Below are 56,780 nucleotides of genomic sequence, written 5' to 3'. Positions count from 1 at the left end.
AACGAATCCACAGCGCAATCGGCTATTTGTCACCGGTTCGATTTGCTGCAAGCTTTGAGAAGAAAACAAAGAAAAGGGAAGCATAACCTTTCACTTAATATGTGTCCACTATCTTGACAGAGGTCCAGAAAGTCATTAAAAATGCTGATGTGGTCGCTCGTATGGCCAAACCACCAAGTAGCTACTTGGAAATTACTCGGAAAAATAATATAATGAAACTATGACGAAGAACGTCCTTTCCTATTGGAGAGGGCGTTCTTTCTTGTTAAAGGCAGTCAACCAAATAGAGAAGAAAGGAGAACAGGTGTATGCCGTATGAGGAAGCGCATCGCGCGTTTATGAAGCTTCATTTGAATAGCAGGAGTGGAGAGCGTAAAGGCAGATTGGCTAGAGGGCACAAATATGCCGAGCAAAAGTTTCTGGAGCAAGTTTGGTGGCCTGTGGTAGGCAACTTCGATCATCTACATCCTGAATATGAAGTTAGCGACTGGAACCGGAAATCGATTTACTTGGATTTTGCCTATATTACACCTTTATGCAGGATTGCGATTGAATGTGATGGCTATCAGAGCCATGTGAAAGATATGGATCGGGAGAAGTTCAGCTACTCTTTAAACCGGGATACGTTTCTGACAGGTATGGAATGGAGAGTGGTGCATTTTTCGTTCGATGATATTGATCAACGCCCGGAGTTGTGCAGAATGCTGCTTAAGCTGGTATTGGCTCCCCATTTGATGCATCAAGCTGCTAACAGAGATGAGAAGAAAGACTTGCACCATATTGAGCGAGAGATTATCGCATTGACCTGGAGGCTCGGAGCAAAGATAAAACCTAAAGATGTAAGTGTTTTTCTGTCGATTAGCTATAGAACTAGCAAAAAATGGATTGAGGTATTGTGCAAAAAAGGGATGCTGTCACCTATTCCCGGAAAAACAGGGACACGAGTGGGTAGATATCAGCTTAGTTCTAATGCAATTGAGTTCCTGGCGGGATAGTGGGAATAAAAACAGAGAGTGGCAGATATATGAGTTAGTAAGTGATTGGAAAAAGTCAGGATGAGGTGTCCGTAGTCTTTAGTAAGAATAAAGGAATAGGTAGTATAGAGGGACTAAGCGAGAGAATCGTTTCGGGAAATGGAGGGGAGTGAGGAGATAACAATTTCTAAGCTATTTGCGGCTTTGTAGTAACCAAAGGTTCATGCCCAAAGATAAATCCTAAAAAAGCCATGAGTACATCCTATTCTATTAAAAAAATTAATATAAGTCTATTTCTTTATTTGAATAAATTGTATTGTTAAATACGCAGCCGCGGTGAATAGGGAAGATGAAGGGAGAATATCCGTATGATCTCGTTAAGAAAAATCACGCTGGAAAACCGGCGTGCCATGTTCAATTTGGAGGTAGCCGAGGAACAGCGGCAGTATGTGGCGTCGAATCTGTCGAGTGTGGCGTCCTGCTATGTTCTATCGGTCAACGGGGGGCATCCTTATCCATTCATTATTTACGCAGATGAACAACCGGTGGGATTTGTGATGATAACCTATGGGATCACGGGGTATGAGGAACCTTCTCTGGCAAAGGATAATTATTGCATCTTGCGGCTAATGATTGATAAGCAGCATCAGCATAAGGGCTATGGACGAGAAGCGATGGGCAAAATTCTGGAGTTTATTCGCACCTTCCCGGCGGGAGGCGCCCAGTATTGTTGGATTCCCTATAAAGGAGATAACACCGCTGCAAAAAAGCTGTATGAAAGCTTTGGCTTTCGTGACAATGGCGAAGTCTTTAATAATGAGTCCATTACTGTTTTGGAGCTTTGACTCGTTGTAATGCTAAGTTGAATTATTGAGGGCAGGCTGGGGCGGCGTGTGAAGTGTTATGCTTTTGTTATGCTATTCTAAGTTACGTCGCTTCTCCAGCTCAACTACTTAGCGCCTATCCTCCATTTTTGTCGCACACGACATCTGTGATAAAATGATTGAGGTAGGGGTGTGAAAATAATGGAAAATCAACCAGTTGTACGGATCCAGGGGGTCAGCAAGGTCATCGGCGGCAAGAAGCTGATTGATTCCTTGACCCTGGATATTCCCTCGGGTCAGGTCTATGGATTTCTGGGGCCTAACGGGGCCGGCAAAACAACGACCATTCGGATGATCGTCGGACTGATGTCTATTACGGAGGGCGACATCCTCATTCAAGGCTCGAGTATCAAGCATGAATTTGAAGAGGCGATTAGCCATGTCGGAGCCATTGTGGAAAATCCGGAGATGTACAAGTTTCTCTCCGGCTACGAGAATCTGCTGCATTACGCCAGGATGTCGCCGGGTGTATCCAAAGCGCGTATCATGGAAGCCGTCGAGCTTGTCGGCATGGAACATCGCATCCATGATAAGGTGAAGACCTATTCGCTTGGCATGCGGCAGCGGCTAGGTGTGGCTCAGGCCATCCTGCACCGGCCGAAGCTGCTTGTGCTGGACGAGCCGACAAACGGGCTGGACCCGCAGGGGATCCGGGAGCTGCGCGATTATTTGCGCCGTCTGTCCCGGGAGGAGGGGACAACTGTGTTTGTCTCAAGCCATCTCCTGTCCGAAATGGAATTAATGTGCGACACGGTCGCTGTGATTCAGCAGGGCAGACTGATCGATGTGAAGGAGCTTGGACATAGCGGGAAAGCAGATGGCTCAGGAGGAGCCGATCAGGTGCAGGAGACCGTGTTTGAAGTGAATGCGCCAGCTGCAGCACAGGATCTGCTTGTCAGCCTTGGCTTCAGCTCCAGAGCGGAAGAGAACGGGGTTGTCCTAACTGTTAACCGGACTGACGCGGCGCAAGTGAATGCGAGACTTGTTAATCACGGAATCGCGGTCTATGGTATCCGGCCGGTCACCCGGTCGCTGGAAGATCAATTCCTAGAGATGACGGGAGGCGGACGCATTGACTGATTTTTTCAGACTAGTTCAGAATGAAAATATGAAAATCTACCGCAGGCTCCGCACCTGGATCATGTTCGCCATCCTGCTGGCGTTAAGCATCCTGTTTGGCGTCCTGTTCTATCTGGGAAGCTCAGGCACCATGCAATTGACCGCATGGGATGCGGTGGACCAATTGTCGTTCCTGTATTACCTGGCTTCCATCTTTGCCGTGGTCATCGCCGCCGATAGCGTAGCCAGCGAATTTACATGGGGAACAATTAAATTGTTATTGATCCGGCCCTGGACCCGGACCAAGGTTTTGGCTTCCAAGCTGCTATCGGTATTGCTGTTCACAATTGCTATCAGCGCCGTATTCCTGATATCCAATATAGCCATCGCTTTTCTGCTCTTCCCGAATGAGGCGTCAATGCTATTCCCGCAGGGAACGAGCCCGTTCGTTTCCATCATGGAGAGTTTGATGTACAGCTATATTGACCTGCTCATCATCGTTGTGTTTTCATTCATGCTGTCGACCGTCTTCCGGTCAAGCGGGCTGGCTATCGGATTGTCTATGTTTATCTTGTTTGCCGGCAACATCTTCACTATGCTCTTTCACCCAAACCGGTATGAGTGGGCGAAATACATGCTATTTGTCAACATGGATTTGAGCAAATATCAGGGAGGAGCCGTTGGACCCGCGGGAATGACAATGGGATTTTCAGTTGCCATCCTGTCAGCCTATGTCCTGTTATTCCTTGTAATCAGTTGGCTGGTCTTTAAGAAGAGAGACGTTGCCGCGTAGTTTCCTGCGAGAGCGCAGCTACAGCCAATATAAAACCAACCAATGATTTTGCCGCGTGCCGGAGGGCAACGTGTGAAGGTTGCTTACGATCGCTGTTGTTCGCGGATTCCTTTGATTGAGTAAAATCTGAAATGGTAGGAATCCACTCGCAAAGGCGAACACTCCGTTTCTTCAGCACACTTCACACTTATGCCCTTATTAGGCGGGTTCTTTAGTTCGGCTTTATAGGTGCCGAATACACTATAGCAGCTCCCCCTCCGTACGTCGGAGGCATGGCAGAATTCACCAGAATCACTTGCCTAGTCTACAGGCTCGTTCATTCAGCATAGCATCTTGATGCCTGATGCATTACAACAGTAACTGCGCATCATTGCACCTTCAGCGGGTAGGTGCATGGACAACTACCCACACAAGGACTATCCCCGGCAGATTCCGTAAAATGGTAACAAAGTACGTATACGCGCACACACCTCGCATCATGCAGATCTCACACTGCGCGAAGCTCCCAATGTACGGTGCTTCACAGCATGACGATGTTGGCAGACCCCATGCATATACGGATATAGTGAAATTCTTTCGCTTAAAGTTGGCTAAAACGTGGGTTTGGCTAGTGACTGGCGATTCTAAGGTAAGTTTTTTCACTATATGTGGGTTCGAGCGTCGAATGGGAAATTTAAGGTAAGTAATTTCACTGGAGCGTGGCCAGAATGAGGCTGAATAAGTGGGGTGAGTGAAGCTCGGAACAAGACTGGAATGCGTAGTCGGATAACGAAGTTCCGCGTTCCGCATAAGGCCGAGGTAACGTGCGACTAGGCGCAACTCCTGGCGCTCAGTGTTCCATTGGCTGTGCGTAAAGTGAATCGCACAGGCCTCCATTTGTGATGCCTAGCCTAAGGCGAGCCTGGCAGCAAGGGGAAGTTGGGAGGAGGCTTGCGCGTAGTCTCCTGCTTGTATGCCACAGGTGGCCTGCTTACTGTAATGAAACATGTGGCACAACCATGGTGCTATCTGGCGTATCAGTTAAACAGCAAAGGAGAAGTAGTTAGGGCATAAGTGTGAAGGTAAAAGCTTTCTGTAAGAAAGCTACTTCGGAAGCATAGAGCGTTAGCGTTCGCCTTTGTGAGCGGATTTCTCCACTGTTAGAATTTAGTCCAATCATAGAAATCCGCGAACAACAGCGATCGTAGCAACTCTTCACACGTTGCCCCTCTGACGCGCCTCTTTATGTTTTGCACAGTATCTTATTTATTACCCCGCCTCGGGTCTTGGAGTCTGTTTTTTGACAGGGGACTTGTCGGCTTGCTTGTCGGAGCCTTTTTCCATATCCTTATCCTTGTTCTTGCTGAATGCCTGCACGGCAGCTTCACGTTCCATATGGCTTGAGCCGTTCAGAAGCCCGCCCTCCACAATGACCAGCTTGGTCACATTCACATTTCCGTCCACTTGACCGCTTCCGGTGATCGTCAATTTGCCTTCACTGACGATATCGCCGATGACATGTCCGGCAACGATAATCTCTGCTCCGCGAATGCTGGACTTCGCTTCTCCGGTCTCGCCGATAACGACCTGCCCGGCACATTCAATCTCACCCTGAAAATGACCTTCAATCCGCAGATTGGCTTCGCACTCAAGCTTTCCCTGTGCGGAGGTGCCAAGTCCGATCAAGGTGTAACGGGTGCCTGCGGGCTGCTTATTCTTTCTTCTCATAAGGGTTGTAGCCTCCTGTCTTATCCATTGTTTGATTTAAGGTAAGGGAGCGGATCGACCGTCTTGCCCTTCTTCAAAATCTCAAAATGCAAATGAGGCCCGGTGCTGCGTCCGGTATTTCCCAGCTTGCCAATCTGTTGCCCCTTGCTGACTTCATCCCCCTCGGATACCGTAATCTTACTCAAATGCAGATACCAGCTCTCCAGGCCTTCCGGATGCTCGATCACAATGTATTTGCCATGGGAGTTGTCACTGGCGACGGTAACCACTTTGCCGGCCCCGGCTGCGTAGATCGGATCGCCTGTCTTGCCTGCAATGTCGATTCCGGCATGGAAGGCAGCGCGCCCCGAAAAGGGATCGCTGCGATAGCCGAAGTTGGAAGTTATCCGCTGGGACAGGGTTGGCCATTCGGTCGGTGTGCCGGCAAGCTTGATCTGGGTCTGCTCCGCAATTTGAAGAGTAGCGGGCATATTTCGCTCCATCTCATCCAATAATTTGCTCATTTCTGCAAACTGCTCGCGCGTATCCTCGGCAAGCTGTTCAATTTCCGTCTCGTGAACGGCAATAAATTCCCCGCCAACACCATCGTTTGCATACCAACTGCTGTCATTCATGGAGAGGGAGGAGAGCTTGCCCGGCTCCCTTCCGCTACTTTCAGAACCGTATTTATCGATGAATTTTTGCAGCTCGGTCTCAAGCTCGGCCATTCGTTCCATCCGGTCCATCATGTCCCGGGATTGTCCAGACAGGGCAATCACTTCATTCTGCAGACGCTCGATGGCGGCATCCTTATCCGTAACAGTGGCTTCAAAACGCAATTGTTGGGCTTGCAGCATACTTTCCAGATTATTAACCGTTTGGTTGGATTGAATTTGAAGACTGACGATCAAGCCGCTGATCGACAGCAATGCGATAAGCGGGACGGCGACGACCAGCGGCTTGGATACCTGAACTTGCTTGACAGGCTGGTTGGCGTCCTTGAGAACAAGCAGGGTTATCCGCCTAGGATTAGGTAAGCCTATGCTGGCTGTTTTCATGTCGGCTCCTCTCTTAAATCGGATTTATAATTATCTATTCCTATGACTCTCAATTCATGTCAAAAAAACGCCTTGTCTGATATACATGGTGCTCCATGAATAAATTGCTTGCATGATGGTTAATGCTGATTTAGAGGGAAAGGAGGACGGTTATGATCTGGCTGAGCCTGTTGTTGGTTGCATTTATTTTTCAGATTGCTACGATTCTGGTCCTCGAGTTCCGAAACCCGGGCAGAGCGGTAGCCTGGATGCTGATTCTGTTTGCGGTGCCTTTCATCGGATTTGTCCTCTATTACTTTGTGGCGCAAGACTACAAGAAGCGGAGAAAGCTTCGCAGAAGAGGGAGCCCGTTATTTCAGGAAATGAAGGCCAAGCTTTGGCAGCAGACAGAAATTATAGATTCCATCGAACAGATGAAAAACAAGGATTTTCAGGGACAGGAGCGGCTGTTCAGTCTGTTAACCCGGCTGTCGGAAAGCCCGATCACAGGCTGTAATGAGACTGAAATCTATAGCAGCGGAGAACCGGCGTTCCATGCCATGTTAGAGGCGATGTATCGTGCCAGGCACCACATACATATTGAATTCTACATATTCAGGGATGATGGTATTGGACGGCAATTCAAGCAAGCCATGATGGAAAAGGCCTCCCAGGGCGTAAAGGTGCGTCTTGTCTGTGACGGACTGGGAAGCTACCAGCTTCCGCAGGCATTCGTAAAAGAGCTTGAACAGGCCGGGGTCGAGGTGTACTTCTTCTTGCCTCCCTTGATCGCCATGCTGGACCGGCGGGTGAACTATCGAAATCACCGGAAGATCCTTGTCGTAGATGGGCAGGTTGGCTTTGTCGGGGGATTGAATATAGGCGATGACTATCTGGGCCTGTATGAAAATATGGGGTATTGGCGAGATACGCATCTGAGGATTAGCGGTGATGCTGTTTATGATCTCCAGCGCACTTTTCTTGGGGATTGGCAGCTGGCCTCCGGCAATCTGGTCTCGGAGCCCGGTCTTTTCCCGGAACATTGCTGCAAGGGAGAAGAGCATGTGCAGATCCTGACCAGTGGTCCTGACCAGCATTGGGATGCCATTCAGGAGATGTGCTTCGGGGCCATTGCCGTGGCTAAAAAAAGGGTGTGGATCACTTCGCCGTACTTCATACCTGACCCAAGTATTTATGCCGCCCTGAAAACTGCAGCAGTGGCCGGTGTAGAGGTTATCGTCCTGCTTCCCTATCATTCGGACAGCCGATTGGTGAAGCTGGCCTCCCTGTCTTATGTGGAGGAGCTGATGCAGGCAGGAGTCCGGTTTTATGAATATACCAAGGGCTTCGTACATGCCAAGGTATTAATTGTGGACGATCTTGTGGGCACGGTGGGAACGGCGAATATGGACATGAGAAGCTTCTTTTTTAATTTTGAAATGCTTGCTTTGCTGTTTGACCGCGAACCCATCCAACGGCTGGAGAAGGATTTCCTGCAGGATCTGAGCGACTCCCGGGAAATCCGGCAAGAGGAATTTATGGCGCGGCCGCGCAGACAGAAGGGAGCAGAGCTTGTCGCCCGGTTGCTGTCACCGCTCTTATAGAAGCCAATCAGGGCTTGCTTCCGCTCCCGGCCCCTGTTCGCTGCAGATGGTTGATGATGACATCGACGGGCTGCGGCGGGATGGCGGAGAGCAGATCGCCGTAGCGGGCCAGTCTTTCCCCTATATTCAGCAGATGGTAATCGGCAGGCGAGGGATTCTGCCGGACCTCCTCCCAGAGAAGAGGCGTAGAGACACTGGCCGCCAATCGTGCTCTTGGGGTGTACGGAGCAGCAAGCGTCTTGCCGGCGTAATGCTGTAAGTAGTCAAAGTAGATTTTGTCTTCCCGGTCCTTCTTCATCCGTTCGATCGTAAACAAATCCGGCCGCTTCTCCGTCACAAAACGGGCGACAAAGTGGCCGATAAGCCGCAGCTCGTCAAAGGTAATCCCGTGAGAAATCGGGACGATAATCTGAATCCCGGTGGCTCCTGAAGTCTTGGGAACAGAAGCAATCCCCAGGGAATCCAGCACCTCTCCGACGAAGGCGGCGGCCTCCATGATTCGTGGCTCTTCCTCGAGCGAGGGATCCAGATCGATCATCCACTCGCAGGGCAGATTCTCTCCGATATAGTGCAGGGACGGATGGAACTCGATCGCAGCCAGATTGCCAAGCCAGAGCAGGGTCGGAAGATTGTTCAGCACGATATAGCGAATTTCCTCATGTTGAACGGTCCGGACATAATCCGGCAGCGGCTCGGGAGCATTTTTCTGATAAAAAAAGGTGCCGTGAATTCCGCCCGGATAGCGGATCGTCGTGAGCAGGCGGTCTCTGCAATAAGGGAGCAGGTACGGCGAGAGCTCGGTCAGCTTCTGCAAATAGATAAGCTTGGTGATCCCGGCTTCCGGCCAGAGCAGCTTATCCGGATTGCTTACCTGGATCTCTTGTCCTTCGATAACAATGCTGCCTGTAATGCTTTTGGGCATATGTTCACCTCAATTTCTTAGAAGGTTATTCATTTAAGGAGGGCTACGCATGGATCTGCAGCCTGTTATTCCGTTTGAGCCGATACTGGTCAAGGAGCTTCCATCTCCCGGCGATCCCTGGATCGCGCAGGTGAAATGGGACGGCGTACGGATGCTGACCTACTACGACGGGCAGAGTCTGCGGCTCATCAATCGCCGGGGGAATGACCGGACCCTCCAATATCCGGAATTTGCCGGATTGAATGAGAGCTGCCGGGCAGGCTCCTTTATTTTGGATGGAGAAATGATCGCATTGACAGGCGGGAAGCCATCCTTTCACCAGATTATGGGCCGGGACAGTCTGCGGCGGCAGATGGAAATTACGTTCGCTGTACGGCGAATTCCTGTCATCTACATGGTTTTTGATCTGCTCTACTGTGATGGTGAATGGGTAACCGGGCTTCCGCTCCGGCAACGGCAGGACAGATTACGTCAACTGATCATCCCCAATGAACACCTCCAGCTAGTCCCGAATGTGGAAGAGCCTGCTGCTCTCTACCGGGTCATGGAGGAACGAGGCTGGGAAGGCATCGTCTGTAAAAATCTGGACAGTAGCTATGCCATTGGGGGCAAGGATGCCCGCTGGCAGAAGCTGAAGCTTAGTCATGATCTCCATGCGGTCATCGGCGGGGTAACCTACCGGGACGGGCAGGTCAATGCCCTGCTGCTTGGACTCTATGACGAGGAGGGCAGACTGATCTATATCGGCCATGCCGGGAGCGCCCGCTGGCGTGCCGAGGATTGGAGACGGGTAACCAAGGAGGCTGACCGGCTTACAGCTGCAGGGAGGCCATTTCTGAATCCTCCGGCCCGTTTGAAGGATACGATATGGCTGCGGCCGGAGCTGACGGTCAAGGTATCCTTTATGGAGTGGACCCCCGGCGGAACGATGCGCCACCCGGTCATTCAAGGCTGGAGTCCGCTTGAGCCAAAGAGATGCCTGCTGTCCCAAAGCATGTAAGCAGATTCTGCTTCGATCAGGAGATGGTTTTCTGAGCTTTCTTCGTACTCTTGCGCTTGGGCTTAGGTTCACCTTCGGCTTCACCTTCACCTTCGGCCTTGAACTTGGCCTTGGCCTTGGCGCCGCTCTTGGTTCGCTTGGCAGCGGCTGGTCCCGGATCGGCAGGGATAGGCTTCACGGCCTCAATGCTGGCCTGCAGAGCGGCCATCAGGTCGACGATATTATGCTCTGGCTTGGCTGGGGCAAGGCTGATCTCTTCCCCAGCTACCTTTTGTTCAATCAGCTTCAGCAAATTAACACGGTAATCGTCGTTGTATTTCCCTGGCTCAAACGGCGTAGAGAGCTGCTCAATCAGCAGCTTCGCCATCGTAAGCTCCTTATCCTGAACCTGAATGTTCTCTGGCAAATTCGGAACCTGGGCGATGGGGCGAATCTCGTCCGGATAGAAGATCGTCTCCACCGCCAAACAATCCTCGATCACACGGATGGCGGCAAGGCTGCTTTTAGAGCGGATCGCAACCTTGGCGACTCCGATCTTCCCGGTCTGCCGCATCGCTTCAAGCAGAAGGGAATACGCATTGGCTCCAGCCTGATCGGGTGACAAATAATAGGTTTTTTGAAAATAGACCGGATCGATCTCATGCAGATCCACGAAATCAAGAATCGTAATGGTCTTCTCCGTTTGAGAAGATAACTGTTCAAGCTCCTCCTTGGTAAACAGCACATACTTGCCCTTCTCGTACTCATATCCTCTGGATATTTCCTCCCAATTTACGTCAACCTCACAATTCGGGCATCTTCGGACATAAGAGATCGGACTGCCGCAAACCTGATGAATGTATTTCATGGAGATATCTTTGTCCTCTGTAGCAGAGAACATTTTAACGGGAACATGAACCAGACCGAAGCTGATCGCGCCTTTCCATACGGTGTGCATCGCAGGCTCCTTTCGTATTGGCAGCAAAGGGAATGTTTCGGACAAGCCGCACTGCTTTTCCGCCGACCTTTACTGTGATTTCCTGTCTTGTTGAACAACGTCTATAGTATGGGTGAAATTGCGTTTTCTATGAATCGTTCCTCCAGCGCTGGATGCAGGCGCCTTATTGCGGGGGGAAGGATGGACCGATATAATGAGGACAGACGTTTGTAGGTTCCGGCGGATGAACAGGAAGGATAATTTATCATGAGACTAGCTAAAGACAGGGCGGATGCAGATTATATTTTTGAAGCGGGCAGTCTGGAGGAGACGGAAATGCTGGCGGCTTATTTGGCGCGCCGATCAAAGGCAGGAACTGTGATTGCGCTGGACGGGGATCTCGGCGCAGGGAAGACAGCCTTCTCCCAATTGTTTGCAAAGCATCTTCAGGTGCGGGATACGGTGAACAGCCCGACGTTTACGCTGATTAAAGAATATGAAGGACGCCTTAAGCTGTATCATATGGATGTGTATCGCCTCTCCCTGGAGGAGGCTGATGAGCTGGGGCTGGACGAGTATTTTTATGGTGAGGGAGTCTCGCTGGTGGAGTGGGCCAGCATAATTGAAGAGATTCTTCCCCCAGAGCTGCTGGAAATTTATATCGAGACAGAATCCGCTGCTACCCGGAAATTTTATTTGATTGGCCATGGACAACCCTATGAGGCATGGGTTCATAGCCTGCGAGAGAATGGAGTCATGCTGCATGAATAAGATACATCAACCGGCTGCGGAGCCCGCTGTGGCCCGCCGCCTGCTCGCCTTCGACACCTCGACCTCCTCTTTGGCGGTTGCGGTGATGGAAGGAGGAAGCTTGCTGGCGGAGCATCATCTTCACGCCGAGCGCAATCACTCGGCGGTGCTGATCAGCGCGATCCAGGAGGCGCTGGACAAGGCCGGCATCCATAAATCGATGCTGGACGGCATTGCCGTCGGCGTTGGCCCCGGCTCCTATACAGGAGCGCGGATTGCCGTAACGACGGCGAAGACGCTCGCCTGGGCGCTGAAATTGCCGGTCTACGGCATATCGAGCCTGGAGGCGCTGGCGCTGGGTGGCTGGGCGCGTGCCGCGGGCCAGACTGTGGCGGCGCTGGGCGCAAGCGCCGCAGGCTGCGGCGGGCGGTCTGCTGCGAATGCATCGCAGAACGCCGCCGAGGAGCTTGTCAGCGGGGACTGGATTGTCCCGCTGATGGATGCGCGGCGCGGCCAGGTATATACCGCGCTGTTCACGGCGAAGCCGGGCCGGATGCCGGAGCGTCTGGCATCCGACGGCATTCGCCTGATGGCGAGCTGGATGAGCGAGCTCGCCGGACGACTGGAGGCGGCCGCGCCGGAAGAGCGGCCCGCCCGAATCTGGATCGTGGGCGAGACCGAGGCGGGGAAGGCGCAGCAGCACGCTGAGGCGGCCTGCGAGATATTGGGTCCGCATGCAGGTGAAACGCTGCAGGTGTTCCCTTATGAGCTTGAAGGTGCCTGGGTCGGACTTGCGGGCTTACGCCGCAGCCTCCTTGGAGATAGCGATCAGCTTCATACATTGGAGCCTAATTATACACAGCTTGCAGAGGCCGAAGCCAAGCGCCTTGGCAAGGGATAGGGGGAGCTTACAGATGGCGATCCATAACGAGAACGAGACAACACCTGCAGGTTCTGTGTCGATCCGTAAAATGACCCTGGAAGATATCCCGGACATTATGATTATTGAGCATGAGTCCTTCACGCTGCCTTGGAGCGAGGAAGCTTTCCGCAATGAGCTAACCATGAATCATTTCGCTAAATATTTGGTCATGGAGCTGGACGGAAAGCCGATTGCCTATGGGGGAATGTGGACGATTGTGGATGAAGCGCACATTACAAATATTGCCGTTCGTACCGCCCATCGCGGACAGGGCTTGGGAGAAACGTTGCTGCTTCAACTGATTCAGCTGGCGATGGAGTACCGTATTGAACGAATGACGCTTGAAGTACGGAAATCCAACCTAGTCGCTCAAGCACTTTATTCCAAGCTTGGCTTTGAACCGGCGGGCATTCGTAAAGGCTATTATTCCGATAATCAAGAAGATGCCGTCATTATGTGGTACGAGCTGCCGGAGCAACTGGTTTGGGAAGAGGAAGGAAGCGAAGAGATCGATGAATGAGCAACAACAGGAATGCTATATTTTAGCAGTGGAGACAAGCTGTGATGAGACTTCCGTTGCCGTGGTCAAGAACGGCACGGAGGTGCTGTCCAATTTGATCGCAAGCCAGATTGAGACCCACAAGGCATTCGGAGGCGTTGTTCCCGAGGTGGCTTCCCGCAAGCATGTCGAGAATATTACCATTATGCTGGAGGAAGCGATAGATCAGGCAGGAATCGCTCCGGAGAAGCTGTCAGCCATAGCGGTGACAGAAGGGCCTGGTCTGGTTGGTGCGCTGCTTGTCGGGATTATGGCGGCGAAAAGCCTTGCTTTTGCTCTCGAAAAGCCCTTAATCGGAACACATCATATTGCAGGACATATCTATGCCAACCGGCTGGTGGGAGAGATTCACTATCCAGCTCTAGCCCTTGTCGTCTCAGGCGGTCATACCGAGCTTGTGCTTATGGAGCAGGAAGGAAGCTTTAAATTGCTGGGCCGCACCCGGGACGATGCCGTTGGGGAAGCATACGACAAAGTCGCTCGGGCCCTCGGGTTCCCCTATCCCGGCGGGCCGCATGTAGATAAGCTGGCGATGGAGTCCCGGACATGCGAGGGCATGCCTCGGGCTTGGCTTGAGCCGGATTCATATGATTTCAGCTTCAGCGGCCTGAAGTCGGCGGTGCTGAATGCAGTAAATCAGCATCGGATGAAAGGTGAGGAAGGCTATGAGGCAGGGATTGCCAGAGGCTTTCAGGAGTCGGTCATTGAGGTTGTAGTAGAGAAGGCCGTTCGGGCCGTGAAAGCTTGCGGCGCCGTGCAGCTCCTGCTGTGCGGCGGTGTAGCGGCGAACAGAGGTCTTCGGCAAGCTTTGACCGAGCGCTGCGAGAAGGAGCAAATACCGCTTACGATCCCGCCGCATCGTTATTGCACGGATAATGCTGCCATGATCGGAGCCGCCGCCTATCTGAAGTACAAGCAAGGCTCCTATTCCGGACTGGAGCTAAAGGCTGAGGCTTCCATGTCGCTGGAGGCATGGACGGTAAGATGACCAGGGACAGGGACATCCGTTCTGGAGTTACCTCGCGAATCACGGAAATAAGTGCTAAAAAGCATTAAAATAAGCAGAGAGCTGATGTCGAGCTAAATAAGACCTCTTGCAGTTAAATCTCTCTTTAAAAGTGAACAAACAAAAAAGTCGGGCGGGAAACCTACTGTTTTCTCGCCCGACTTTTTTTGTTTTGAACTTTGTAGACACCTTTATTATGCTGTTACCAGGACTTGAAGGTGACTTCTTCCTTTTGAGTATTTTGTCCTTTAGAGGCGGGCGGCGCACTCTGAGTTTCGGTTTTCAACTCCGATGCTGCTGCGGCTTCTTTCTTGGATGCCTCGTCTTGTACGGGGGCTCCGGTTCCGCCAGCCATACGGCTAGTTCCTTCAAAGATACTGCCTTCTTCAATCGAGATCGAAGCGGCGGACATATTTCCGAACAGCTTGCCCTTCGCCGTAATCGACAGCTTGCTCCGAGCCTGGATATTTCCATTCACTGTTCCAGCGATGATGACGTTCCTCGCAAAAATATTGGATTGAACGACCCCCTTTTCGCCAATGGTAACATCGCCCTCGCATTCAATGTCGCCGATGATTTGACCTTCAACTCTTACGCCTGCCGCGGACTTGATCTTTCCTTCGAATATGCTTCCTTCGCCGATTAAGGTATCCGTAGTGTTAGGATCGACTTTAGCGGCTTTATTACTTTTAAACATCGTTATTCATCCTCTCCCGGAATGGTTAAATAGTTAATGGGATCAACAGGGGATCCTTGCTTAATGACTTCAAAATGAAGGTGCGGGCCAGTGCTCCGTCCGGTGGAGCCGAGCAGTCCTATGGTATCCCCTTGCTTAACGGTATCCCCTTTGCTGACGCTGATCTCCTTCAAATGCATATAATTCGTCTTCACTCCGGAAGGATGAGAGATGGTAATATAATTGCCTCTGGCAGAGCTATAGCCTGTATCCGTGACGGTTCCATGCGCAGAGGCATAGATCGGATCTCCGGATGGGCCGCCTATGTCGATTCCGTTGTGGGACGTCAGGGTGCCATTGAACGGGTCTCTCCGCGTGCCGAAGGTAGAGGTAATACGGACAGATTCTGTCGGCCAATACGTAGGCAGAATCGTCATCATTTCTTTGTATTTCTTTAAATTAGTCTTGGTTTGCTCCATGCGGCTCTGCAGCTCGGGCATTTCCTCGAGCGAGGAACTGATGCTCAGCTTCGTCTCCTCAATCAGCATGCTGACCTCTTCATCTGACAGCGGGATCGCTTCCCCGCCTACTCCGCCTTCTATATCTGCATGCTCCATCGTCTTATCGGAGTCGGTAAGAATATTGCCGGTGCCGGATGATTTGCGGCCGCCGCTGGTAATGGCCTTCATATCGGCTTCGAGCTGTTCAAGCTCCGCCATCTTCGATTCAATCGTCTTTGACTTCTCGGATAAGTCCATTAGTTCAGTCAGCAGTTCGTCGATTGCCTGCTCTTTATTGGCGACCGTGCTCTCCAGCCGATTGGTCGAGGTTGATAATTCGGCCTTCAAGCTTACAATTTGGCCCGTGTGCTGACGGTTCATGATCATCAGCATCATTAGCATACCAAGCATGACAAGCAAGATAGCTGCTAAAGTGATCATGGAAAAAGAGCGCATGTTGAATCGGAATACCGGGCTGGTTCCTTCGGGCACGATGAGCACGGTATACTTCTTGTTCTTAGGTCTTAACTTGAGCTTCATTTGATCCTCCTGAAATCCTATAATCCTCCAAAAACTTCTCCGGTCAATAGTCCAAAGGTATTTATTCGGCAAAACCATCCAAATCCCTCCTGAAATCAAAAAAAATGTACTCAAAATCACATAATCCAGAAGGAATCTGTCGTATCGTAGCGAAATCAGTTGTATCGTGTCTTCCTTGGCTAGATTTGGATATGGATATTTTTTGGTTGAAGAGGAGGTAATTATGATTAAAATAGCTGGTATTGATGTGGGGAATGATAGCGTCAAGGTCGTCGTGGACGGCTCGTCCCGTCCGATATTAATCCCTAGCATTGTTTCCCCAGGATATGAAAGACATATTTTGCAAGAAGAGGATTCTCCCTTGAAGGCGCTGGATGTACAGATTCGCAGCCCTAAGCTGAAGAGAAGCAACCAGCGGTATTTTGTTGGAATGCTGGCTATGGAGGATCAGGATAATTCCGAGCTGGAGGAAACAGATAACAAAGCGACCAGTGATCAGGCTCTGGTGGTTGCACTTACAGCTCTTGCTTATGCCGCCCTGGCAGACCAGTCCTACCCGGCTGCAGGAAGCCTGGAGGAAGTCGAGTATATTATCGGCACAGGTCTTCCGGTACGTTCGTTTGTAGCCTTTCACAGTGCTTTTGAAGAGCGCCTGACCGGTGAACACGAAGTGGCGTTCTTATCTACACCGGGTCTTCGCGGACGTACAGTTCGGATTACCATCCGACGTGTGGTGGTATCCGTCGAAGGGGCCGCTGCCCTGTATCATTTGGCGACAAATGATCAATTACAGGTGAACAATGATGAGATACATAACGGCTGCATCGGGATTTGTGAAATCGGTGCGCTAACCACTGATTTTCCGGTGGTAAAGCGAATGAATATTGACAACCAATTCAGTACTGGCGAACAGTTTGGACTCGCTGCCTACCTGGATTCGATCATTCGGGATGTCGAGGATCAATTTGGCTATCGTTTTCCGAGCCGGGCTAAGCTCATCGGCAGAATCCGCAACCGGGAGTTTGCGATTCAGCGGGTAGGTGAAGGTAAAGCCGATATCCGGCCGATTGTAGATATGTATTTTAGCCGTGCAGCCCAAAAACTGGTTGATCTGATCCGTAAACGGTGGAAGAAATACCCGGATATCGAGTGCTTCTACGTTCTTGGTGGCGGTGCTTCCGCCTTGCGTTCCTATATTATTGATGCAGCAGGCAGCATGAGGCTGAGATTCGAGGAAGACAGCGAAATGTTGAATGTTCATGGATATTTGAAGCTTGCAAAAAGTAAGTCAGGCTATTCCCAAAGCGGGGCGCCTGCCAATTAATCATCAAAAAAGAAGAGAAGTTTGTACTAAAGGAGACGGGCTGAATTTTGGGCTCGTCTTCTTGTTATATAATAAATACCAGACAGGGAGTGATTGGTATGCAAGAGATACAAGGTCAATTATTTACTCAATCAACAATATTGCAGGATTTAAAAGAGCTGGGAATCGAGTCAGGCATGACATTGATGGTTCATTCCTCCTTCAAGTCGTTAGGCTCATGGGTAGCTGGCGGGCCGGTGGCTGTCATTCTTGCGCTGGAGGAAGCGCTTGGGGAGACAGGCACCCTTGTCATGCCGACGCACTCCAATGACCTTAGTGATCCGGAGGGCTGGAGGAACCCGCCCGTACCTTCGGAGTGGTGGGAGGAGATTCGCGAGCATATGCCTCCTTATGATCCTCACTTGACACCGCTTTGGTTCATGGGGATTATTCCTGAACTGTTTCGCAAACAGGAAGGGACGATGCGAAGCGGTCATCCCCATCATTCCTTTGCGGCAAGAGGACCAAAGGCAGCCAGCCTTATTGCCGGCCATGCTCTTGCCTTCGGCTTGGGGGAGAATTCTCCGCTGGCCAGACTCTATGATGCAGAGGGCTGGATTTTGCTGCTGGGTGTCGGTCATGGGAATAATACCTCGATTCATTTGGCAGAGTACCGGGCTGAGTTTTCGGGAAAAAAGCAAATCCCTAATAAAGCACCCTTACTTGTAGACGGGGTTAAGCAGTGGGTGGAGTTCCCAGATCTGGAGCTGAATTCGGATGATTTTGTAGTGATTGGAGAAGCATTTGAGACCGAGACAAAGCAGGTCAGACGAGGGAAGGTCGCGGGCGCTGAAGCAATTCTTGTTCCGCAGCGCGCATTGGTCGATTATGCAGTAGGCTGGATGGAGCGGAACCGGTAACTTTGCCCCAATTTATTTGTCAAGATGTGGACAAAGTTATCCACATACGTGAATGATTTTTATGAAAAACAGATGAAAGCTTGCCTGTCAGTGAGGGAAGCACTTTCTCGAAAAACACCTCATTTTTTTCAGAAAACTGTGGATAATGTGCATAAGTCGGTGGATAAGCCATGAAAACCAGTTCATTTCCGGTTAAAATGCGGAAAAAAGCGACCTTGCGAGGTCGCTTTTGTTGTGAATAAACTACTGCATAACTGTAGATAAGTCTTTTTTGTCAGCTTCATGTTTTTTTCTGCGGGCTGACCATAGCCGAAGCCCGGTGAGCAGTGCGGCAACCAAGCAGATTACTGCTGAGGTTGTGTAAGCAGCCTTCATGCCAAAGAGGAAAATGTCAGGACGGCCAGGGATCAGATCGGTGACCCGGTAACCAGCTTTTGTACTCATCGTGTGGAACAGGACAGTGGTGGCCACGGTAATTCCGGTGACCATGCCGACATTGCGGACGAGCGAGTTTACGCTTCCTGCCACACCGAGTTGGGATCTTGGAGCCTGTGACATAATCAGCGAGTTATTGCCCGGCTGGAAGATCCCGTTGCCAAGACCGAGCATGGCGATGAGCAGGATGACGATTGAGAGCGGACTTCCATCATGAAGGGATGCCAGGCCGATGTGGGTGGCGAACATCAGCAGGAGTCCGACGAAGGTCAACAGCTCGGAGCCGATCTTATCGGAAAGCGCCCCGCTTAACGGAGATACGATAACCATGATGACCGGGAAGACCATAAGGACAAGTCCGGCATGAAAAGGCGACAGATTCAGGATGCTTTGCAGATAAAACGGCGACAGGATGTTATATGCGAAATTTGCCGCAAAGGTAAGAAAGCCGCACAGGATGCTCAAAGAGAATAATGGATTTTTGAATAGACTCAATTGCAGCAAAGGCTCTGCTTTTCGTGCTTCGACACTTAAAAAGGCTGCCAGCACAAAGACGGATGCAATAAAGGATGCGATGATCCACGGGTTGTTATATCCGGTCTGCTGACCGAGCAGCAACCCTGAAAATAAGGCAAGAATGAACAGCGTGAACAGGATGCTTCCCGAGGCATCAATCTTGACCTTAAGCAGGCTGACATCCTTAGGAAGAAGGCGCCAGGCAATGATCACGGCCGCAAGACCGATCGGAACGTTCACCCAAAATATATACTGCCAGCCTAGTCCGGATACGATAACGCCGCCAAGGCTTGGCCCCGCTATACTTCCAAGAGATACGAAGGTTCCTATCAGCCCGAGAGCCTTGCCTCGCTCATTTTTGGGAAATATCTCGGTTACAATCCCCTGGTTGTTCGCCATTGTCATTGCAGCGCCGAGTGCTTGCACAGCTCGGGAAAGGATAAGGGTGATCAGCGTGTTGCTAAGTCCGCATAGCAGCGAGCCGATGAGGAAAAGAAGCATTCCCCATTTGAACACTTTGATTTTGCCAAAAATATCGCCGAGCTTGCCGAAAAATAAAATTGCCGCACAGATCACCATTAAATAGCTCGTGACGACCCACTCCGTTTGAGCGACGGGTAGTTCGAGGGTCTGCGAAATTGAAGGCAATGCAATGTTGACAATACTTCCGTCTAATGTCGCCATAAAGGTAAATAAGTTAAGAATGATGAGAAGCGTCCAGCGTCTCTTTTGAATGGACGGGTCATCCGCAAAGGAACGTGGAGCAGTTAGTGTGTCTTGGGATTGCATGCTATGTAGCACCTCTCTCTAGTCGTATGAAGAATTAGTTGCACACGCAACTATATGATGCTCACCTATTGTACTTCTATTTAGTTGCATGTGCAACTAATTTAAGGTACTATTTTTTACATGAGCCAGGGAAAGGGAGTACCTTCGATATGAATTCCATCGGCAAACTAATTTCTTATAGTAATCGGATCTATCAGAAGCATTTATCCAAACGATTAAAGCAAATAAATTTTGGAAGCGGGGCTCATCAGAGTTACCTGATTCTGGTTCTGAAACAGCCTGGGCTTACCCAGGAGCAGCTTACGAGTGAAGTGAAATTCGACAAGGCGACGACAGCGCGGTCCGTAAAGCAATTGGAGGAGGCTGGATATGTCGAGCGCAGGGTGGACGAGAAGGACAGGCGCTCCTATCGGCTTTATCCCACAGCGAAGGCCAGGGAAATTGAACCCGAGATGTATAAGGTATTGGCAGACTTGAATGAGCATCTGACGCGTCATTTGACACCGGAAGAGCGGGAGCAGTTGTCGGCGCTGCTGGAGAAGCTGTATGAAGGAATTAAGGAAGAAAGCGAATGAATATAGCAATAGGGTGTCCCTATCATCATAGATGGTTGGAGACACCCTATTATATCTATATAAGCTATTCCTCCTCGGCAGCTAAAGCTTCCCACTCTTCATAAGCTTCAGCCAATGCCGCCTTCTGTTGGTCAATGGTATTCTGGCGTTCTTGAACAGCTTCATAATTCTGATAAACTTCTGGCAGCGCCAATTCGGTCTCCAATTCGGCAATGCGGGCTTCCACTGCCGAGATGGTCTCCTCCAGCTGTTCCATTCGACGTTGACGGGCACGCTCCTGCCGTTTCATTTGCTTGTCAGCTTCATAGGAAGCAGCTCCTGTTTTACTGTTCCCTGTTGTGTCCGGGTCTTCGGTGAGAACAGAGGTTTTGCTTTTTGTCGATTCAGTATTTGCCAATTCAGCGGCCAATTCCTCAAGCTCCTGCTTCTTGGCAAGATAATCGTCATAATTACCCAGGAAATGCTCGGCGCCCTGCGGATGAAGCTCAATGATGCGTTCCGCCATTTTATTCAGGAAATAACGGTCATGGGAGATGAATAGCAGAGTTCCGTCATATTCTAGCAGCGCCGACTCGAGCACTTCTTTGCTGAATAGATCCAAATGGTTCGTCGGTTCGTCAAGAATCAACACATTGGCCCGTTGAAGCATCAGCTTGGCTAGAGCGACTCGCGCTTTTTCTCCGCCGCTTAATGAAGAGACCTTCTTAAGCACATCCTCGCCGCTGAACAGGAAATTGCCAAGCACGCTGCGGATTCGGGCCTCCTCCATATAAGGGTACGTTCCCCAAACCTCTTCCAACACCGTATTCTGCGGGTTCAGATGACTCTGTTCCTGATCATAAAAGCTGATTTTGACCTTAGCACCCCAGGAAATACTGCCTGACGAGGGAGCAAGATCATTGGTCAACATCTTCAATAGTGTTGATTTGCCGATTCCGTTCGGTCCAATAAGCGCGACAGTTTCGCCGCGGCGAAGATAGAAGCTTACATTTTGAAACAGAGGCTTGCTTGCACGATCGAATGAAAAGGATAATTGATCGACCTGGAGCACATCCTTGCCGCTCATGATCTCCGCCTCAAAGGAGAAATTGGCCTTCTTGAGATCGCCCAGCGGCCGATCCAGCACATCCATTTTCTCCAGCGCCTTCCGGCGGCTCTGCGCGCGCTTCGTAGTGGAAGCACGTACGATATTGCGGCGAATGAAGTCCTCCATCCGGGCAATCTCATCCTGCTGCTTTTCATAAAGCTTCATTTGGCTCTCGTATTCTGCGGCTTTAATCTCAATATAACGGCTGTAATTCCCGGTATACCGGTGAGACTGATGACGTTCGATTTCCACAATACAGGTCACAAGTCGGTCAAGAAAATACCGGTCATGGGATACAACCAGCAGAGCGCCTGAGTAATTGCGGAGATAATCCTCCAGCCAGGTCAAAGTCTGGATATCCAGGTGGTTCGTCGGTTCATCCAGCATAAGCAGGTCTGGAGCCTGAAGCAAAATCCGTGCCAATGCCAAGCGGGTCTTCTGACCGCCGCTGAGGGTGGAGACGATCGTAGACGGGTCAAAGGAGCCGAAGCCCATACCGTGCAGCACGCTTTTAATCCGGGTCTCGATTTCATAGCCGCCATGATCCTTGAACCAATCGGATTTGACGGCATATTTGGTCAACAAATCCTGATAGGCCTTGTCTTCGTGATTCAGGGATGGATCGGCAATCTCAGCCTCCATCCTTCTTAGATCCTGCTCAGCTTCCGTCAGCTCGGAAAATACGGCCAGCATTTCCTCCCAAATGGATCGATCGGATTGAAGGCCGCTGTTCTGGGCAAGATAGCCCACCCGAGTTTCTTTCGCCTTGAATATTTGTCCGCCGTCCGGCGAGATTTCATTCGCTAAAATTTGCAGCAGGGTAGACTTCCCCGCTCCGTTCACACCAACAAGACCAATCCGGTCTCGCTCCAGAACTTGCAGATCAACGCCTCCAAGGATGGTGGTTACACCATATAGCTTGGTAATTTCAGTAGCTTGAAGCAGCATATTGCGTGACATCCTCCCAAATGAACTTGCACTCTATGCCTAGTGTACATGAAAATACAGTGAAATGCATCGCTATTCCCGCTAAATGAGCTTGTTTCTGTAATAGTGAAAGTTTTCATTTTAACCTAAGAATGATACACTAAGAAGTAGAATCAAAAGAGGTTGATGGCCCGAAAAAGGAGTCTTTCATGGAAAGGGTACAGGACAAGCAGGCACTTAGAGATAAGATGAAGCGAATTCGTTCACAGGTTCCCGCGGCTTCAAGAGAACTGCAGTCCAAGGCGGCCAGCCTGCTGGCCGAGTCGGAATGGCTCGCTCCGCTTCGGAAGGCAAGAGGCAGGGAACTGAATGTATGCTGCTATCTGTCCTTTGGAGATGAACCGGATACGGGATACCTGCTTCAAAGCTGCAAGGCTCAAGGGGATCGCTTGATCGTGCCTCGTCTTGTTGGACGGACCATGAAGCTGCACCTGCTGGAGCAGCACCAGGAGCTAGTGCCGGGACTTTGGGGAATTCCAGAGCCGCCTGGAGATGCGGAGGAATGGGGCAGTGAACGGTACGGGGAGATCGATGCGATCATCATTCCCGGACTGGCGTTTGATAATTGGGGCGGAAGGATCGGCTTCGGAGCAGGGTATTATGACCGGCTTATCGCACAGATTAGAGCTCAAGAGGCATTCCGCGTACGGGATCATGAAAGCAGCAATTTCCCTGCAGAGCTAGGAGCCATTGCGCTGCGAGAACAGATTCTTGAAGAACGGGTGCCTATGGAGCCTCATGACTTTAGAGTGGACAGAATTTTTACTCCTGATGGGATTATGGAGATCAATGATGCGTAAGCAGGACCCAAGTGTATATGAATTACTGCGTTTTTAAGCTGCAGAGGAACATAGATAGCTTTGCTATAGAACAGGAGGGTGACTCATGGTTTGGAAGACAGCGATCCTAACGGCAAGTGACAAAGGAGCCAGAGGCGAGCGTGAGGACACGAGTGCCCAGGTAATCCGCGAGCTGGTGGAGGAAGAGTTGGGCGGTGAGATTGTAGAATACCGGATTGTTCCTGATGATCCGGATGAGATCATTGCGGCATTGATTGAGATGACGGATTACTTTCAAGCGGATCTGGTGTTGACTACGGGAGGAACGGAATTGGCGATCCGGGATGTGACTCCTGAAGCAACGCGGAGAGTTATCGAGCGGGAAGTACCCGGAATGGCTGAGGCAATGAGACACGCTGCCATGCAGAAGAATCGGGGAGCCATGCTGTTTCGCGGAATCGTCGGCATTCGCGGCCGTACCCTGATCGTGAACTTGCCAGGGACACCGAAGGGGGTTCACGAGAACCTTGCTGCCATCATGGATCAGCTTCCGGAAGCTTTGCTCATGGTGACGGGGCAGTTCAGATTATAATTCCTATTTTTCTGACATAAAGTTGTCACACCGATGGACTAATTCTGTGATATAGGTTATGTTATTACTATATTGATGAAAGGGTTTTCGGAGGGGGAGAATAATCATGTCAGGCGGACTCCTACTTATTATCATAGCGGCACTGCTGCTCTTTGGACCGAATAAGTTACCGGAACTGGGGCGGGCTGTCGGTCGTACATACCGAGAATTTAAAGAGGCTACCCGTGATATTGCGGAGGATTCACCTGTCGCCAAGCCAGAAGCGGAATCAGTCTCAACAGAAGCTCAGAGCGAGAAGCGGGATACGAGGCGCTTACCTGAATAGCCAGTCTATATTGTATTTGAGTGTCCCTTCCTGTTACAGGGAGGGACATTTCCATGATATTGCTTGTTGCGGAGACAATTCCTGCTGAGTAAGGGAGGTAGTTGGATGAGTGAGGACAAAGCGCGTGAGCAGCAGACGGTGGTAGATCATCTGACTGAGCTCCGGCGCAGGCTGGTTTATGTGTTAATGGTGTTTGTCCTGGTACTTGTGGGAGCTTTTTTTATCGTTGATCCGATCTATCATTACATGACCATAAATGTGCTGTCCGGAGTCATTATTGAGTTAAATGCCTTTTCGTTCTGGGATGGCGTTGGCGTCTATATGAAGATCTCCATGCTGGTTGCGTTGGCCGTAACCCTTCCGTTTACCTTGTACCAAATCTGGGCCTTTGTCAGTCCGGGTCTGAAGCCTAGGGAACGTAAGGCTACATTGCGCTATATTCCTTTTGTCTTCATCTTGTTTATTCTGGGCCTAGCCTTTGGATATTTTGTTGTCTTTCCCTTGGCCATGACCTTTACCGGAACTGTAAACAAGGAGTTGGGCCTTGTCGAAACTTACGGGATGGCAGATTATTTTACATTTCTAATGAATATTGTTCTTCCGATCTCTCTATTGTTTGAACTGCCGTTAATTATTTTATTTCTTACGCAGCTTCGGCTGTTGAATCCGACACGTCTGAAAAAGATGCGGAGAGTTGCTTATTTCATTCTCGTGGTGATCTCGGTGATGATTACGCCGGCCGATTTTTTCTCTGCGTTTTTGGTCCTGATCCCGCTGATCATCCTGTATGAATTCAGTGTGGTTTTATCCGGCAGAGTGTATAAGCGGCAACAGGAAAAGGATGCGGAGAGAAACGAAAAGGCTGCTTCTTCCAATTGACCGATCCGTGCTGATTATGGAGCTGTCTCAGAAGTTCTTGCCGACACTTCTCTCGTCGTAGTTAACTGCAAGAGCGCAGCAATGCGAATACACCAACGACAAAAAAGCCGACCAATGATTCTGCGTGCCGGGGGCAACGTGTGAAGTATGCTTACGATCGCTGTTGTTCGCAGATTTCTTGATTGTATAAACCCTAGCAGGGTAGAAATCCGCTCACAAAGGCGAACACTTTCGCTTTATGCTTCCGAAGTAGCTTTCTTACAGAAAGCTTGTAACACTTCACACTTATGCCCTTATTACGCAGGGCTCTTCAGTCCGGCTCTATAGTTGCCGGATGCACTGCACCCCTCTATGACGCAAATGCATTCAAACAGTAAATAGGCAACACCGCATCATCATCGGGGATACCTTCATTTCAATCAGCCTGCAGGGCAAGGCTATTCCAGTAGATTCTGTGAAATACGACCAAATACGCATGCGTAACATGCGTAAACCTCGTGCCGAGCGCAGCTCCATGGCGCGGTGTTTCGCAGCATGACAGTGATCGTTCGATGGTATGAAAGCAGTACGATCGTACGCATTTAGTGAAAAAAGTTACCTTAAATTCAGTGGAAATGATAAAAATGCGGATATAGTGAAATTTTTGTACTTAAAGTTGACTAAAACACGGGTTTGGCTAGTTACTGGCGATCTAAGGTAAGTTTTTTCACTAAAAGTGGGTTTGTGCATCGAATGAAGATTTTAAGATAAGTAATTTCACTAAATCGCGACCGGATGAGCATGAGCAAAATGAAGGTCAAGAAGAACGGGTGAATTCGAAGCAAGACTGAAATGCCAATGGGACAAGTTAATTTCGGAGGTAAACTTCAGTACTGGCAGCACAGGAAAAGTTTCGGTGTAGGGCCGGAGCATCGTGAGGCGGAGGCGCAACTTTAGGCGCGGTAGGTCATTGACGTCGTGCATAAGCTATCGCGTAAGCTGCCATTCGCGCTTTGCCCAAGACTGTGCTTGATCTCCTGCTTGTATGCTGAAAGGGCCTGTCCCGCTGATCGAATTTTGGGACAGCCTCTTTTCAGCAGCCGCTTCACTTAATTGGAATAGTTTTCTAGTCCAAGGGATAGAATGGTGAAGGGCTGTCCGAGGCTCAGCAAAAATTGCAGCTAAATTGAAGAAGGGACTTGAAATTCGTTTCTAAGTTGAGTATCATAATTATTGGTTATTAGCACTTGATGTTGTTGAGTGCTAATACATAGTTTAATTTAATTCACTCTACACAACATATTTAAAGGAGGCTATTTTTCATGATCAAACCTTTAGGTGAACGCGTATTGGTAGAACCGATCCAACAAGAGGAAACTACTGCTTTCGGGATTGTGCTTCCGGATACAGCGAAGGAGAAGCCGCAAGAAGGTAAAGTCGTTGCTGTAGGCAGCGGCGCGCTGAAGGACGGTGCTCGAATTCCGCTGGAAGTGAAGGAAGGCGACCGTGTCTTGTTCTCCAAGTATGCCGGTACGGAAGTAAAGTATGAAGGCAAAGAATATTTGATTATGAAAGAAAGCGACATTCACGCCATTATCGGCTAAGCAAGCAAAGTGGCATAGAGAATTAGCAGCTCATCATCATATTCCAGGGAGGTAATTATTCAATGGCTAAGGAAATTAAATTCAGTGAAGACGCCCGCCGCGCAATGCTTCGCGGGGTAGATACATTGGCAGATGCAGTTAAAGTTACGCTTGGACCTAAAGGACGCAACGTCGTTCTGGAGAAGAAATTCGGCAGCCCGCTCATTACTAATGACGGTGTGACGATTGCGAAGGAAATCGAATTGGAAGATGCTTTCGAAAACATGGGCGCTCAGCTCGTTAAAGAAGTAGCAACCAAGACGAATGACGTAGCCGGTGACGGTACAACAACTGCTACGGTACTTGCTCAAGCCCTCATCCGTGAAGGTTTGAAGAACGTAACTGCAGGTGCAAGCCCGATCGGATTGCGTAAAGGGATCGACAAGGCGGTTCGTACTGCCGTTGAAGAATTGAAGAAAATTTCCAAGACAATCGAAGGCAAACAATCGATCGCTCAGGTTGCTGCGATCTCTGCCGCTGACGAAGAAGTGGGCGAACTGATTGCTGAAGCGATGGAAAAAGTGGGCAAAGACGGCGTTATTACCGTTGAAGAATCCCGCGGCTTCGCTACAGAGCTTGAAGTGGTTGAAGGGATGCAATTCGACCGCGGCTATGTATCTCCATACATGATTACTGACACGGATAAGATGGAAGCCGTTCTCGAGAACCCATATATCCTGATTACAGACAAGAAAATCAGCAGCACACAAGAAATCTTGCCGCTGTTGGAAAAAATCGTACAACAATCCAGACCACTGTTGATTATTGCCGAGGATCTGGAAGGCGAAGCGCAAGCGATGCTCATCGTGAACAAACTGCGCGGAACCTTCAATGCGGTAGCAGTCAAAGCGCCTGGCTTCGGCGACCGTCGTGAGGCAATGCTGCAAGATATCGCAGCTCTGACTGGCGGACAGGTGATTACCGAGAAGCTCGGCCTTGATCTGAAGAGCACCGTTGTAGAACAATTGGGTAATGCTCGTCAAGTTATCGTGACTAAGGAAAATACCACAATCGTTGACGGAAGCGGCGACAAGAGCGATATCCAAGCTCGTGTGAACCAAATCCGTGCTCAACTGGAAGAGACCACTTCCGAGTTCGACAAGGAGAAGCTGCAAGAGCGTCTGGCGAAGCTGGCTGGCGGCGTAGCTGTTATCAAAGTCGGCGCAGCAACCGAGACCGAACTGAAGGAGCGCAAGCTGCGCATTGAGGATGCTCTGAATGCTACTCGCGCTGCAGTAGAAGAAGGTATCGTATCCGGCGGCGGCGTAGCCCTCGTGAACGTATACGGCGCAGTTTCTGCTCTTGAGCTTAGCGGCGACGAGAAGACAGGCGCTAACATCGTGCTTCGCGCTCTGGAAGAGCCTGTTCGCACAATTGCAGCGAACTCGGGTGAAGAGGGCTCCGTTATTGTGGACCGCCTGAAGAAAGAAGAAGTAGGCATCGGCTACAACGCAGCTACCGGCGAATGGGTGAACATGTTTGACGCAGGGATCGTTGACCCTGCCAAGGTTACCCGCTCCGCGCTGCAATACGCAGCTTCCGTGGCAGGTCTGTTCCTGACAACTGAAGCCGTTATTGCCGACAAGCCTGAGCCGGAAAAAGCCAGCGCTCCTGATATGGGCGGCATGGGCGGCATGATGTAATAAAGGTCTGCAAAGCCGTGTGTGGTAAGGGTTTCTCCTCGGAGAAACCTTGATTGCCAACATTGTGTATAATAAAGACACCTTAGTGTGATGGAAATCACTCTAAGGTGTCTTCTATTTTTAACTAAGGAGATGATGATTTGAGTTTAACAAGACGGTTGAATTCAAATGAGATAGATGGTATAGCCACTTTTTATCATTTTGATAATCATACTAAAATTGTACTAACAAATAATATGCTACATAACAGGAAGCCTATATTTTCAACAAAGTCATCCCATACTCATTCGTAACAAAGTTCATGTCTGAATCACGAGAAACCAGTACCAAATTAGCTGTAGAGGCAGTTGCAATAATGAGCGCATCAGGAGTTTTTATTTTCCGACCCTTGCTTCTCTGTTCGCTTTGCATGGAAGCTGCTTTTCTTGAGACAGCGGAATCGACGTGTATCATATGCCTAGGGGAGAATAGTCTTTCTGCGATTAAGAACTGATTGTGTTTGACACCGCTCAGCACTTCACATTCCGTAATCGTCGAAAAGAATATCCGTCGTTGTTCTTCTTGGGCTTGTCGTACTAATTTTACAGCGGCATGATCGTTGTCCAGAATGGCGATGACGATGTTGGAATCGAATAAATATCCGGAGTGGTTGCGGGTCACTTTCCCCAGCCCTCCCGTGACTCATGAATGTGGTCTAATAATTCTTGCGCTTCCCCGGGCTTCAGAATTCCAGCCACACTTAAAATGTCATCTACTGAGTAATCATCAAAGTCCTCGATGGTTTCTGCTTCAAGATCTATGACAAGCTTCTTGGTGGAAATATTGTTTTCAGATAAAAACTCCCTTAAGTCTTTTGCTATATGAGGATGGAGTTTGCGTACCATTGACATGGAGAACCACTCCTTTATCAAAATATGTTGCTAAATCGTTTCGCTTTCCGCGACCTTCTTCGATCTTTACTTATAAACAATTATACCCGAGAATGGAATGAATGGATACGGCCGCGGCACACAGAACGAGTTAGATTAAGGACGCTTTGACGATCATGATCAGTTTTGGAGCGCTTATTGTTGCTCTGCTGACACTGGTGGTGGCCATCGTCGTAGCGATTAATCAGCACACAAAGAAATAGGCCGCCCTAGGGATTAGGTATGCGGTCTATTTCAACGTCTAGCTTATCAGCCGCCCGCTCTTTAAAGCGGCACGTGTACCCAGGGGGGCGTGTATCCAGCACGGCTCCTTTACTATTGTTATCACAGCACAGACAATGGTTATACCTCAATCTGCCGGATCATGTACATATGGCTGAAAGCAATCTTATTCCACAACAAGAATACGAGGCGATGCTTTACGGATGACATTGGATGAGACCCAGGCTCCCAGAGCGGCGGAGATGATGTTGATGCTGGCGATGAGCAGAATTCCGCCCCAGTTCAGAACAATTGGCAAATGAACAATGCCGTATCCGGCAAGGACCGTTTCCAGCAGGGTGGGTAGCAAATAAACGCCTGCCGCGATGCCAAGTATGGCTCCGATCGCCGATAGAGCGGCGATTCCCAAAGTTATTGACCATCTTAAGCGTTTAGAGGCCATGCCGACTGATTTATAAATGCCATAGGTTTTACTTTCTCTCCGAATATTAATGCGGCAGGTACTGAAAATAATGATGAACGTAACGAGTACAAATAGCATACCCATCAGACTCATCGGGAAGATTAAAATGTTGGACGCCTCTTTAAAGACGGAATCCAGCAGCGTCTGTTGTGTTACTACTGATGTGGAAGCTTTAAAGCTAATATTCAATGCATCCGCCACCGTATCCGCCTGATTAAGGCCGTTCACATTAATAAATACCACATCCACATCATTGTAGGTCGGATTAACCGTTCTAACAGCATCCATCGTAATGCGTCCAGAAATGGACATATTGGCTATGGCTTGATAAATTCCCGTGATGATAAAGGTCTGCTGCTTACCTTCAATATATACATCTATTACGTCGCCCAGGTTCTTATTCAACATTTTCGCCACGTTTACGCCAAGGGCAATTTCATTTGGCAGGCGCGGATTGTTTCCGCTCAAGGTTTCAAATCCTAATTGCCGGTAGTCTCCGTCCAGAACACTAATAGAGATACTCAGCGATTGACCAACTGTATCCGGTCTAGCTTCTGAACTGATGATCCCTGTTATATTAGCCTGCCAGCCATAATTAGCAATTCTGGAATCGGCATTTATGACTTGCTCGAATTCGGCACGGGGGAACTCGGTTTTATTAACAATCACGGCTGCGATATTGGCGTTGTCATAACCCCATTTCGCTGCTGTATGCTGAATGCCGGTAATGCTGCTTATCAGAACATACCCCAGTACCAATACAGAGGAAGCCATCGTGGTCAATATCAACATGAGAACGGACACTTTGATATTCTTGATCAGGTTCCTTAGACCGATAACAACGGTGGCGGGAAAATGACCGAATCCAAGCCGTCGAACGCCGGCCGAGTTCATTCTGCGGCTGATTTTGCTGTTGTCCGTTTCCGACATGCCATAACGAATCGCTTGTACTGGTTGTATCTTACGCGCTTTCTTTGCATACAGCACCACGAACAAAATAACCAGGGCGAATAAGATCAGCCCTATGAGCATGGCGGCGCCGAAGCCTTGAATTCTGAGATCGGTATCGGCTGTCTTAAGCGAAGATAGCGAGAAGGTAAGGATAAGCCGGGACGACAGGGTACTAAGTACCAATCCGGGCGGTATGGAAACAAACGAAAGAAACGAATACAGCATGACATAGGTAGCGATTGTTCTACGGGACGTCAGGCCTAATGATTTGAGTACCCCAATGGTTTTGTAATTGGCCAGAATGGAATCGGAGATGGTAAAGCCAATGGTAATGAGCGCAATCAGCATCATGACCAGGCCCAGGAAAATCATAACAAATCCGATGATCCGATTAATGATCAGGTAAAAAGATGATATGCTTTCAAACTCCATTTTCGATTCGAGGAACGGGGTGCCTAGATCTTTTTCAAAAACCTCCCAATAGTCCCTATTGTTGCTGTAATCAGCAAAGCGAAGCCCGATCAAATAATTATCATTGCCTGGCAAAGCCGTGAGTTTCCCTTGATAATCATCGCTGTTCATCCAGATACGCGAGGTATTTGAGAATGGTGCGCCGAAAGGAACATCCACAACAATGGCAGACACTCGCAACTCCAGTATGAGGGCTCCGGCTTTGAAGCTGATCATGTCGTCTACGGAAATATTGTAGGAGTTAGCCATGGAAGTGGGAACCCATATCGCTCCCTTCTCCGGAGTAGGGCTTACCATGCCTTGCGAGAAAACAAGCTCATCTACGCCCAGAGGAGAAGCAGGGGTATTCATCATGAACAAATAAAGGTTCGGAAAGTCCTGACCCTGATGAGAGATTCCCGACAAAGCACGATATTGCAGCAGTTTTGTTACTTCGACGCCATCCTGTGCAGCCCACCAGTCATGGACAAATTGCGGGTCATGATGCCCTTTTTCAAGCGTCAGGATTTGATGAGATCCGTTTGTGCGGCTATGCATTTCCGTGAACAGATTACCGGTATTGGCAATAATGATCGCCGCCGTGGGGACCAACAACGTGGATAGCAGGATGAGTAAGGCGATAAACAGATTTTGAACCTTGCTTTTTTTTAAATAGGATAAGCTAAGCCTACAAACTGCAGCCATCATTTACTCCTTTCCCGAAACGAAGGAGAAGATCAGGGCTTCCCGTTCCTGGCTATGATTAGCGTCGTATTTCTCAAACTCCAGAATTCCGCCGATTTTACCGTCCCGGATATAAAAAAGCCGGTCAGCCCTACAGGCTGCTTTAATGTCGTGAGTAACCATAACGACCGACTGCCCCTGACGATTTATACCGCTTAGAATGTCGAGTACGGCTTTGCCGTGATCGTAATTCAAGCTTCCGGTCGGCTCATCCGCGAAGATGATGTCGGGAGAATTAATCAATGCCCGGGCAATCGCCGCCCGTTGCTGTTGTCCACCCGAGGTTTGGGAAGGAAGGCGGTTATTCAGGCTGTCGATCCCCATGGAACGGAGCAATTCATTCGCTTTAGCCTTCACTTTGTTCTTTTTATATCCGGCAATATAGCCCGGTAAGGAAACGTTGTCCATAATTGAAAGATCAGGCACAAGGTTTATACTTTGATAAATATAACCTATCCTCTTGGCGCGGAAATCGGACATCTCTTGTTCGCTATAAGCATCAATACGTTGCTCGCGGAAGTAGACCTCACCCGCACTAACATTATCCAGCCCGCTAAGCAGGTACAGCAGGCTTGACTTTCCCGACCCGGAATTCCCCATGATGACAGTAAACTCCCCTTCATAGATTTCCAGGTCAATATTGCGGATCGCATGATGTTGCTCGCTTCCGGCATTGTATGTCTTACATAGATTTTGGGCGCGGATAATTACCGTTCCGGACATTTGCATCACTCCCGTTTTTCTGTTTAAGCAACAGTATAGGTGCCGAATATTTAAAAAGGCTTATCAAGTTATTAATAAAATATTACTGCTGCGAATTTAACAGTTTGGAAGAGTGAAATGGAATGTAGTTCCTTGCCCCTCTTTGCTTGTAAAAGAAATCTGACCGCCGTGAGCTTCAATAATAGTTTTGCAAATCGAAAGCCCCAAGCCTGATCCCTCCAAAGCATGCTCCCGGTAGGCGGTGCTTGCTTGTCCTTTGAAATAACGCTCAAATATAAAAGGCATATCCTGGGGCCGGATTCCTTTGCCTGTATCGGTAATCGTAATCTTCAAATGTCCCGTCTCTAACTCGGCTTTGATCATGATGGTGTCCCCGGGAGCGGTGTGCTTTAACGCGTTGGATACTAGATTGGAGATCACTTGCTCGATCCGCACGGTATCGATATTGATCAGAACGTTTGGGATATCCTCAGGTTCTACGTAAACTAGGCCATTAGAACGGACATAATGACCGATAGGTTTGAGCATATGCTGCAATAGTTCCTGGCTATACTGTTCACGAGGATCTACCGAAATCTGCCCTAGTTCCTGTAAGGCATGAATAAGCAGGTCATCCACAAGCCTTGCTATTTTATCCGTATTGGTTCGCATGACTTCAACGTATTCCAACATCGTTTCCGGGTCCGGACAAATGCCCTCAAGAATCGCGTCTATGTAAGCCTTCACGGTCGTAATCGGAGTTTTAAGATCATGGGAGATATTTGAAATCAGTTCTTTTTGCGCTTGCTCCTGCTTGATCCTCTGTATGTTCAGATGCTTAATTTCTTCTCTCATCAAATCAAACATGCCAAATAATTCGTCCAGTTCATCCATTCTGGCGTATTGAATCTGCTGCTCGTAATTCCCCTTCAGGATGGCTTCAGCATGCTGCTTCAATGTTTGAACCGGGGATATCAGATGCAGCTCCATTTTTCTTTTAATTGAATTGAATAGAACAACTAGGCTCAGAGAGAGCAGTATTGCAGCAAGGAAAAGCAATAAGGGGATAGTGTTGGTTTTCTGTTCGAGAATGATGTTTTCAGGAACAGTAAAAATAGCATTTCCTATTTGGGTCGGGGGCGTTCCGCTAATGACAGGAAAAGCAATTTCAAAGTATTCTCCTGCTTGCAAAGCAGAGTGCATGTCATAGTGAAGATCAGTATGTAAATCGATTTTTTGAATCGGGGGAAGGCCTGCTGTTTGGAAGGAAACCGTACCAGCAGGATTTGTGTACATCATTTCAACATTGTTAGCTTGCGTTAATGTGTCAAGTTGCTCCCGAACCCCAGCATCATCAAGCTTGTCCGCATGTTGCTCCAGATAAAGCATGATCGGATTAACGGTTATCCGAACTTGGTTGATAACATACTTGGGATCGGAGGCACTGTCACCAGTGTCGATGTACATAAAAAGACCTATACTGCAGCCTGTTATTATGGTCAGACAAATTATGACGGCCCTGAACCAGTTCCTAGACCAACTGCTCAATGACATGAAGTATGCTCCAATCGTAGATTAGTCCAAACTAAATTTATATCCTACGCCCCATACTGTCTTCAGATAGACCGGGTTCGATGGATCGGCCTCAATCTTTTCCCGGAGCCTGCGGATATATACGGTTACTGTGTTCTCATCCCCGTATGCCGCATATCCCCAAACCGCGTCAAGCAGTTGAGCTTTGGAGAACACTTGATTTTTGTGGCTTGCCAGATAGTGGAGCATCTCGAACTCTTTGGCCGACAGCGCAGCCTCTTTGCCGTCTATCGTTATCTTATAAGCCTTTTTATCAATCATCAGCCTGCCTAAATATAGCTTGTCAGGATCTTGCCGCTCGCCAGTAATCATTTCATATCTGCGGAAGTGGGCATTAATTCGGGCCAGCAATTCACTTAAAGAAAATGGCTTGGTCATATAATCGTCGGCTCCGAAGCCAAGTCCCAGAACTTTATCTGTATCGCTGCCTCTAGCGCTTAAAATAAGAATGGGCACATTATTTCTGCGCCTGATTTCCCTGCATAAATCGATGCCATCCATATCCGGGAGCATAATATCGAGAATAATATAATCCGGTTGCAGCAGCTCCAACATCTGCAAGCCGTCTTTTCCGTTCCCTGCAATGGCAGCCTCATATTTGTTTTTTGCTAAATAATCTCTCAAAATACGCGAAATATCTTGCTCATCTTCAATAATGAGGATTTTACGGACTTGCTCCATGGTCAACTCTCCATTTGTTTTAGGCGTACTTTCTCTATTATTTTATACTATATAAGTTGAACTACTGAATATTACGTTCTGGGGGCAACGTGTGAAGTGTTCTTACGATTATATAGTCAGCATTATCAAACTCGGGTATATGGAATAAAGTTAATGCGTTTTCCGTACTTACTCTGGAAAACGCATTAACTACAGAAGTATCAATAATTTTCTATCTTTACTTATAAAGAATTATACCCGAAAACAGAATGAATGGATACGATCATGATCAGCTTTGGGGCGCTTGTTATTGCGTTGCTGACGCTGGTGGTGGCCATCGTTGTAGCGATTAATCAGCACACAAAGAAATAGACCGCCCCAGGTGAGGGAAGCGGTCTATTTCTGTCGCTTTACAAACCAACCATAGCCGATCGCTCTTTAAAGCGGTACGTGTACAAGGGAGTCGTGTGTCCAGCACGGCTCCTTTTCTATTGTTATCATAGCATACAGCGAAATATACCTCAAGACGGAACAGTCGTTCAAGCATGATGGCCTGGTTCAAGCAAAGAAATCCACGAACAACAGCGATTATAAGAACACTCCTACGTTGCCCCTACATGCACAATTGTTAGTCCGATCATAGCCTTAAATATGTAAAGTGTATTTTGCTATTGAAATAAGTTGGTAATTTTGATTATGATGTTACTAAAGATGTTAACTAAATCTAGAGTAGGTAGATTATGAGTTTAAATGACAATATATTAATTAAAATTCGTGAAATGAGAGAGAGCTTTACTCCGGTTGAACGATTGGTTGGAGATTACATCCTGGAAAATACGGAAGAAATCCCTCATCTGTCGATCAAGGAATTGGCTCAATCGAGTAAGACAAGCGATGCTTCTGTCCTTCGCTTCTGCAAGACGATGGGTTACAGCGGATACCGCAATTTTATTGTGAGTATATCCGCTTCTTTGGGTTCTCGTGACGAGGATGCAAGAGCTCAATATACCGATATTCGGCCGGGTGATGACCTTTCGACAATTATTTCAAATATCTCCTTGAATAATATCAAGTCCATTGAGGATACGCTTAGTGTTATTGATCGAAAAGAAATTGCAAGAGCCGTAGAGTTACTGCGTCATAGTAAGCGAATTGTTTTCTTCGGAATAGGCGCCTCCGGAATTATTGGCATGGACGGGCAACAAAAGTTTTCTAGAATTAATAAGATGTGCCACGCTTATACGGATGGACATAGTCAGCTTACGGCAGCAACTTTACTTGAGAAGGATGATGTTGCTATCTTCATTTCCAACTCTGGAGCAACTAGCGATATTCTTGATGCACTGGAGATTGCTCAAAGGAACAAAGCGAAATGCATTGCAATTACGAAGTACAATAAAAGTGAGCTCGCAGAGCGGGCGGATATTGTCTTGAGTATATCTACACCGGAAATCACTATCCGCAGCGGTGCCATGGGCTCGCGGATCGCGATGCTTACGATCGTTGATATCTTGTTTGCCGGTGTGGCAAGCGCAGAGTATGAGCAAGTGAAAACCTACTTAACAAAGACGCACAATATATTAAAGAAAAAGCTTAGAAATTAGTCTGACCCTGGATTTTTGATTTTTAATGGGCAGTGACGAGTGACGAGTATTTGGGCAACTCGCAGTCATGAACGAATGACGCGGGATGCCTTTTTTTGTCTTGATGTCAGGTTAGCTACATAATATACAAGTTGAAATTTAGCGAAGTGCAGGATGGTTTTAGGTCTGATATGGGAGAAATTTAAAGAATAAAGTCATTAAAATGAATGATTTTTTTAGTATGCGACAGCTCTTTTGAAGCGGAGTTTATGAACAGGGAAGTGACTTTTCCTTTTTAGAAGGGATGCCTTTATCTATAACGTTGTAAGCGTTTAATTAAAATTCGGATTTCGTCTTGTAAGCGTTTTATAAATGTGATATAACAGAGTGTGTAAAGTATGAAATAAAACATCAGAATTTAATTTCCTAATGAAATTTAGTTTCAAAATCTATTGACGAAACTACCCGTTGTATATTAGTATAGGAGCATGAAATTTGTTAGTTAAATTAACACTCATTGTTATATCTGTGTGAGATTTAAGCTGGCAAGAAGGAGGATAGCTATGAATGACTACCTTGCGGGATTAACAACAGAAGCTGTGAATCCAGACACATTAATGATTGATGAATGTACGACGGAAGAAATGATCCAGCTAATGAACCAACAAGATGCATTGGTCCCCGCGGCTATAGCTGAGGAAATTCCGCAAATTGCAAAGGCGGTAGATATTCTGCACCATAGGTTATCGAATGGTGGAAGAATGTTTTACATAGGAGCCGGCACATCAGGAAGATTAGGTGTTTTGGATGCTTCCGAATGTCCGCCTACCTTTGGTACAGATCCTTCCTTGGTGCAAGGACATATTGCTGGTGGCGATATTGCTTTGCGCACTGCGGTGGAGGGCTGTGAAGACGATGCGGATGGGGGAATCGCCTTAATCGAAAGCATCGGTGTAACAGACAAAGATGTACTTGTCGGGATTTCGGCGAGCGGCAGTGCAAACTTCGTCATTGCTGCTTTGACGAAAGCAAGGGAGCTTGGAGCAGCTACGATTGGCGTCTGCAACAACAAAGGCTCGAAGTTCGAACCCATTGTAGATGTCTGTATTTCACCTGTAGTAGGGCCGGAGGTAATCAGCGGCTCGACTCGATTAAAGGCAGGAACCGCTCAGAAGCTGGTGCTTAATATGCTGACAACATGCACGATGGTCAAGTTAGGGAAAACGTACAACAACTTAATGGTTGACCTGAAGGCAAGCAATATTAAGCTCGTCGATCGCTCGATCCGTATCATTATGAACACAACGGGTGTAGAAGCATCAACCGCGGCAGAAACACTTGAAAAAGCATCCATGAACTGCAAGCTGGCAATCATGATGATTAAGACGGGGTTAGAGGCACAAGAGGCGGAGCAAGCGCTTAACGCCAACGGAGGACGCTTAAAACAAGCAATTGCATCATTAGTTTAGGCGGCAAAAGGGTTGGTAGACGAATTAAGTGATTTTCTAAGATTAAGGAGGCTGTATGGCATGGAAAAAAGAACACGGGTATTAACATTGTTTCTGTCAGCAATCATGATGTTGTCGCTCTTATCCGCATGCGGAGGAAACGGGAATAACACCTCTGCTTCTACAAACGACGGAAATACGGGCGGCAGCAACGGGGGTTCAGAGCCGAAGAAGGATACGATTACGGCGCTTTTGCCTCCGGTATCGGCGAATTATCAAGCTCGCTTTGCCGATATGGAGAAAGAATTTAATCAATTGTATCCGCATCTGACCTTGAAAATTGAACCGGCAAGCTGGGAAGATATGACCCAAAAGCTGGATACGCAAGTAAACGCAGGCTCGCCGCCGGATATTGCTTGGGTAGGTTCGACGGCCATTTCTAAATATGCGGCGCTGAATGTTCTTCTGGACCTTAATCCTGTACTCTCGGATGAAGTAAAAGCGGATTATGATGAAGTAGCCATGAAATACTTCCAATTGGGCGATGCTCAATACGGTCTGCCGGCTTATCTGGCTATTCACTCTATCGGCGGCAACAGACAATTCCTGGAGGAAGCGGGCATCGACTGGAGAAGCGTACAGCAAAACGGCTGGACTTATGAAGAATTCCGTGAAGCGATCAAGAATGGTGTGGTTAAAAACGACAAAGGCGAAACAACCCGCTACGGATTCGTATTCGCTACGTCAGGTGTTACATCCAAAGACTATCTGAGCATCATGGCCAAATCTGCCGGTTTGCCGGAATACTTTGACGAGGACCTTAAGTTCTCTTATACAAGCAAAAATTTCTTGGGTCTGCTTGAAGCGATCCGTCAAATGATCGATGATGGCTCCATGCCTAAGGAACTGAGCTCCATCGATGCAGGCAAGCGCTGGAACATGTTCTTGACGGGTCAAACCATGATCACAGGTAAAGGCCTTGCAAGCTTCGAGAACTCTGCGCGCCTGAACAATGAAAAGATTAAAGCAAATGATGGTTCTGCCGTTGCGGATTCCATCGAAGCCGAGTACATTGCGCTTCCTGTTCCTACATTTAACGGTGCCGACTATATCCCGACATCGGTGGTCGATGGCTACATTGCGCTTCGCGGTAAAAAAGAACCCTCGGAAGAGCACATTAAAAATATCGGCTTAGCCATCAACTTCCTGTCCTCCGGATCCATTGCGGCTAACTACAGTAATGAGCTGTTCTTATCGCCGGTCACCGAATCCGCACGTAATGCGGCAGTTCTTGAGGAATACCCTCGGAACGAAGATAACATTAAAGCAGACCAAGCCATGATGGCTAAAGCGGTTCCGGCTCGCACGGATATCCCGACGGATAAGGCTGCCGAGGCGATCAAGATCGAGACGGAAGTCATTGTTCCTAAACTGCAGGCTTTGCTTGCAAACGAAATTACGCCGCAAGAAATGTATGATGCGGTTAAAGCAGCTGCAATCAAATCCTTCGGCGAAGATGGCATTGTAGTTGACTAGTCTGACTTAGACCGGTAAGCGAAAGCTGTACGTATCCGAACGTACAGCTTTCCTTCTAAATTAGTCTATAGCTTGTACTGCCTGGAGAAGAGAGGTGCGACCCAATGAATCAAACGTTGACTAAAAGAAAAAAATTGAAGCTCGAAAGCGACTCAGGTTGGGGATATGCGTTTATTGCAGTAGCACTTATTGCGTTTTCTTTATTTACCGCATATCCGGTCATTAATGCTTTTATTATCAGCTTGCAAGAATACGCTCCGTTAGGATCCAAGTATGTCGGCCTGGAGAACTTCGTGAACTCGTTTCAAGATGAGCTTTTCTGGAAAGCGATGAAAAATACGTTGGTGTATACGCTATTAACGGTTCCGATGAATATTTTTCTTTCCTTTCTGATTGCGATTTTGATTATTCCTTTCAAGAAAAGAACGCAGACTGTCTTTAAAGCAATTTATTATTTGCCGGCCGTCGCATCGGGGGTTGCGCTTTCCGTTGTCTGGCTGTGGATTTTCGATCCGTTGAAATCAGGTATTGCCAATCAGGTTGTGGGCTTTTTCGGGATGGGCAATCAGAACTGGCTTGGTTCCAGTGCAACTGCCATGTTTTCACTTGTAATCATGTCCTGGCTGTCCAGCCATGGAACAGCAATTATCATTTATCTGGCGGCATTGCTCGGTATTGATAACAGCTATTATGAAGCAGCTGAAATTGACGGTGCGACATTCTTGCAGAAGCTTTGGTATATCGTCGTTCCTTTCCTTAAGCCAACCACGCTATTCCTACTTGTCACAGGTGTCATTGGTTCCTTCCAGGTATTCCAGAACGCCTATCTGATGACGGGTGGCGGACCGGACCATGCAACAACGATGGTAGGTTTGTTGATCTTTAACAATGCGTTCACATATTTCGAGTTTGGTGAGGCAGCAGCACAATCATTACTTTTAGCTGCAATTATCGCCTTTATTTCGTTCCTTCAATTCAAGTTCTTTGGCAATGACGTAGAATACTAGGAAAAGGAGCAGGATCCTATGGGTTTGTATAACAATAGCTTAGGTAGAAAAGGGAGTCTGTTCATCCGTAATGGCGTCATCATTACGTTCCTTATCCTGTTTGCCATAGCTACCATATTCCCGATTTACTTCATGATCATTTCCTCGTTCGGAGATCCGGTAGAAGCAGGTGCAATGAGCTATTCTATCTTTCCGTCGAAGATCTCATTTGAGTCCTACAAATTCTTCTTTGACTTCAGTCCACATTCCTGGGACTGGTTACTGAACTCATTTATTGTGGCAACAAGCATCACGATATCCAACGTGTTTTTTGCTACCCTTGCCGGATACGCTTTTGCAAAAATGAAGTTCAAAGGCAAAAACATTTTGTTCGCTATTTTGCTTGGATCGATGATGATTCCTGGCCAGGTAACCCAGGTCCCGCTGTATATTCTGATCGTAAATATTTTTAATCTGCAAAATACGTATCCAGCGTTGATCATGCCGAGCATAGTAACGGTATATAACATTTTCCTGGTGAAGCAGTTCATGTCGTCCATTCCAGGCGAAATTATTGAGGCTGCCAAGATCGAAGGCTGCTCTCAGCCTAAAATCTTCTGGCACATCATTATGCCTCTATCAAAAACCGTCATGGCCGTACTAGCTATCTTGACGTTCATGGCAGCATGGAATGACTTCTTCTGGCCGTTCCTGGTGACGAACACGATGGATATGCAGACCATTCAGGTCGGCTTGAAAAACTTCCGCTTTGCGAATACAACTTACTTTGCACCGATGATGGCGGGGGCTACCATTTCAGCAGTTCCCATGTTTATATTGTTCTTCAGCCTGCAAAGATACTTCCTTGAAGGGGTAACCGTCGGAGCGGTGAAGGGGTAATCGAATGAACAAACCATCAAAAGTTGATGCGGCATACTTAGTCGGTCTGATGTCCGGTACATCAGTAGATGGTATTGATGCAGCAGTAGTAAAGCTTTCTCCATCGGCTGACAGGGAGCATGGAGTAGAGGTTGAGTTGCTGGCTTTTGAGAATACTCCTTTTCCGGTACAAGCTAGAAATTCCATATTTGAGCTTTTTGATCCGGCTAACGCCACGATTGATAAGGTTGGCGCAATGAATATGTGGCTTGGCGAATTGTACGCCCAAGCCACATTATCCGTTATAGGGAAATGCGGACTCTCGGCCTCGCAAATATTTGCAATAGGATCCCATGGACAGACGATCTATCATGCGCCTGAGAAGAAGGCTATAGGCGGCTATAATTTGCACTATACCGTTCAGATCGGCGAAGGTGCTGTGATCGCGAACCGCACGGGAATCCCTTGTGTATCGGATTTTCGAGTCGCCGATATGGCGATGGGCGGGCAGGGCGCGCCATTAGTCCCATTTACGGAATATGTATTGTTTACCGATCCGGAAAGGACGCTTCTGATGCAGAATATCGGCGGCATAGGCAATGTGACGGTGCTGCCTGCGAATGCGTCTCCTGAACAGGTATTTGCTTTTGATACAGGCCCCGGAAACATGATTATTGATGGGCTTGTATCGCAATTGTATGCTCCGCTCACGATGGATGCCGGCGGTGAAATTGCTGCAGGCGGTCAGGTGATTAGCGAGCTGCTGGAGTGGATGCAGCAGAATGAATATTATGCAATGCCCTTGCCCAAATCAACCGGCAGAGAACGGTTTGGTCAACAGTATGTTGCACAAATTCTAGAGCTGATGAAGACGAATCGCTGGAAAGCGGAAGACGTAATTGCAACGGCCACGCGCTTAACGGCATGGAGCATCGTTGACGGCTATGAACGGTATATTAAGCCGCAGCATCAAGCGCAGCAACTGTTAGTTGGCGGTGGCGGCAGCTATAACAAGACGCTATTGCGTGATTTGCAGCAATTGTTTGCGCCGCATCAGGTGCAGGTGCTGACGCAGGAGGATATCGGCGGCAACAGCGATGCCAAGGAAGCCATTGCTTTTGCTCTGCTGGCATATTACACGATGAATCGAATGCCTAATAATATGCCGCGCGTGACCGGAGCTTCTGGCCCGGTCATCATGGGAAAGGTCTCATTTCCCTATCCTGGACGTTGAATGGAGGCTTGGATGATGATGCAGATCAGACCCTATTCTATAGAAGACCGCTCGGCAGTCGTAGAGCTCTGGAATCGCGAGGCTACGAAATATGACTACAAGCCATTTTTAGAGCAAGAGTTTCACGATACCTTTATCGATCATCCCTATTATGACGCTCATTGCATGTGGGTGGGCTGTAACGGAAAAGAGATCGTTGGTTTTGCAGCCGGCTGCAGCGGGGATGAGCTTCCTCTTGGGGATGTGGCGGGCTACATTACATGTGTGATTGTGGATGCTGATGCAGCCTCGCCGAAACATTATGATGCATTCCTGTCTTTAATAGAAGAAAGATTTCAGCAGCTCGGAAGGAAGCAGGCGGAGGTCTTGTTTTTTAACCCGGTTAAGCTGAAGTGGATAATTCCAAGCTCGCCGCAGCATGAGCATAATAATGCCCCGGGCATCAGTAAGGACCTGCCGCTATACGAAGCTCTAATTGCCAGAGGCTACGAAGACCGCGCGACGCAATGCGGCATGTATTTGAAGCTCGGAAGCTTTGCCGTCCCTGAAGATATGATTCGCAAGGAAGCTAAAGCGAGTGCTGAAGGCTATGCTGTGACTTCTTATATCCCGGAGCTGCATACAGGGCTTGAAGCGACCCTTGCCGCCCTGCAAAATCCGCAGTGGGAAAAGGATGTTGTTGCTTATATGAAGGATGGCGCGCCTCTTGTCGCAGCAGTACACGGCAGCGAAGTAGTCGGCTTTGCCGGTCCGATTATTCTAGAGCCTACGGGACGGGCTTTCTTTTGCGGAATCGGGGTGCACCCGCAGCATGAGGGCCACGGCCTCGGCAGCATCTTGTTTTTCCGCATGGTGGAGGCCTTCCAGGACGCGGGCTGTCAATATATCTCCCTGTTCACCGGAAGCAATAATCCGGCGCTTCGAATCTATCAAAAAGCGGGCTTTACGATTGAAAAACAATTTTCTATATTGCGGAGGGAGCTTTGAAGATGAGCGAAAAATTAACGGTTCTAGCGATTGGCGCACATGTCGGTGATGCAGAGCTGGCTTCGGGCGGTGTTCTCGCCAGTCATGGTTTAAAGGGAGACCGCATCGTAACGTTGGCTTTAACTGCAGGGGAGCGAGGCGTCCCGGCAGGGCAGGAGATGAAGGAATATCGTCAGCAGAAGGTGAAAGAGGCGCGGATTTTTGCGGAGATGCTTGGCGGGGAGGCCGTAGTCTTTGATTATTGCGACGGGGAGTTGCCTGACAATCAACAGATCCGTATGGAGGTCTGCGACGTGATCCGCCGCGTGAAGCCGAACATAATTATTACGCACTGGAAAAACAGTATGCATAAAGACCATGCGCTGACCCATCATATCGTAAATGATGCCCGCTTCTTCGCAAGCCTGTCTACGTTTGAACGCGAGCATCCGGCTCATTTTGCGGCAAGATTGTATTACTCCGAGAACTGGGAGGATGCGGTCGATTATGTCCCTTATGTCTACGTGGATTTCGATCAGGCGGCATTTGATCTGTGGATTGAGGCGCTAGGTAAGCATTGGTTCGTAACGAACAGCAAATCTTTTAAATATATGGATTACTATAAAGCGCTGGCCGTTGTCCGCGGCTGTGAAGCAAGAAAGCAATATGCGGAAGCGTTTATGGTGCCTGCCGAGACGATGAAGGTTAGACAGTCCAGTCTTTGGTAGCTAATCAACGGGCCGAGTAGGAGGGCAAATTCATATGGTGTTAAACGGCATTGATTCGATCACGAAGTACCGAGACTTGTTTGAGGGGAAGCGCGTAGGCTTGATCACGGCGCCGACCGGTCTTACAAAGGATTTTAAATCAACGATTTCGATCTTGCATGAAAACTTTCATCTGGCTGCGATGTTTTCCCCCGAGCATGGGGTTCGCGGGGATTTGGATGCCGGGGCATTAGTGGACACTTATATGGATCCTATTACGGGTGTCCCGGTCTATAGCTTATACCGGAAAGATTCCAAGCGTTTAACCCAAGAAATGCTGAATGAAGTAGACATCATGGTATACGATATTCAAGATGTCGGTGTGCGGTATTACACTTTCATTTATACGATGCTGTATGCACTTGAAGATTGTGCTAAGGCAGGCGTGGAATTCGTTGTTCTTGATCGCGTAAATCCGCTTGACGGGGTAACGGTGGAAGGGAATATCCTGAAGCCGGGCTTCAAATCCTTTGTAGGAAATTACGAGCTTGCCGCCAGATACGGCTTAACAGCAGGCGAAATCGCAACGATGGCAAATGATCAGATGAATTGGAAGGCCTCGCTGCATGTCGTTCGCTTGGAAGGCTGGGAGCGGAGCATGTCCTTCCCGGACACCGGATTAACCTGGGTGCATCCTTCGCTTGGGATTCCGCGATATGAGACAGCCTTATTATATACAGGCACCTGCTTGTTTGAAGGCACGAACTGCTCTGAAGGACGCGGGACGACGTTCCCGTTTGAAATGATCGGAGCTCCGTTCATTCAAGCCCAGCAATTGGCGGATGAGATGAACGCGAAGAGACTTCTGGGCGTGCGCTTCCGTCCAGTCCATTTTAAACCGACGTCATCCAAGCACCAAGGGGAGCTATGCGGCGGCGTCCAGATTTATATTACCGATATCCAGGCTTTGAAGCCGCTAGAAGTGGGCGTAACCTTATTATTTGCGATTAGAGATATGTATGAGGAATTTTTATTCCTGCCTCCTGTAAAAGAGGGGTCCCGGCCTTTCATAGATCTGCTGGGCGGAGACAGCGTATATCGCAAGGAGCATATTCAAGCCAAGCCGCTGCTCGAGCAGTTTGCTGAGGAAAGCAGGCAATTTGCCGATATGAAGCAGCAATATCATTTATATCGCTAGCTATTGCTAGAGGATGGTGAATAATGATGAGAACCATAGATCAAATGAGCCTGCGTGAAAAGATCGGACAAATGATCGTTACAGGCTTCCCAACTCCCGAAATGACGCCGGAGATCAAAGAGGTCATCGAGCAATATCAAGTCGGCAACATCATTTTATTTTCGCACAATATCAAAAATAAGGTTCAACTGGGCGGGCTTGTGGCTGAGCTGCAGCGATGGTTCACCATGCATACAGGGATCCCGGGCTTTATTACGATCGACCAAGAAGGCGGCCGGGTAACCCGCATGCCCCAAGATGCGACCAATGTGGCCGGAGCCATGGCCATCGCTGCTTCGGGACGACCTGAAAATGCCTATGCAGCAGGCCGAATGACGGCCAGAGAATTAAAGGCCTTGGGGATTAATTTCAATCTGGCTCCCGTGATGGACGTGAACAACAACGCCTTGAACCCCGTTATCAATGTACGTTCATACGGTGATTCCGTTGCGACCGTATCGGAGTATGGAATTCAAATGATGAAGGGCTTGCTCGAAGGCGGCGTCATGTCCTCGCTGAAGCATTTTCCGGGCCACGGAGATACAAGTGTTGATTCCCACATCGGCTTGCCGATCATTGAAAAAACGCTTGAGGAACTGGAGCAGCTTGAGCTGCTGCCGTTCAAGGCTGCCATTGAACAGGGCGCGCAGGCGATCATGAGTGCGCACATTCTGTTCCCGCAAATTGAGAAGTCCGGCGTGCCGGGCACCATGTCTTATACGATTATTACTGAACTCCTGAAGGAAAAGTTAGGGTTCGAAGGGCTGGTTGTCTCGGACTGCTTGGAAATGGACGCGATTAAACGCTTCTATGGTACGGCAAAGGGTGCGTTGGGAGCGGTTAAAGCAGGGGTTGATCTCGTATTCATCAGTCATACCCCTGAGAGGGTGAAAGAAGCGGTCCATTTGATCGAGGAAGCTGTATCAACTGGCGACCTGGATGAAGCGGTGATTGATGCAGCCGTTGCAAAAATTTTGGCTTACAAAGCGCAATATGCGACGATAGGGGAACCGGATTACGAGCTGGTGGGCTGCGATGTGCACCGGCGCGCAAACGAGCTCATGCGTATGGAGACGATCTGCTGCGTGAAGGGAGAGGTCCAGCCCGTTCAGACAGGTGACAAGCAAGTGCTGTTTATCGGCTCTTACTCCTATCGGAGCGACCTTGCGTCCAGCAGTGTGAATCAGGACCTCAGCTTCCCGCAGTATATGGGAGATTATTTTAAGACAGCTTATGAGATCATCGACATTGACCCGAGCAAGGAGCAAATTAACACTGTGTTGCAAAAGGCGCTAGGCTGCGGACATATTGTCATCGGCTTGTTCAATGCACGTGAAAACCAAGGACAGCTTGCGCTTGTTCAGAAGCTGTTGGCAGCTGGTCTCCAAGTAACGGCCATTACATTAGGCCGCCCGTACGATTTAGCCTTGCTTGAAGGCGAGTTTTGCGGGATTGCAGCCTTCGAGTATTCGGTGGATGCGTTCAAATCTCTCATTCCCATTCTGAATGGCGAGGTTAAGCCAACGGCCAAGATTACGATTCAGCTTTAGCGAATAAAGGACAACAAGAGGGGGACAGGGGCATGGCGTATATCGTTGGAATTGATGGGGGCGGTACCAAAACAGCTGTCACCATTGCCCGTGACCAGGAGGAGAGCTTATTCACCTTTACGGTAGGGCCGATTAATTATAACGGCGGCGATGCCGATGCGATTGCTGCCTCCTTTGAAGAAATTTTTAATCGAACGAGGCATTACTGCGGCGATCTGCGGGCAGTTGCCCATATCTGTATTGGAGCTGCAGGGATAAGTAACCCGCTGGTCGTCCGTTTATTGGAGCAGCATGTGCGCAGCAATGGATACAATGGGCCGTTAACGATTACGGGCGATCAAGAAACGGCTTTATATGGAGCACAAAATGACCTGCAAGGCATTATTCTCATTGCCGGTACAGGATCGATTTGCTTCGGGGTCAATGCAATGGGAGAGCGGCACCGCACAGGCGGCTTCGGTCATCTGATCGATGACGAGGGAAGCGGCTATAGCATTGGACGCGATCTTCTGTCTCTTTTGGTTCGAGCCGAGGACGGAAGAGTCAAGGATTCGATTGTTCCAGCGATGGTATATGAGCAGCTTGGACTAGGCACCGTGCAAGAGGTTATCGGCTTTGTTTATGATAAGCGTACGACGAAAAAGGAGATTGCTCAGCTTGCGCCGATCCTGACGACCGCCTGTGAAAAAGGGGATGTCCATGCGCTCAGGCTGGCGGAGCAATGCGCCGCGAATCTCTATGAGCTTGTGGTGCCTGTGATTGAAAAGCTTAAGCTGGTTGATAGCCCGATTGCGATTGCAGGAAGCGTCCTGCAAAAGTCGCACTTTGTGAAAGAAGCACTGGAGCGGAAGCTTGCACAAAGCCACCCGCAAAACAAGCTGATCTTACCGATTAAGGATGCAGCCTATGGCGCTGTCCTGTTAGGGAGAGCCAAAGCGAAGAGCGGCTAGATTTAAAGCCAAGACAAATAACGCCAAGACAATTATGGGGTGTCAGTCCAAACTGTTGGAGATGACACCCCTTTTTTAGACATCAACGCTTACTCAAAATTTGTCGGTCAAATAGAATACGGCTTGTTGTTTCGGGAACAGGACTTGGAGGATGCCAGCATGCTCAGCACACTCAATACGCCTTTCTGCGGCGGCTTCATGATAACCAAATATGATATAGGTTATTAAATCGCGCTCATCCACGTCCAATAAGGTATAGTCAAAGTCATCTTTGCTAGTATCGGAAATGGAAAGCTGGTGCTGATGATAATCCATGTATATAATTTCCTCATTGCATTGCAGAGAGATATGCAGCTCTTGATCTGCTGTTAGGGCGCCTCGAAGACGGTCTTCCAATTCAGGCTGAAGTTTATGAAACGCAGAGCTCAGGTTGATCATTTTCCACATGGCCATATTGATTCGAATGGGGGTTGCTCGATGCTGCTGGAAATAGGAATACAGCTTATGATCCTCCTGGAGCATAGCCAAGATTTGTCGTGCATTCGGACGCAGCCGGCATAAGGCATGAAATAGCTGCTCAACACCGTCCTCTGCTTCATTCAAATACAATAATTCATTTAGAAATACCTGTTCTGCCTCTTTCTTCTCAATGATCCCGTAAGCGATGATTTTTTCATCCCTGCGAAGCAGCAGACAATCGGCTCTTTTCCATTCCGGCCAGGTTATTAAATCACGCCAGTATGTTTCATTGCGGACTGCGGTATAGGTGCGATTTCGATTGAACTGTTCATAGATAAGACGGATCTCATCGAGATAACGAGCTTCAAAAGGAATGACCTCGCAGCTGCTTGGCCGCTCCAAGCTTGCCGGCTTTTTAATGGCGAGAGCAGTCTGGGGAATAAGTCTCCAGCCAGCCTTTTCATAAAATGCGTGCTTACTGGCCAGAAGCAAGCTGATATCAAAATCGGATTCTTTCATATAATTAGTCTGCGCGTGGAGGATTTTGTGAGCCAGACCCAGTCCGCGGCAATGAGGATCTGTCCCGACGCTTCCTATGGCACCCATTTTCAGGATGGCTCGACCGACTCGAATATACAGCGGGAAAATCTGCACATGGGATGCAATCTCGCCATCTACCTCCGCAAACCAGGTTGTATCCGGATCATAGGTGGTATCTTGGTCTAATCTTTCTTGAAAAAAATCCCGGCCTACCGAAAAGCACTTATCTAAAAGATCGTAAATTACTTCAAGCTGCTCTCTGGATGGATGATTCTTGACAATAATGTCGGGGGTCGTTGTCATCTTTTAGTTCCTCCTGCGCCTCCATGGTAGGGATACCCTTCCCTCATGCACGAAGCAAAGTTACAGATCAAACATTTTTGAAATTTAATTTCCTAATAATAGTTTAGTGTTGAAGTAAAATTTCGTCAATAGAGGCTCCGGACCGCTCCGTTTACTTCTCCGGTTCATTGTTGCCTTTACGCTTTACGGTGAACAGAACCTATGCTGTTGCAAAATAATTACGATCACACTACACTGATTCAAGGAAATACACATAAGGAGAGGAGCGGAAGCCATGTCGGAATCGAAGATTCCACGGATCGTCGTGGTGGGCAGTTTGAATATGGATCTAGTCGTGACTATGCCCAGACTTCCTTTCATAGGAGAGACAATTGAAGGCAGCGCGATTCATTATATTCCCGGGGGAAAGGGGGCCAATCAGGCTGTTGCCTGCGCCCGGCTCGGGGCACATACCCAGATGATCGGTGCTGTGGGAGGCGATCTCTTTGGAGAAGATCTGATGAGATCCATGAAGAAAAACGGAGTAGCTATAGAAGCCATTGCAAGGCTGGAGGAGGAAGCTTCGGGCACAGCAACCATCCTGCACACGCAAAAGGATAACTGTATCGTTATCGTACCTGGAGCAAACGGCAAGGTTACCCCGGATATGCTCCAGAAAAATGCAGAGTACATTCGCAATGCCGATCTGATGCTTGTTCAGTTAGAGATACCGACCGAGACGGTATGGCATGCCTTGACCTTGGCGAAGGCATCCGGCGTGCGTACCGTTCTGAATCCTGCACCGGCGCGTTCGTTGCCGGATGAGCTGTTGAAGCTGTGCGATTATGTAACGCCTAATGAGACCGAGTTCCTGGCGCTTAACGGTCGAAGCAGGGCAGTTGAAGAAGACCCGTCCGGTGAAGAAGTTTGGGCGGGATTGTTAAGGGACTGGGAGGATAAATACGGAAGCAAGGTTATTCTGACGCGAGGCAGCAGGGGAGCTTCTTATCTGGAGGAAGGCCGCATGCATACTGTGTCAGCTTTACCAGTCGAGGTGGTAGATACAACAGGAGCGGGGGACTGTCTGAATGCTGCGCTGGGTTATTCGCTGGCTCAGGATAGGCCGCTTCATGAGGCGCTTGCATTTGCCGTGAGAGCGGCCTCCTTCTCGGTTACACGTTTTGGAGCCCAGGCCGGCATGCCGGCACTGGAGGATCTATTAAAATAATGAATGTCATTCCCGAATCGTGACTCGCGTTCCGATCGGAACAATGCCGGCTAACTGCACGACGTCCTGGTTGAACATTCGAATGCAGCCATGCGAGACTTCGCCGCCAATGGAAGAAGGGTCATTCGTGCCATGAATTCCATAATGTGGTCTTGACAGTCCCATCCAGTAAGCGCCGAACGGGCCGCCGGGATTTGGGGCTTTATTGATAATCGTATATTCGCCTTGAGGCGTCTGGGTCAGCATCTTGCCGATGCCGACCGGGAAGCCTCTCAACACGTTGTTGCCGTCAAGCAGATATAAAGTCCGGTCCGACAGGTCGACGATAATCCGATAGTCAGGCATGGAGTATAGGCGCCTGTCAGATTAATGCGATAGCCAGCAGGGTAAACAGGCTTAAGGTGAGAATGTCGTTGCCGTACCATCCGGGTCCGTAAGGTCCGGGATAGAATGCCGAGGTCTGAACCGGGCCCCCTCTTTCCGGCCGTAAGTAGACGTTATTGTAATCTACATCCACAATGGTCCCGGTATAATGCTTCATATCTCGGGTCATAATTCTGACCTTGCGATTTTTCAACCGCATACAATTATAATACGCTTCTTCCATTTGGGCTTTCCTCCTCCTTTTTTTACTAAGCTATGTATGTCGCGCATCGAAAGGCACGGCTAACGCCACCCTTGAAGCGCTGTTTCAGTGCGCCCTTGGCAAGGGTTATACAAGAATAGGAATAGATGACTTAAGTAAAAGTGGAGTGCAGGAGGGGAGGACCGAATGGCAAAATTACTTGTGATGTCCTTGCCGACAAGACAGGATGCGGTGACGATCATTCAGGATCTATTGGAGAGCGGAGTGAAGAGGGAGGCTTTGTCTGTGCTTGCCAAGACGGAGGAAGCTCTGGGCAAGGTCTGTCTGGAGACCGGCTTGCCCAAGCCTTTGCGGGGAGACGGAAACCATGCGCTGTTCCATCCGTTGATCGAGATCAGCTCGATTTTAGAGAGAAAAGCAGTAAATGTTGCCGCTGCCGGAGCTGCGGGGAGATTGCTTGGAGGAGCGGAGATTGGCTGCGGGAGCGATGACCTGGTAACTTCTCTAGAAGGAATAGGGATTCCATTAGAAGATGCAAGAGATATGGAGCAGGCTTTGCTCAAGGACAACTATCTGCTCTTTATGGAAGGGAACGAGACAACTCCTTGGAATGCGATTGGGAAGCTGCTGGAGAAGCACAAGCATATTACTATTTATCCGGCCTAATTCAAATAAATTAATCTAATTTTCAGGTTACAGTAAGGAAGCTTTAAGGATAGGCTGATATAGTAAACATACTCCCTCTTCTAGAATATATAGAAGCAAGACAACCATCCCTGGCCAGAGGGATGGTTGTCTTTTGTTTTACACGATTCCTTTATCCATAGCCTTAACGATCAGAGACGCGAACAAGCTGTTGGACCAGGCGAACCATTCCCGGGAGAAATCAGCCGGATTGTCCGGGTGGAAGCCTTCATGCATATATCCGGTATCCGCATCCGTTGCGATCAGGGTATCAATCAGTTCCTTGATTTCTTGGTCATCAGTAGAGGTCAGGGCCTGCATAGAGAGAGCCATATGCCATACATATCCGCCCGGGGTATGCGGACTACCGATGCCCTTGGCAAACTTTCCTTCAAAGTAGAAGGGATTGTCAAAGCTTAAGGCAAATCGGCGGGTGTTTTGATAGATCGGATCCTCCGCCGAGACATAGCCGATGTAAGGGATGGATAACAGTCCCGGCGTCCCGGCATCATCCATCAGGCAATAGTTGCCGAAGCCATCGGTTTCATAAGCATAAATCTTTCCGAATTTTGGATGATCGACAATTCCGTAAGTGCGAATACCGTAATCGATCTCCTTGCGAAGCTTCTCGGCCCGTTCAGCCATACGCTCGTCCTTAAATACCTCCAGGGCGATTTCGCGGATGTAGCCCAGAATGACGACGGCAAACATATTGGATGGAATATTGTAACCGAACAGGCAAGCGTCATCGCTTGGACGGAAGCCTGACCAGGTCATTCCCGTATAATTGACAGGCATTCCTTTTCCGTCATTTTGCAGAGTTTCTGTCTCCTGGATCGTTTGGCGCACGAAGAAGTACGGGGACTGCTCCATATGGCGCTGTTCCGTCTTAATGACCTGAAGTACCCGGTTCAGCGCTTGATAAGAGGCTTCATCAAAGACAGAGTTCAGACCGGTTGCGCGCCAGAATGAGTAGGCCAGCTTAACAGGGAAGCAGAGAGAGTCCAGCTCGTACTTCCGCTCCCACATCCATGGGCTCAAGTCGCAATGGTCAGTGGCGCGATAATGCTTATCATTGGCCGTTTCGTTAAATGCGTTTGTATAAGGATCAATATTAATATAGAACATTTGCCGTGCGATGAGGCCGCCGATAATTCGTTGCAGCTCTTTGTCTTCCTTGGCGAAAGGAACATAATGAATTACCTGCTCCACAGAATCACGGAGCCACATGGCCGGAATATCTCCGGTGAATACGAAGGTCGTGCCGTCATCGAGCAGCTTCGTGGTTGTCTCAAGTGTATTAGGAAAACAGTTGCGGAACAATTTTTGCAGCTTGGGATGATGAGCGAGACGGACGTCTGTGTCGTTCAGATATTGTTCAATAGATGCTGGTAATTTCATGTTTTAGTCCTCCTTAATCGAATCTATGGATGAGTTGCTGCTGTCATTCTTCAGACAGTCTGATACTGCAAGGGTAACGATTTCGGCTTTCCCTGCCTCCAGGCTCAGCTTGCCTCCATGAAGCGCAAGGCCATCATGTCTTCGTTCCAGCACATCACTGCGATAAGCTGCGCTTGCCGGAACATGCAGCTCTACGTCAAGCTTGGCGGACTGATGCCGGAGATTATACCAACGAATAATCAGATCCTTCTGCTCAGACAGCTTGAGAGCGGACAATGCCAGGCCTTCCCCTTGCCAGGATAGCGGCGCATAGGTTGTTGGCAGGCTGCCGAATTGAATTCCGGTCTGGATGTGGAACCAAGGAATCTGGAACCCATAGGCTTGCTCGTAAGCCCCGGACTCAAACAGATCGCCGCGGTGAGGGAAGACCGCATACTCTACGGTCTGCTCGCCAAGACACTGTGCTTCCGGTGTCGGGAATACACCCCAGTCGCCGAGCTCCCCTACCGCACGGAGCAAGGTAATAGCAATTGTATTTTTGCCGTCCCGAAGCACCTCATACTCATTCAGCCCCTTGTTGGCAATGGTCAGGCCGTTTGCTTCATCATTTACACTGATAAATGCTTGCTGATGCTGGGCGTTGCTTGGGTTGATCCATTCTGCTGCAGGAACATTATTGCGCTGTGCCGCTTCAAATATGGAATCCGCATAGTGGGTAGCACTCTCAAGCCCGGTTGGGAACAGGACACGAAGGCGATGGTCCTTGGCTTGATTATCAAATGAAGTTGATACGGTCAGCCCTTGCGCGGAATTCTCCAGACTAATCCGGGTTTTGATCCGCAGCGGCACCCTTTGTTTGCTTCGTTGCGCCTGCCGGAGGCGGAAGGGAACCATGGCATTTCTCTCGATTTCAAGCCTTTCATCTGCCCCTGCCGGAATCGCCCAATCATGCACAATCTCATAGGTAATACGGTAGGCTTCATTTTCAACCAAGGTGATCTTGGCAGGTACCCCTCGTGTAGTCAGCGCAATGTCGCCCTCAGGCTGTCTGAACACATATTCATTTCCGATATCTCCGCAGCTTTCGAAAATGCCAAGTTCATGGAAGGTGTGTCCATTCTTCAGATTTGTCAGGGAGTAGGCTCCGTCTTCACGGAATGTGACGGAGACATGCTCATTAGCCATTCCGTTCTCCAGCAGCTTCAGGGCCGATGGAGCCGCTTGTCCCGAATGATCTGCACACGGATGCCAGGCGAAGCTTCGATAGCCGAGCGCGGGAACGGCCGGGGCCTCAAAGGTCAGGCGGATTTTTCTGGACATGTAGGGTTGTCTGAACTTGTCCTTCGGCAGCTCGTAACCGAAGGCTGCCCCCAAATCCTCTACCTTCGCGGCGATAGCTTGTCCGCGATCATCCAGCAATTGGCCCTTATCCGGATCCAGCGGCATTAAGCCCATTTGCTCGGCAAGCGCTGCCGGATTCGGCCCTTCCTTGAAATACCGCTTCGCCACGATTAATTCCACGCTGACGGTGCCGCTTCGTTCACGTCCAGCCGTATTGAATACGGCAAAGGGAATCGAGTCCGCTTTCCAACTGAAGTTGTGCGCAGTATCGATCTGCCCAGCGATGGCTTGCAGACTTTCTTGTACAATCGCTTGGGTCATATGCCGGCTCTTATCAAATCTTCCGACCATTTCCCGATGCACTTCGTCCACACTGCATCCGCAGATGCTGTCGTGAGGATGGTTCTGCATCAGCGTCTTCCATGCATAGGTCAGCAGCTCATGAGGGTAAGCCTTCGCTCCTGTCAATGCGGCAAGCGCTGCAAGCGGTTCTGCTCCTCTTTCCAACAATGTCTGTCCTAACTGATTCAATTGCTTCAAATATATACGTGCTGATGCGGTGTTAACCAGGGTTCCCCATCCGTCGGTATGCTGGCTCCGGAGCTCCCCTGTAATGGTAACCAGATGGCTCGGCACCTTCCGTTGTAACGCTTCCATATATTGCGTGAAATCGGAATGAACAAAGTCCACGTCAGGATAGAGCCTACGGGCTGTCTCCAGGGCATCGCCCAAATCCGTCTGCACAGGCTGATGATCACAGCCATTCATGAAGAGAAGCTCTCCGGTAGACGAATACTTTTCGGCATCAGCCAGCTTCTTATCCCAGAATTTCTTGGCTTCCTCAGGATCAACCGGTACTTCATTGCCGTTGCTGTACCAATTCGCGAACAGAATGCCTAATACTCTGGAGCCGTCAGGAGCTTCCCAATACATTTCTGAATAAGGAGATTCATATTCGGAGCTTTCATAATCGGCGACCTGATTGTCAAAACCGGTGGGCTTCACTCCGCGGCCAAAAGCAGCGACATGAATATCGGCCTGCTTAAGCAATTGAGGAGCCTGTCCCATGTTTCCGAAGGAATCCGGAAAATAACCGATCTTACATATCGTGCCATAGCGTTTGGCATCCTGATGTCCAATAAGCAAATTGCGGACATTGGCTTCCGAGCTGGTCAAGAATTCATCCTGCAGAACATACCAAGGTCCGATCGCGATCCGACCGTCAGTGATGTATTTCTCCAACAGCTCCCGTTTCTCGGGATGCACCTGCAAATAATCCTCCAGAATGATCGTTTGTCCATCCAAATGAAAATGACGATAACGTTCGTCCTGAGCAAGCGTATCAAGCAAGCTGTTCATCAGTTCAGTTAATAAGTAATGATGTGATTCGTAAGGCATGTACCATTCCCGATCCCAATGCGAATGGGAGATCAGATGAGCGGTTTTGCGGGCCATTCGGGTTCCCTCCTAATCCATTTCATTACACCAGAATGATCTTCGTAATCGGTTGCTTAGCGAAAAGCACACTCGTAAGCAGATTTGCACATCCTGAGAAAAACTACAATATGTATGATTTGCAGTAGAATTCGGGCTAGCATAAATGACACATTCAGCTGTTGAAATTGACCATTGTTAACCCTGTGTTAAAAGTGAAAAAGCCCGTAATGAAGCGGTTTCACAGCATTTCGGGCATGACAATTCAGAAACGACATATTTACGATGTCAGATCGAATTCCCTACAATTTGTGTTGTAAGCGTTAGCAAACCGCTGCACTCATCCTGGTCGAAACTGCCAGAGGGATCGGCGGAAGAAGCTGACGCATGGAGACTGGAGCTAGAGAAAGGAGAGAATACAATATGAGAAAAAACGGTCGGGTACAACCCGGCAATCTCGGCAGTCCGACACAATCTCTCGGCCGTAGAATGCTAAAGAATTGGGAACTATATCTATTTATGACCCCTGCGCTTTTGTACTTCCTGATTTTCCACTATGGACCGATGTACGGGATTCAAATTGCATTCAAAAACTTCACACCTGTTAAAGGAATCACGGGGAGTCCCTGGGTAGGATTCGATCACTTCGAGCGTTTCTTCAATTCTTATTATTTTTGGGATTTACTCTGGAATACGCTGAGCCTTAGCTTCTATGAGCTGGCGATCGGATTCCCGCTTCCTATCATTCTTGCACT

The 56,780-nt window shown here is 48.8% G+C and carries 55 protein-coding genes (1 of these 55 cut by a window edge); 36 read left to right on the top strand and 19 right to left on the bottom strand.

Annotation, left to right across the window (positions count from 1 at the left end; all coding sequences use genetic code 11):
• Positions 1 to 308: 308 nt before the first annotated feature.
• From KI362_RS11090 to KI362_RS11075, 4 genes are all read left to right on the top strand, one after another.
• On the top strand, positions 309 to 995 hold the full coding sequence (locus tag KI362_RS11090; protein ID WP_301627257.1) for a hypothetical protein: 687 nt from the start codon (positions 309 to 311) through the stop codon (positions 993 to 995).
• Between the two features lie 347 nt (positions 996 to 1,342).
• Positions 1,343 to 1,819 (top strand): GNAT family N-acetyltransferase, encoded by a 477-nt coding sequence (locus KI362_RS11085; protein WP_301627256.1) that lies wholly within the window; start codon positions 1,343 to 1,345, stop codon positions 1,817 to 1,819.
• A gap of 180 nt (positions 1,820 to 1,999) precedes the next feature.
• Positions 2,000 to 2,938 (top strand): ABC transporter ATP-binding protein, encoded by a 939-nt coding sequence (locus KI362_RS11080; RefSeq protein ID WP_301627255.1) that lies wholly within the window; start codon positions 2,000 to 2,002, stop codon positions 2,936 to 2,938.
• Complete coding sequence (locus KI362_RS11075; RefSeq protein WP_301627254.1) at positions 2,931 to 3,710, top strand: ABC transporter permease; 780 nt, start codon at positions 2,931 to 2,933, stop codon at positions 3,708 to 3,710. The genes KI362_RS11080 and KI362_RS11075 overlap by 8 nt, the downstream gene beginning before the upstream one ends.
• Positions 3,711 to 4,958: 1,248 nt before the next feature.
• Here KI362_RS11075 and KI362_RS11070 read toward each other — a convergent pair.
• Together KI362_RS11070 and KI362_RS11065 are read right to left on the bottom strand one after the other, a co-directional pair.
• A complete protein-coding gene (locus KI362_RS11070) occupies positions 4,959 to 5,417 on the bottom strand; it encodes a bactofilin family protein (protein ID WP_301627253.1) in 459 nt (152 codons plus the stop codon).
• Positions 5,418 to 5,437: 20 nt separating this feature from the next.
• Entirely contained in the window at positions 5,438 to 6,454 is a 1,017-nt protein-coding gene (locus KI362_RS11065) for a M23 family metallopeptidase (RefSeq protein ID WP_301627252.1), read from the bottom strand.
• 152 nt (positions 6,455 to 6,606) lie between these two features.
• On the opposite strand from KI362_RS11065, the gene cls reads away from it, so the two are divergent.
• Positions 6,607 to 8,037, top strand: coding sequence for a cardiolipin synthase (cls, locus tag KI362_RS11060; RefSeq protein WP_301627251.1), 1,431 nt, complete (start codon positions 6,607 to 6,609; stop codon positions 8,035 to 8,037).
• A gap of 7 nt (positions 8,038 to 8,044) precedes the next feature.
• On the opposite strand, the gene ligD is transcribed toward cls, so the two are convergent.
• Positions 8,045 to 8,959 (bottom strand): non-homologous end-joining DNA ligase, encoded by a 915-nt coding sequence (gene ligD, locus KI362_RS11055; protein WP_301627250.1) that lies wholly within the window; start codon positions 8,957 to 8,959, stop codon positions 8,045 to 8,047.
• Between the two features lie 49 nt (positions 8,960 to 9,008).
• Here ligD and KI362_RS11050 point away from each other — a divergent pair, with 49 nt between their 5' ends.
• The gene (locus tag KI362_RS11050; protein WP_301627249.1) at positions 9,009 to 9,959 is read left to right on the top strand and encodes an ATP-dependent DNA ligase; all 951 of its coding nucleotides are present in this window, start codon (positions 9,009 to 9,011) and stop codon (positions 9,957 to 9,959) included.
• A gap of 16 nt (positions 9,960 to 9,975) precedes the next feature.
• Here KI362_RS11050 and ku read toward each other — a convergent pair whose 3' ends face one another.
• Entirely contained in the window at positions 9,976 to 10,896 is a 921-nt protein-coding gene (gene ku, locus KI362_RS11045) for a non-homologous end joining protein Ku (RefSeq protein ID WP_301627269.1), read from the bottom strand.
• A 246-nt stretch (positions 10,897 to 11,142) separates the two neighbouring features.
• Here ku and tsaE point away from each other — a divergent pair, with 246 nt between their 5' ends.
• Genes tsaE through tsaD form a run of 4 tightly spaced genes read left to right on the top strand, consistent with a single transcriptional unit; the run spans position 11,143 to position 14,094 of the window.
• The gene (gene tsaE / locus KI362_RS11040) at positions 11,143 to 11,646 is read left to right on the top strand and encodes a tRNA (adenosine(37)-N6)-threonylcarbamoyltransferase complex ATPase subunit type 1 TsaE (RefSeq protein ID WP_301627248.1); all 504 of its coding nucleotides are present in this window, start codon (positions 11,143 to 11,145) and stop codon (positions 11,644 to 11,646) included.
• Entirely contained in the window at positions 11,639 to 12,526 is an 888-nt protein-coding gene (gene tsaB / locus KI362_RS11035; protein ID WP_301627247.1) for a tRNA (adenosine(37)-N6)-threonylcarbamoyltransferase complex dimerization subunit type 1 TsaB, read from the top strand. Before tsaE ends, tsaB begins: the two co-directional genes overlap by 8 nt.
• 13 nt (positions 12,527 to 12,539) lie before the next feature.
• On the top strand, positions 12,540 to 13,067 hold the full coding sequence (gene rimI, locus KI362_RS11030) for a ribosomal protein S18-alanine N-acetyltransferase (protein ID WP_374705650.1): 528 nt from the start codon (positions 12,540 to 12,542) through the stop codon (positions 13,065 to 13,067).
• Entirely contained in the window at positions 13,060 to 14,094 is a 1,035-nt protein-coding gene (gene tsaD / locus KI362_RS11025) for a tRNA (adenosine(37)-N6)-threonylcarbamoyltransferase complex transferase subunit TsaD (RefSeq protein WP_301627246.1), read from the top strand. The genes rimI and tsaD overlap by 8 nt, the downstream gene beginning before the upstream one ends.
• A gap of 220 nt (positions 14,095 to 14,314) precedes the next feature.
• Here the strand turns inward: tsaD and KI362_RS11020 are convergent, their stop codons facing one another.
• Together KI362_RS11020 and KI362_RS11015 are read right to left on the bottom strand one after the other, a co-directional pair.
• On the bottom strand, positions 14,315 to 14,809 hold the full coding sequence (locus KI362_RS11020) for a bactofilin family protein (protein ID WP_301627245.1): 495 nt from the start codon (positions 14,807 to 14,809) through the stop codon (positions 14,315 to 14,317).
• 2 nt (positions 14,810 to 14,811) lie between these two features.
• Positions 14,812 to 15,828: a M23 family metallopeptidase gene (locus KI362_RS11015; RefSeq protein ID WP_301627244.1), complete on the bottom strand. Its 1,017-nt coding sequence runs from the start codon at positions 15,826 to 15,828 to the stop codon at positions 14,812 to 14,814.
• A gap of 223 nt (positions 15,829 to 16,051) precedes the next feature.
• On the opposite strand from KI362_RS11015, the gene KI362_RS11010 reads away from it, so the two are divergent.
• Together KI362_RS11010 and KI362_RS11005 are read left to right on the top strand one after the other, a co-directional pair.
• The gene (locus KI362_RS11010; RefSeq protein ID WP_301627243.1) at positions 16,052 to 17,152 is read left to right on the top strand and encodes a ParM/StbA family protein; all 1,101 of its coding nucleotides are present in this window, start codon (positions 16,052 to 16,054) and stop codon (positions 17,150 to 17,152) included.
• Positions 17,153 to 17,250: 98 nt separating this feature from the next.
• Complete coding sequence (locus tag KI362_RS11005; RefSeq protein WP_301627242.1) at positions 17,251 to 18,051, top strand: aminoglycoside N(3)-acetyltransferase; 801 nt, start codon at positions 17,251 to 17,253, stop codon at positions 18,049 to 18,051.
• 243 nt (positions 18,052 to 18,294) lie between these two features.
• Here the strand turns inward: KI362_RS11005 and KI362_RS11000 are convergent, their stop codons facing one another.
• Positions 18,295 to 19,791 carry an MFS transporter gene (locus KI362_RS11000; RefSeq protein ID WP_301627241.1) on the bottom strand — a complete coding sequence of 499 codons (1,497 nt, stop codon included), beginning with the start codon at positions 19,789 to 19,791 and terminating at the stop codon, positions 18,295 to 18,297.
• Positions 19,792 to 19,940: 149 nt separating this feature from the next.
• Here KI362_RS11000 and KI362_RS10995 point away from each other — a divergent pair, with 149 nt between their 5' ends.
• A complete protein-coding gene (locus KI362_RS10995; RefSeq protein WP_301627240.1) occupies positions 19,941 to 20,366 on the top strand; it encodes a MarR family winged helix-turn-helix transcriptional regulator in 426 nt (141 codons plus the stop codon).
• Between the two features lie 64 nt (positions 20,367 to 20,430).
• On the opposite strand, the gene KI362_RS10990 is transcribed toward KI362_RS10995, so the two are convergent.
• Entirely contained in the window at positions 20,431 to 22,401 is a 1,971-nt protein-coding gene (locus KI362_RS10990) for an ABC-F family ATP-binding cassette domain-containing protein (protein WP_301627267.1), read from the bottom strand.
• Positions 22,402 to 22,589: 188 nt separating this feature from the next.
• Between KI362_RS10990 and KI362_RS10985 the strand changes: the two genes are divergently transcribed.
• The 6 genes from KI362_RS10985 to groL all read left to right on the top strand — a co-directional run bounded on the left by KI362_RS10985 (position 22,590) and on the right by groL (position 28,280).
• Positions 22,590 to 23,240 carry a 5-formyltetrahydrofolate cyclo-ligase gene (locus KI362_RS10985; RefSeq protein WP_301627239.1) on the top strand — a complete coding sequence of 217 codons (651 nt, stop codon included), beginning with the start codon at positions 22,590 to 22,592 and terminating at the stop codon, positions 23,238 to 23,240.
• A gap of 85 nt (positions 23,241 to 23,325) precedes the next feature.
• The gene (locus KI362_RS10980; RefSeq protein WP_044477370.1) at positions 23,326 to 23,811 is read left to right on the top strand and encodes a MogA/MoaB family molybdenum cofactor biosynthesis protein; all 486 of its coding nucleotides are present in this window, start codon (positions 23,326 to 23,328) and stop codon (positions 23,809 to 23,811) included.
• A gap of 106 nt (positions 23,812 to 23,917) precedes the next feature.
• Positions 23,918 to 24,136, top strand: a complete 219-nt coding sequence (gene tatA / locus KI362_RS10975) for a twin-arginine translocase TatA/TatE family subunit (RefSeq protein ID WP_044477371.1) — start codon at positions 23,918 to 23,920, stop codon at positions 24,134 to 24,136.
• Positions 24,137 to 24,241: 105 nt separating this feature from the next.
• Positions 24,242 to 25,015: a twin-arginine translocase subunit TatC gene (gene tatC / locus KI362_RS10970; RefSeq protein ID WP_301627238.1), complete on the top strand. Its 774-nt coding sequence runs from the start codon at positions 24,242 to 24,244 to the stop codon at positions 25,013 to 25,015.
• Positions 25,016 to 26,316: 1,301 nt separating this feature from the next.
• A complete protein-coding gene (gene groES, locus KI362_RS10965) occupies positions 26,317 to 26,598 on the top strand; it encodes a co-chaperone GroES (RefSeq protein ID WP_044477373.1) in 282 nt (93 codons plus the stop codon).
• 62 nt (positions 26,599 to 26,660) lie between these two features.
• Positions 26,661 to 28,280 (top strand): chaperonin GroEL, encoded by a 1,620-nt coding sequence (gene groL / locus KI362_RS10960; RefSeq protein WP_212944019.1) that lies wholly within the window; start codon positions 26,661 to 26,663, stop codon positions 28,278 to 28,280.
• A gap of 255 nt (positions 28,281 to 28,535) precedes the next feature.
• On the opposite strand, the gene KI362_RS10955 is transcribed toward groL, so the two are convergent.
• Positions 28,536 to 28,940, bottom strand: a complete 405-nt coding sequence (locus tag KI362_RS10955) for a type II toxin-antitoxin system VapC family toxin (RefSeq protein WP_301627237.1) — start codon at positions 28,938 to 28,940, stop codon at positions 28,536 to 28,538.
• Positions 28,937 to 29,170, bottom strand: coding sequence for a hypothetical protein (locus KI362_RS10950; protein ID WP_301627236.1), 234 nt, complete (start codon positions 29,168 to 29,170; stop codon positions 28,937 to 28,939). The genes KI362_RS10955 and KI362_RS10950 overlap by 4 nt, the downstream gene beginning before the upstream one ends.
• 146 nt (positions 29,171 to 29,316) lie before the next feature.
• On the opposite strand from KI362_RS10950, the gene KI362_RS10945 reads away from it, so the two are divergent.
• Entirely contained in the window at positions 29,317 to 29,412 is a 96-nt protein-coding gene (locus tag KI362_RS10945) for a putative holin-like toxin (RefSeq protein ID WP_374705649.1), read from the top strand.
• A gap of 185 nt (positions 29,413 to 29,597) precedes the next feature.
• Here the strand turns inward: KI362_RS10945 and KI362_RS10940 are convergent, their stop codons facing one another.
• From KI362_RS10940 to KI362_RS10930, 3 genes are all read right to left on the bottom strand, one after another.
• Positions 29,598 to 32,000, bottom strand: a complete 2,403-nt coding sequence (locus KI362_RS10940) for an ABC transporter permease (protein WP_301627235.1) — start codon at positions 31,998 to 32,000, stop codon at positions 29,598 to 29,600.
• Positions 32,001 to 32,003: 3 nt separating this feature from the next.
• Positions 32,004 to 32,762: an ABC transporter ATP-binding protein gene (locus KI362_RS10935; RefSeq protein WP_301627234.1), complete on the bottom strand. Its 759-nt coding sequence runs from the start codon at positions 32,760 to 32,762 to the stop codon at positions 32,004 to 32,006.
• 96 nt (positions 32,763 to 32,858) lie between these two features.
• Entirely contained in the window at positions 32,859 to 33,698 is an 840-nt protein-coding gene (locus KI362_RS10930) for a HAMP domain-containing sensor histidine kinase (protein ID WP_301627233.1), read from the bottom strand.
• 460 nt (positions 33,699 to 34,158) lie between these two features.
• Between KI362_RS10930 and KI362_RS10925 the strand changes: the two genes are divergently transcribed.
• Positions 34,159 to 34,320: a hypothetical protein gene (locus tag KI362_RS10925; protein ID WP_301627232.1), complete on the top strand. Its 162-nt coding sequence runs from the start codon at positions 34,159 to 34,161 to the stop codon at positions 34,318 to 34,320.
• Here the strand turns inward: KI362_RS10925 and KI362_RS10920 are convergent.
• Positions 34,317 to 35,015 carry a response regulator transcription factor gene (locus tag KI362_RS10920; protein ID WP_301627231.1) on the bottom strand — a complete coding sequence of 233 codons (699 nt, stop codon included), beginning with the start codon at positions 35,013 to 35,015 and terminating at the stop codon, positions 34,317 to 34,319. The genes KI362_RS10925 and KI362_RS10920 overlap by 4 nt on opposite strands.
• Positions 35,016 to 35,267: 252 nt before the next feature.
• On the opposite strand from KI362_RS10920, the gene KI362_RS10915 reads away from it, so the two are divergent.
• The 12 genes from KI362_RS10915 to KI362_RS10860 all read left to right on the top strand — a co-directional run bounded on the left by KI362_RS10915 (position 35,268) and on the right by KI362_RS10860 (position 48,070).
• Positions 35,268 to 35,366: a putative holin-like toxin gene (locus KI362_RS10915; protein WP_301627230.1), complete on the top strand. Its 99-nt coding sequence runs from the start codon at positions 35,268 to 35,270 to the stop codon at positions 35,364 to 35,366.
• Between the two features lie 368 nt (positions 35,367 to 35,734).
• Positions 35,735 to 36,598, top strand: a complete 864-nt coding sequence (locus tag KI362_RS10910; RefSeq protein WP_301627229.1) for a MurR/RpiR family transcriptional regulator — start codon at positions 35,735 to 35,737, stop codon at positions 36,596 to 36,598.
• 542 nt (positions 36,599 to 37,140) lie between these two features.
• Complete coding sequence (murQ, locus tag KI362_RS10905; RefSeq protein ID WP_301627228.1) at positions 37,141 to 38,046, top strand: N-acetylmuramic acid 6-phosphate etherase; 906 nt, start codon at positions 37,141 to 37,143, stop codon at positions 38,044 to 38,046.
• 60 nt (positions 38,047 to 38,106) lie between these two features.
• Positions 38,107 to 39,561, top strand: coding sequence for an ABC transporter substrate-binding protein (locus tag KI362_RS10900; protein WP_301627227.1), 1,455 nt, complete (start codon positions 38,107 to 38,109; stop codon positions 39,559 to 39,561).
• 104 nt (positions 39,562 to 39,665) lie between these two features.
• Positions 39,666 to 40,568 (top strand): carbohydrate ABC transporter permease, encoded by a 903-nt coding sequence (locus KI362_RS10895; protein ID WP_044477385.1) that lies wholly within the window; start codon positions 39,666 to 39,668, stop codon positions 40,566 to 40,568.
• Positions 40,569 to 40,586: 18 nt separating this feature from the next.
• A complete protein-coding gene (locus KI362_RS10890) occupies positions 40,587 to 41,447 on the top strand; it encodes a carbohydrate ABC transporter permease (RefSeq protein WP_301627226.1) in 861 nt (286 codons plus the stop codon).
• 4 nt (positions 41,448 to 41,451) lie between these two features.
• Entirely contained in the window at positions 41,452 to 42,660 is a 1,209-nt protein-coding gene (locus KI362_RS10885) for an anhydro-N-acetylmuramic acid kinase (RefSeq protein WP_301627225.1), read from the top strand.
• 15 nt (positions 42,661 to 42,675) lie between these two features.
• Positions 42,676 to 43,647: a GNAT family N-acetyltransferase gene (locus KI362_RS10880; RefSeq protein WP_301627224.1), complete on the top strand. Its 972-nt coding sequence runs from the start codon at positions 42,676 to 42,678 to the stop codon at positions 43,645 to 43,647.
• Positions 43,648 to 43,649: 2 nt separating this feature from the next.
• Positions 43,650 to 44,354: a PIG-L deacetylase family protein gene (locus tag KI362_RS10875; protein ID WP_301627223.1), complete on the top strand. Its 705-nt coding sequence runs from the start codon at positions 43,650 to 43,652 to the stop codon at positions 44,352 to 44,354.
• A gap of 34 nt (positions 44,355 to 44,388) precedes the next feature.
• Positions 44,389 to 45,531 (top strand): exo-beta-N-acetylmuramidase NamZ family protein, encoded by a 1,143-nt coding sequence (locus KI362_RS10870; RefSeq protein WP_301627222.1) that lies wholly within the window; start codon positions 44,389 to 44,391, stop codon positions 45,529 to 45,531.
• A gap of 23 nt (positions 45,532 to 45,554) precedes the next feature.
• Positions 45,555 to 47,120: a glycoside hydrolase family 3 protein gene (locus KI362_RS10865; RefSeq protein WP_301627220.1), complete on the top strand. Its 1,566-nt coding sequence runs from the start codon at positions 45,555 to 45,557 to the stop codon at positions 47,118 to 47,120.
• A gap of 32 nt (positions 47,121 to 47,152) precedes the next feature.
• Complete coding sequence (locus KI362_RS10860; RefSeq protein WP_301627217.1) at positions 47,153 to 48,070, top strand: N-acetylglucosamine kinase; 918 nt, start codon at positions 47,153 to 47,155, stop codon at positions 48,068 to 48,070.
• Positions 48,071 to 48,163: 93 nt separating this feature from the next.
• Here the strand turns inward: KI362_RS10860 and KI362_RS10855 are convergent, their stop codons facing one another.
• On the bottom strand, positions 48,164 to 49,372 hold the full coding sequence (locus tag KI362_RS10855) for a GNAT family N-acetyltransferase (RefSeq protein WP_301627215.1): 1,209 nt from the start codon (positions 49,370 to 49,372) through the stop codon (positions 48,164 to 48,166).
• 274 nt (positions 49,373 to 49,646) lie between these two features.
• On the opposite strand from KI362_RS10855, the gene rbsK reads away from it, so the two are divergent.
• Positions 49,647 to 50,579: a ribokinase gene (gene rbsK / locus KI362_RS10850; protein ID WP_301627213.1), complete on the top strand. Its 933-nt coding sequence runs from the start codon at positions 49,647 to 49,649 to the stop codon at positions 50,577 to 50,579.
• Positions 50,580 to 50,585: 6 nt separating this feature from the next.
• On the opposite strand, the gene KI362_RS10845 is transcribed toward rbsK, so the two are convergent.
• Together KI362_RS10845 and KI362_RS10840 are read right to left on the bottom strand one after the other, a co-directional pair.
• Entirely contained in the window at positions 50,586 to 50,924 is a 339-nt protein-coding gene (locus tag KI362_RS10845; RefSeq protein ID WP_044477392.1) for a L,D-transpeptidase, read from the bottom strand.
• 16 nt (positions 50,925 to 50,940) lie between these two features.
• On the bottom strand, positions 50,941 to 51,186 hold the full coding sequence (locus KI362_RS10840) for a hypothetical protein (RefSeq protein WP_044477394.1): 246 nt from the start codon (positions 51,184 to 51,186) through the stop codon (positions 50,941 to 50,943).
• 165 nt (positions 51,187 to 51,351) lie between these two features.
• Here KI362_RS10840 and KI362_RS10835 point away from each other — a divergent pair, with 165 nt between their 5' ends.
• A complete protein-coding gene (locus KI362_RS10835) occupies positions 51,352 to 51,831 on the top strand; it encodes a hypothetical protein (protein WP_301627210.1) in 480 nt (159 codons plus the stop codon).
• Between the two features lie 138 nt (positions 51,832 to 51,969).
• Here KI362_RS10835 and KI362_RS10830 read toward each other — a convergent pair whose 3' ends face one another.
• The gene (locus KI362_RS10830; RefSeq protein ID WP_301627208.1) at positions 51,970 to 53,250 is read right to left on the bottom strand and encodes a glycoside hydrolase family 125 protein; all 1,281 of its coding nucleotides are present in this window, start codon (positions 53,248 to 53,250) and stop codon (positions 51,970 to 51,972) included.
• A 3-nt stretch (positions 53,251 to 53,253) separates the two neighbouring features.
• Positions 53,254 to 56,046, bottom strand: a complete 2,793-nt coding sequence (locus tag KI362_RS10825; protein ID WP_301627206.1) for an alpha-mannosidase — start codon at positions 56,044 to 56,046, stop codon at positions 53,254 to 53,256.
• Between the two features lie 402 nt (positions 56,047 to 56,448).
• Here KI362_RS10825 and KI362_RS10820 point away from each other — a divergent pair, with 402 nt between their 5' ends.
• On the top strand, positions 56,449 to 56,780 hold the 5' end (the start) of the coding sequence (locus tag KI362_RS10820) for an ABC transporter permease (protein ID WP_044477398.1). Its footprint extends 619 nt past the window's final position; 332 of the gene's 951 nt are visible here — the first part of the coding sequence; its start codon is at positions 56,449 to 56,451; its stop codon lies beyond the right edge, outside the window.

The sequence above is a fragment of the Paenibacillus apis genome (genome assembly GCF_018333295.1).
Lineage (GTDB): Bacteria > Bacillota > Bacilli > Paenibacillales > Paenibacillaceae > Fontibacillus > Fontibacillus antibioticophila.
Note: the sequence above shows the minus strand (reverse complement) of the source record. Positions and strands in the feature narration are given on the sequence as shown.

Coding starts and splice junctions, on each gene's coding strand:
- rimI (WP_374705650.1), top strand. CDS start 12,540: ATGGCGATCCATAACGAGAACGAGACAACACCTGCAGGTTCTGTGTCG.
- KI362_RS10860 (WP_301627217.1), top strand. CDS start 47,153: ATGGCGTATATCGTTGGAATTGATGGGGGCGGTACCAAAACAGCTGTC.
- KI362_RS10920 (WP_301627231.1), bottom strand. CDS start 35,015: ATGGAGCAAGTCCGTAAAATCCTCATTATTGAAGATGAGCAAGATATT.
- KI362_RS10890 (WP_301627226.1), top strand. CDS start 40,587: ATGGGTTTGTATAACAATAGCTTAGGTAGAAAAGGGAGTCTGTTCATC.
- tsaE (WP_301627248.1), top strand. CDS start 11,143: ATGAGACTAGCTAAAGACAGGGCGGATGCAGATTATATTTTTGAAGCG.
- KI362_RS10910 (WP_301627229.1), top strand. CDS start 35,735: ATGAGTTTAAATGACAATATATTAATTAAAATTCGTGAAATGAGAGAG.
- KI362_RS10900 (WP_301627227.1), top strand. CDS start 38,107: ATGGAAAAAAGAACACGGGTATTAACATTGTTTCTGTCAGCAATCATG.
- KI362_RS10940 (WP_301627235.1), bottom strand. CDS start 32,000: ATGGCTGCAGTTTGTAGGCTTAGCTTATCCTATTTAAAAAAAAGCAAG.
- KI362_RS10990 (WP_301627267.1), bottom strand. CDS start 22,401: ATGCTGCTTCAAGCTACTGAAATTACCAAGCTATATGGTGTAACCACC.
- KI362_RS11010 (WP_301627243.1), top strand. CDS start 16,052: ATGATTAAAATAGCTGGTATTGATGTGGGGAATGATAGCGTCAAGGTC.
- KI362_RS11090 (WP_301627257.1), top strand. CDS start 309: ATGCCGTATGAGGAAGCGCATCGCGCGTTTATGAAGCTTCATTTGAAT.
- KI362_RS11070 (WP_301627253.1), bottom strand. CDS start 5,417: ATGAGAAGAAAGAATAAGCAGCCCGCAGGCACCCGTTACACCTTGATC.
- KI362_RS10830 (WP_301627208.1), bottom strand. CDS start 53,250: ATGAAATTACCAGCATCTATTGAACAATATCTGAACGACACAGACGTC.
- groL (WP_212944019.1), top strand. CDS start 26,661: ATGGCTAAGGAAATTAAATTCAGTGAAGACGCCCGCCGCGCAATGCTT.
- KI362_RS10855 (WP_301627215.1), bottom strand. CDS start 49,372: ATGACAACGACCCCCGACATTATTGTCAAGAATCATCCATCCAGAGAG.
- KI362_RS10825 (WP_301627206.1), bottom strand. CDS start 56,046: ATGGCCCGCAAAACCGCTCATCTGATCTCCCATTCGCATTGGGATCGG.
- KI362_RS10980 (WP_044477370.1), top strand. CDS start 23,326: ATGGTTTGGAAGACAGCGATCCTAACGGCAAGTGACAAAGGAGCCAGA.
- KI362_RS10895 (WP_044477385.1), top strand. CDS start 39,666: ATGAATCAAACGTTGACTAAAAGAAAAAAATTGAAGCTCGAAAGCGAC.
- KI362_RS11005 (WP_301627242.1), top strand. CDS start 17,251: ATGCAAGAGATACAAGGTCAATTATTTACTCAATCAACAATATTGCAG.
- KI362_RS10935 (WP_301627234.1), bottom strand. CDS start 32,762: ATGTCCGGAACGGTAATTATCCGCGCCCAAAATCTATGTAAGACATAC.
- KI362_RS10875 (WP_301627223.1), top strand. CDS start 43,650: ATGAGCGAAAAATTAACGGTTCTAGCGATTGGCGCACATGTCGGTGAT.
- KI362_RS10950 (WP_301627236.1), bottom strand. CDS start 29,170: ATGTCAATGGTACGCAAACTCCATCCTCATATAGCAAAAGACTTAAGG.
- groES (WP_044477373.1), top strand. CDS start 26,317: ATGATCAAACCTTTAGGTGAACGCGTATTGGTAGAACCGATCCAACAA.
- KI362_RS10865 (WP_301627220.1), top strand. CDS start 45,555: ATGATGAGAACCATAGATCAAATGAGCCTGCGTGAAAAGATCGGACAA.
- KI362_RS11015 (WP_301627244.1), bottom strand. CDS start 15,828: ATGAAGCTCAAGTTAAGACCTAAGAACAAGAAGTATACCGTGCTCATC.
- tatA (WP_044477371.1), top strand. CDS start 23,918: ATGTCAGGCGGACTCCTACTTATTATCATAGCGGCACTGCTGCTCTTT.
- KI362_RS11020 (WP_301627245.1), bottom strand. CDS start 14,809: ATGTTTAAAAGTAATAAAGCCGCTAAAGTCGATCCTAACACTACGGAT.
- KI362_RS10995 (WP_301627240.1), top strand. CDS start 19,941: ATGAATTCCATCGGCAAACTAATTTCTTATAGTAATCGGATCTATCAG.
- ligD (WP_301627250.1), bottom strand. CDS start 8,959: ATGCCCAAAAGCATTACAGGCAGCATTGTTATCGAAGGACAAGAGATC.
- tsaD (WP_301627246.1), top strand. CDS start 13,060: ATGAATGAGCAACAACAGGAATGCTATATTTTAGCAGTGGAGACAAGC.
- murQ (WP_301627228.1), top strand. CDS start 37,141: ATGAATGACTACCTTGCGGGATTAACAACAGAAGCTGTGAATCCAGAC.
- ku (WP_301627269.1), bottom strand. CDS start 10,896: ATGCACACCGTATGGAAAGGCGCGATCAGCTTCGGTCTGGTTCATGTT.
- KI362_RS11085 (WP_301627256.1), top strand. CDS start 1,343: ATGATCTCGTTAAGAAAAATCACGCTGGAAAACCGGCGTGCCATGTTC.
- KI362_RS10845 (WP_044477392.1), bottom strand. CDS start 50,924: ATGCCTGACTATCGGATTATCGTCGACCTGTCGGACCGGACTTTATAT.
- KI362_RS11065 (WP_301627252.1), bottom strand. CDS start 6,454: ATGAAAACAGCCAGCATAGGCTTACCTAATCCTAGGCGGATAACCCTG.
- rbsK (WP_301627213.1), top strand. CDS start 49,647: ATGTCGGAATCGAAGATTCCACGGATCGTCGTGGTGGGCAGTTTGAAT.
- tatC (WP_301627238.1), top strand. CDS start 24,242: ATGAGTGAGGACAAAGCGCGTGAGCAGCAGACGGTGGTAGATCATCTG.
- KI362_RS10870 (WP_301627222.1), top strand. CDS start 44,389: ATGGTGTTAAACGGCATTGATTCGATCACGAAGTACCGAGACTTGTTT.
- KI362_RS10885 (WP_301627225.1), top strand. CDS start 41,452: ATGAACAAACCATCAAAAGTTGATGCGGCATACTTAGTCGGTCTGATG.
- KI362_RS11050 (WP_301627249.1), top strand. CDS start 9,009: ATGGATCTGCAGCCTGTTATTCCGTTTGAGCCGATACTGGTCAAGGAG.
- tsaB (WP_301627247.1), top strand. CDS start 11,639: ATGAATAAGATACATCAACCGGCTGCGGAGCCCGCTGTGGCCCGCCGC.
- KI362_RS11080 (WP_301627255.1), top strand. CDS start 2,000: ATGGAAAATCAACCAGTTGTACGGATCCAGGGGGTCAGCAAGGTCATC.
- cls (WP_301627251.1), top strand. CDS start 6,607: ATGATCTGGCTGAGCCTGTTGTTGGTTGCATTTATTTTTCAGATTGCT.
- KI362_RS10840 (WP_044477394.1), bottom strand. CDS start 51,186: ATGGAAGAAGCGTATTATAATTGTATGCGGTTGAAAAATCGCAAGGTC.
- KI362_RS11000 (WP_301627241.1), bottom strand. CDS start 19,791: ATGCAATCCCAAGACACACTAACTGCTCCACGTTCCTTTGCGGATGAC.
- KI362_RS10835 (WP_301627210.1), top strand. CDS start 51,352: ATGGCAAAATTACTTGTGATGTCCTTGCCGACAAGACAGGATGCGGTG.
- KI362_RS10985 (WP_301627239.1), top strand. CDS start 22,590: ATGGAAAGGGTACAGGACAAGCAGGCACTTAGAGATAAGATGAAGCGA.
- KI362_RS10915 (WP_301627230.1), top strand. CDS start 35,268: ATGGATACGATCATGATCAGCTTTGGGGCGCTTGTTATTGCGTTGCTG.
- KI362_RS10880 (WP_301627224.1), top strand. CDS start 42,676: ATGATGCAGATCAGACCCTATTCTATAGAAGACCGCTCGGCAGTCGTA.